Here is a 55,675-nt window from a genome sequence, read left to right on the forward strand (position 1 = left end):
TTGCGATAGGTAAGAACCAAAGAAGAAAAAATCAAAAGCAAAAATCCTAAGGAAGCAATCAGGAATTTTGCATTTGGGAATTGGACTCGCAAAACAATAAGGAAAATAAACAAGATGAAAAAGATGAAAAAACCATTCAAAATGAAAGGTTTTTTTCGTTTTTGTGGGTTTTGATTGAATGAAATGAAATTAAAACGTTCGCGGAGAGAAATTTCATTAGGATTTTTTTTGTATTGAAGGAATGCGGCAAATGTCAGAACAAAAAAGGCAAAGTGAAAGATGAGAAATACGCGGTGTAAAAAATTCAATTCTTCACCAAGTGTAAGTTTAATGGTGCTCGGCGCATAGTTTGTATAAAGATAAGGACTTAAGAGGGAAATGAGTGGAGTGAGAAGGATTGTCCCGCAGATGGCTTTGGAGTTGATTTTGACACTCAAAACTCCAAGTAAAAATACGACAAGTAAAGCGGGTGTGAAGTGCGAACTTTGATTGGATAACTCAAGAAAGAAATTTTTTTTTGAATTTGGATCAATGAGAACAATTGCAAACACAGTTACTAAAAAAGAAAATAACAAGAGAAAAATTCTTCCTGATTGCATTTGTCTTTCATCAGAAAGTGATCCCCCATTTTTTTCAAAGAGGGGTTTGTAAAAATCAATAGTGAATAACGTAGCCGCTGAATGTAACATGGAATCAATACTTGAAAAAATTGCTCCCAATAATCCTGCAAGAATGACTCCGATGAGTCCATATCCTACAGGAACAACCAAGACAACTAATTTGGAGAATGCTTCATCAGGAGCTATGTTTGTTGTTTCCCCAAGGGAAGACCAAATTTGAAACGCTGCAATCCCGGTTAAAATCGAAAAAAAAGGAACTGTGAGTTTTAAAAGTCCACCCACTAATATCCCATACCGAGCTTCTCTCAGTGATTTTCCACCTAATGTTCTTTGTACGACGTATTGATTCGTATTCCAATAAAACGTATGTAATAAAAATAACCCACTCAGTGCTCCCGTCCAAGGAAGTGTAGGGTGATTTGGAGGTAAGTATAAATTCATTTTACTCAGTCCATCCATTCTACTTTCTTCTTTTGCAAAAAGTTCCAGTAACCCACCAACTTCGGGTCTTGTAATCGAAAGATAGGCGAGGACAATCCCTGATGCTAAAATTAAAAAGGTTTGGATGACATCAGTGTAGACAACCGATTTTAATCCACCAAACCAAGTGTAGATGGTAGAGGTAAATGCAATCCAAATGACAAGTTCCGTGTAGGTAACCGATACACCAAGGTTTTGCAAAAATGGTAAAAAACTTCGTGCTCCAATGTACAAAGCACCAGTCAGTTGGATCGTTATGAGAATGAGCGAGATTGCAGAGTAGATTCTTCCTGTTTCTTTTCCAAACTTTTCCTGTAAAAATTGGGAGAGGGTAAAAAACTTTTTTCTACGGAATAGTGGTAAAAATACAAATGCTAACAGTACAATCGCGGGAATGGATCCAAATTCATAATGGCTTTGTGCGAATCCGACAGAAAATCCTATCCCGAGCATCCCTACTAAATGGTTTGCCGAAATATTGGTGCCAAAGAGAGAACCAGCAATCCCCCACCAGGGAAGGCTTCTTCCTCCAAGAAAATAATCCTTTGAGGAAGACTCTTTTCTCCCTACAAACATACCAATCCCCAGCACAAGTAGGAAGGTAAAGCCAAAGAAGAGGATATCAATTGTTGTGATCATAGACAGGAATGGAACCGCCAGACTAGATTCTTTCTAAAAATAATGCAAGCGATAGATTTTTTGAAATCCCTCTTGTCGTTTCTTGGTATCTCGGTTTGTATTGGCAACAATGAATCCGATTCCTAATGCACCCGCCATTCGATCCGAAGACACTTCTGTAGAAGTTGCCTGGTTTTGTGACCTATGCAATGGAGATTATGAATTTTTAGGAGTCCCTGATGGTTCTTTGCGTTCGAGTTTCGAACATTGTGCCGATATCATCCGAATCGCAGATGAGTTGGGATATCAAAATATATTATTACCTTCCTCTTACCAAACTGGACAAGATACATTAACATTTGCTGCTGCAGCATCGCAGTTTACAAAACATATTTCTCTCCTAACAGCGATTCGTTGTGGAGAAATCCATCCTCCCATGCTTGCAAGAACCCTTTCCACTTTGGATCATATGCTAAAGGGAAGGCTCAATATCAATATCATCTCTTCTGACTTACCTGGAACTCTACGTGATTCCAAAACGAGATATGAAATCTCAAAGGAAGTGATCCAAATCTTGCAACAAGGTTGGACAAGGGATCACATCAATTTTCAAGGAAAACATTACCAGTTGGATTTAACTGCTGATCCAGTAAAGTCTTACCAAACAAATGGTGGCCCCTTACTTTACTTTGGTGGGATTTCGGAAGATGCACGGGCATTGTGTGCTGAGTTTTGTGATGTTTTTTTGATGTGGCCCGAAACGGAAGAAAGACTGGCTGACACTATGAAGGACTTAAGTGAGCGTGCATTTAGTTTTGGACGTAAAATTGATTTTGGTCTAAGGATTCATTTGATTGTGAGGGACACTGAAAAGGAAGCAAAAGACGCCGCAAAACGTCTATTATCAAAATTGAATATCGAAAGAGCTAATGATATTAAACATAGAGCACTTGATTCCAATTCTGCAGGTGTATTACGCCAAGATGAACTTCGCAAGTCTGCTGATTCTGATTTATTCATTGAACCTATGATTTGGTCAGGGATTGGACTCGCCAGATCAGGTTGTGGTTCTGCAATTGTAGGAACACCTGAACAAGTGTATGAAAAAATCCAAAGGTACATCCAGATGGGAATCCGAGCATTTATTTTTTCCGGTTATCCACTCATTGAGGAATCTAAACTCTTTGCAGATAAAGTTCTGCCAAAATTAAAAACAGTAAATTTTGCCGAGGCACAAGGAAGGAAACCCAAAGGTATTCCTGTTACACCTCTGACAACAGGAGAAAGAAAATAATGGTTCCACAAATTCATTTTCCAAAACATAATTTATCCATTTCTCGTTTGGTGTATGGGATTTGGAGGTTACATGAAGACAAACATGGATTTGGTGAAGATCGAATTTATGAGAAAATTAATTTGTGTTTGGAGCTCGGAATTGATACATTCGATCATGCAGATATTTATGGAGATTTTGAAAATGAGGAACGTTTTGGGAAGGTACTCAAAAAATACCCAAACCTAAAAAATAAAATTAAAATCATCACCAAGTGTGGGATACAAATTCCTGGGAACAAATTTTCTACTAAACATTATAATACTACGAAAGAACACATTCGTTATTCGGTGGAACGATCTTTACGAAAACTACAAGTTGATTGTTTGGATGTAGTGCTCATTCACAGACCCGACCCACTCATGGATCCAACGGAGATGGCAGAGGTTTTTGATTCTTTAACAGCAGAAGGTAAGGTCAAACATTTTGGAGTTTCTAATTTTACTCCTTCTCAATTCCAAATGGTCCAATCGAAATTCAATCGTCCTCTATTCACAAACCAGGTGGAGTTTCATTTATTTCACACCGAACCTATGGTTGATGGAACCTTTGACCAAATGTTAGAATCTGATATTCATCCTATGGTTTGGTCTCCAACTGCGGGCGGAAAAGTATTCTCGCCAAAAACAGAAACGGAAATCAAAACCTCAATCAAATTGCAGGATATCGCAAAACGATTCGGTGCAAGTATCGACCAAATTGTATACTCATGGTTTTTAAATCACCCTGCAGGTCTTGTTCCCATTTTAGGAACCAATGATATGGAACGAATTAAATCTGCCGCAAATAGTTTTTCTTATCCACTATCTCGATTGGACTGGTTTGCCATTTTGGAAACGGCAAGAGGCCGGGAAGTGGCGTAAAAACGATATGATCGAAATAATTCCCTTCACACCTGCGTTAGCCGAATTCATCAAGACTTTGAACTACGTGTGGTTGGAGAAATACTTTCGCATCGAAGAAGGTGATTTACTCGCTTTGTCAGATCCTAAACGATACATTATCGATAGTGGGGGATTTATTTTTTTTGCCAAATATCAAAACCAAATTGTTGGTACTGCATCTTTACTGAAGAAAACAGAAACAGAATTCGAATTGGGAAAAATGGCTGTTACCGAATCAGTACAAGGAAAAGGAATTGGTAGAAAGCTTTTAGAATATTGTCTTACTTTTGCCAAGGAAAACAAAATTCGTTCTCTTGTTTTATATTCCAATACAAAACTTGAATCGGCAATTCATCTGTATCGTAAATATGGATTTCGAGAAATTGAATTAGAATCAGGTTTATACGAAAGAGCCAATATAAAAATGTTTCTAGATTTAGAATCTTTTTCTGGTTAATAAAGGTCGTTTTCGATTCATCCCATTCTCGAAGTAAACTTTCTCAAAATTTGATTTGCTTTGAATTTTTGTTTGAAAATTGCATTGACAAACCTTCTTTATATAACCAAATAGATATATAACCAATTAGAAATGCAAACTCTGGACGCAACATTTTCCGCACTTGCTGATCCCACAAGAAGGGCCATTTTAATGCATCTGGCAAAAAAAGACCTAACAGTGATGGAACTCACGAAACCGTTTCAAATGAGCCAACCAGCTATCTCGAAACACCTAAGGATTTTAGAGGAAGCGGGGCTGATTTCAACCACAAGGAGGGCGCAAGAAAGGCCTCGTAGGTTAGAAACTGCTCCTCTCAAAGAAGCAGTGGATTGGATGGAGAAATACCGCCAGATATGGGAAAAACGATACCAGGCTCTCGATGGGTTATTGGAAGAATTACAAAGAATACAACCAAAAGGAGCGAGGAAAAAATGAATTCAAAACAAAATGAAGTGAAGATGATTCGGAAAGGTGACACAGAGGTTGTTTTTCAAAGGTATTTTGATGCACCTAGAGAATTGGTTTTTGATTGTCACACCAAACCTGAGTTAATGCGAAGATGGCTTATCGGACCGGAAGGTATGGTCCTCAATACTTGTGAACAAGACCTAAGAGTGGGTGGAAAATACCTATATCTGTATGCCGATGATAAGGGAAATAAATCAGGAGTTTATGGAACCTTTCGCGAGGTAGTCGTTCCAGAAACTCTTGCCAATACAGAAAATTACATAATGGATATGGCAACATTCAATCCAAATGCTCCTGAAGATCCAAACGCTACGTTTGAATCCCGCACTTTTACAACAGAAGGCAAACGGACATTGATGACACATCTCTGTCGGTATGCATCACCTGATATTTGTAAGATGATGGTAGAGTCAGGTGCAGCAGATGGAATGGCAGAATGTTATTTGGAGTTAGATAAGTTACTAGGAAAAATTGGATAGGGAAAAACTTTTGTAATTAAAAACCAAGGCATAATGAATGCCTTGGTTCGATTTCACCAAGGAATTTCTTTTTTGTCCCGAAAGAATTTCCCTGTAGGTCCACCATCGGGTAGAGTCGCTGCCCATACTATGGTTTCCGCACCTTTTTCCACAGGTCTTGTCGCATTTGTACCACCCATATCAGTTTTCACCCATCCAGGGCAGACGGAATTGATTTTGATATTTTTTCCAACACCTTCTGTGCTCGAAAGGTTTGTCAAAGCATTGATGGCTGTTTTGGAGATTCGATACGCTGGATAACCTCCTCCCATATCGGAAAGTTGTCCCATACCAGAGCTAACATTGACAATACGGCCATAATTGTTTTGGATCATCATCGGTAAAAAAACTTGGATCAAACGAAATGGACCAAATAGATTTACCAGTAAGGTGCGGTGTAATTCTTCCGAAGTGGTTTCAAAAAATGAACCTGGGTCTGTAAATATCCCTGCATTATTCACTAAGATATCCAGACGACCAAAACTCCCAGTGATGATATCATAAGCTTCATTGATACTCTGTTCTTTGGAAACATCAAGGGAGATGATCTCACCTTTACCAACCGACTTTACTTGTTTGAGAGTGTCTTCTGCTTCAGAAACATTTCTAGAAGCAATCAATACATAAATTCCTTGTTTTGCCAAATCAATGGAAACTTGTTTCCCAATCCCTCGGTTGGCACCTGTCACAAGTGCAATTTTTTCTTTACTCTGGTTCATGGGAAACTCCTTTGAATTTGGTTTCGCGATCTACTCTATCAAATGTTAACAGACTTTATTTGGTTTTCATTAATTCTTTTAACCAAACATCTATTTGAGCTTCGATGAATACTTTATCAGTGATCACCCATTTAGACATAAGGACATGCATTCCGTTCTCAACTGCGACTTTTTTATTGAGAGGATTTGGTGTTTTTTCTAATCCAAAGTTTGCATAACCTTCCAACATTTTGGGAACACTTGCTGTTGGATCTTGTTCTTTTTCGTTTTTATAATAATACAATAACAAAGCAGGAGAAGTAACCTTTCGAAATACATCTGGTACTGCTGCATAGTTTTTGAGATCGTTTACACCTACGAGTGCTGCAAAGTATTGTTCGGGATACCAAAAGTTATTTCGTTCTGGAAGCACTTTTGGATTGTTATGTACGGAAGCTCTTACTTTCCCTTTGAGTAAATGGATGAAACTAAGTCCACCTGGATAGTTAAGGATGTTTAAACTTCCATCCACAGGTGCGTAAAAGGGATTGGCAAGTACGAGTCCATCCACTTCTTCTGGGTATTCCGATGCAAGCCAAGTGGCAAGTAGTCCACCCATAGAACTTCCAAACACAATCACTTTGTCACCTTGTGATTGCATCATATACAATGCTTCACGTGATGCATCTAAGTAGTTGTTAAAATTTTGATCTCTTTGGTCTTCTTTGTTTGTACCATGACCAGGAAGTCTGAGCAAATAAGTATTCGCCTTATACTTTTTCGCCAATTTTTCCATTACATCTTCACCTTCAGCACGAGAAGCACCAAACCCATGGATGTATAAAAATGCGAGAGGTGTTTTTTTCCCAAAACTGATATAACGTTCTTCGTTTCCAGGTCTGTGGTTTTTACGTTTACTTTCGTTTAACTTCTCTTGGAAGTATACTTCAAAGTTCGCATAACTCAAGTTTGCTTTAGATTGGTAATTGGGTCTACCTGCGCAAGAAACAAGTGCAAAGGTTACTGTGATAAGGAGGACAGAAGTGATCTGTCTCAGGTTGTGGAATAAAGAACACGATTTAGCCATACAAATGGAAAATTTTACAGTGTATTTGCTTTCTTGTAAAGAGAGAAAAACCCTTGGCACAGGAAGGGTCGTACGAAAAAAGGTAGTAAATACCCCATTCTTAGAAGGAACATCCCGGAATGTATAGCCAATTCACAGAGCAACAACTTGAAATCAGAGATTTAGTTCGTAACTTCGTCAAAAAAGAAATCCCGCATGAAGTAGCCTTGCACTGGGATGAAAAAAACCAACACCCAACTGAACTCATCAACAAAATGCGTTCCGAACTTGGAATCAACGGTCTTGTGATTCCAGAAGAATACGGTGGATGGGGACTTGGAGCCATTGAGCAGTGTTTGGCAATCGAGGAATTGTCTCGAGGATGCCTTGGAATCGCTCTAGGGTTTGCTTACACGGGTCTTGGAATCCTTCCTATCCTGAAAGGTGCAACTCACGAACAAAAATTGAAATGGCTTCCTGAAATTGCCGACGGTAAGTTCGGAGTTTCTTTCTGTTTATCAGAACCAGGTGCTGGATCTGACGTTCCAGGTATGACAACTCGTGCCGAGAAAAAAGGTGACAAATGGGTCATCAACGGTGCAAAACAATGGATCACTGGTGCATCTGATGCCCAAGCGTTTACTGTATTTGCTTATACTGATAAAAACCGTGGAACTCGTGGAGTTTCTTGTTTCTACGTGCCACGTAATACAAAAGGTCTGACTGTAGGTAAAAAAGAAGATAAACTCGGAATCCGTGCATCTTCTACTCACCAAGTTATTTTTGAAGATTGTGAAGTGAGCGAAGAACAATTAGTAGGAAAAGAAAACCTCGGTTTCGTTTACGCTCTTCAAACTTTGAATGCGTCTCGTCCATTCGTAGCAGTAATGGGAGTGGGTGTAGCGCAAGCAGCACTTGACCACGCAGCTCGTTATGCTCGTGAGAGAGAACAATTCGGAGTGAAAATCGGAACGTTCCAAGCAGTGCAACACATGTTAGCTGATATGTCTATCAAAGTAGAAACTGCAAGAGAAATCACTTACAAAGCAGCTCGTCTTTCTGATGCAAACGATCCTAACCTTCCAAAATACTCTGCGATTGCAAAAGCATATGCATCTGAGTGTGCGGTTCAGTGTGCTACTGATGCCGTTCAAATTTTTGGTGGATACGGATACACAAAAGAGTATCCTGTAGAGAAGTTAATGAGAGATTCTAAAATCCTCACAATCTTCGAAGGAACGACACAAATCCAAAAGAACGAAATTGCAGCTTACGTTATCAAAGAAGCAGCTTCGAAAAAAGACTAAGAGTTTCCAAAAGAAATTCAGTTGAAAGGGAGCCTCCAGAGATGGGGGCTTTTTTTTTGGGGTGGTACAGGTTGGATGTAGGTATCCCCGCCCTGATTGGGTGGGGTGTGACCACCCGCCACCCAATGACTCCCTCTTACACCACCCACAGAATCCCTCTAGCAAAAAATAGAATTTGCAAATTTCTATTCAAATGAGTTCATCTTTTTACATTTATGAATCGAATTTTCCAATTCCGGTGGGCGAGTGAAATCGATTCCACTTCCCAATCTTGTATAGACCAACTTTGGATAGAAATCCAAAATCGATATGGCTTTCGTGCACCGAACCCAATGTCAATTCATGACTTCTTTCCTCCCAAGGGAATGTTTCTCTTGGCAGAATCATTGGATACCCAGGAAACTATGGGCTCTGTCGCCTATACAAAGTTTAATGATAAAAGTTGTGAGCTCGACGCAGTTTATGTGTTCCCTCAATTTCGCAAATTAAGAATCGCAACATCTTTGTTAGTCGAAATAGAAAAGAAAGCATTGTTAGATGGTTATGAATCCATGATTTTACGAGCAGGTTCCCCCCAACCAGAAGCAATTGCACTATATCAAAACATCGGATTCAAAAAAATTCCTGCATTTGGAAAATGGACATCCGATCCAACTGCGATTTGTTTAGAGAAAAAAATTGTAATTTAGCTCAGCTTAGGATTGGGCTGCCCGGGCGGGCTCCTACGGGGTGCGCTTACGCTCCCGTCCTTGGTTCGTTCCCACTCAAACCAAGGACTAAACCCTCCAGATCCCTGGCAGAAACAAACCCTTCTTATGAACTTTTTTTCCTAAATTCTATTTCTGATTCTGTTATCCTTAAAAAAGTGGCTGACTTAAGACTTCTTATCTTAGAAACTCTAAGTCCCATTTGGATTGGTAATCACAGTGACAAGTATCCCAAAAGAACCATTCCCTGAAAAATCGAGAAAAGAAGACCATTACCTTCGAATCCTTCGCCAAATGGAATCTTTAGGGAAACTGGGTCATTGGGAATTTGATTTTATCAATCAAACCATCCATTGGTCAGAAGGTGTTTTTGCTATATTAGAAATGGATCCAATAGAGATGCCCGTCTCGCTTGAGTTAGGTTACAATTCTGTCCATCCAGATGATCGAGAAAAAGTAAAACAACATATGGAAAATGTTATCAAGAAGGGCATTCCTTACAATTTAGAATGTCGACTTGTAACAAAAAAAGGTGCTGTTCGAACCATCCATAGCCAAGCAGAACTGGTTCGAGATGGTTCCGGTAATCCCATCCAAATTTTGGGGATATTTCAGGACATTACTGACCGAACCGAATCTTACATACAACTCAAACAACAAGAGTTAAGACTCAGCTCTATCTTACAATCAGAACCAGAATGTGTGAAGGTTGTTTCCCCGGATGGCATCCTCATTGAAATGAACCCAGCAGGGCTGAGTATGATAGAAGCCGATACACCGGAAGATGCCATCGGAAAAACAGTAGAACCACTCATCGAACCTTCTGATCTCAGATTCTACCAAAGTATTCACGAAAATGCATTAAAAGGAATCAAATCAAGTGCTCGTTTTCGAATCATTGGTATGAAAGGAACACATCGATGGATGGAAAGTACGGCAGTACCGCTGACGAACCAAAAAGGCGAAATCACTTCCGTATTAAGTTTAACTCGTGATATCTCTGAAAAAGTGATCAACGAAGAAAAATTGATTCGGATCAAACGAAACCAAGAAGCACTCATTAATGGAACTTCTGATCTCATTTGGTCTATTGATACAAACTTTTGTTTGGTGGCTGCAAACCAATCCTTCTTAAATGTTCTCAGTTTTTTACTACAATACCCCGCGAAGGAAGGAGACTCAGTCTTAGTAAAAACTGCTGGAGAAGAATTTTATTATAAATGGAAAGAATACTATGAAAGAGGACTCTCTGGTGAATCCTTCACTTCTTATGAAAATTTCATAAGTCCAATCACACTTGAAGAAGAACATAGAGAAGTTTCATTTAATCCGATTCGAAACGTTGACGAAAAAATAACAGGTCTTGCTTGTTTTTCAAAAGATATCTCCAGCTTAATGCGGAAAAGCAAAGAACTGATTCTAAACGAAAAAAGGTTCCGTGTTTTAGTAGAAAATGGAGCCGATGTCATCATGATCCTGAGTCCAAGAGGCCAAGGAAAATATGTTTCTCCTTCAATCACAAAGGTAATGGGATATACGGAAACAGAAGCTCTAAGTCTCAATTTGTTTGATGTAGTCCATCCCGATGATTCCCCAAAACTTAAAAAAAGATTATTTGATGTATTAGCATTACCTCTAGGAGGGTCTTTGCCAAGTGAAACCTTTCGTGCCAAACACAAAGATGGATCATGGAGGTATGTGGAATCAACACTTACCAATATGTTATCAGATGAATCGATCGGTGGGATCGTTGACAATTTTCATGATGTGACCGAAAAAGAAACACAATTGGAAGCGATCAAAACACAAAACCAAAAACTAAAATCAATCGCTTGGACACAGTCACATGTAGTGAGAAGCCCACTGGCAAGAATTATGGGTCTAACCCAACTCATTCGTACGGGCAGTTTGACAAAAGAGGAAGAGGATAAAAGTTTAGGGTATTTATTAGATTCTGCTAATGAGCTAGACGATGTCATTGGGGATATTGTAAGAAAGTCCCAAGAAGTGATCCCTCCAGAATTTAATTCAAAAATATAAGGATTTTCACTTGCCACTTTGGTGAATTTGGTTCTAATTCTGTCACCATGGTTCTTTCCACATTTTTATCAGATTTGTTTTTGTCCTTAGTTTCGCTCAGCGTAGCGTATCGTTTTTTTGGTAAATCATCCATTCCATCTCGCTCTGCACTGTATGGGTTTGCGATTATTGGTATATCAGCAGGACTTGGGTCCATTCACTTTTTGGGCATCAATACTCTCGATCCGATCTATCGTTTTTTTGTAGGCCTCTCTGGTTGTCTTGGTGTTCCACTCCTCGGACTTGCTTTTTTTCATTTTTCCTTTCGTTCCATTTCGGAAAAAACTTTTTTCCTCCTCATCACCATCCTTTTTGTTTTGTATTTGGTGTTTGCTTATTTGGCACCTCTTCCAATTTATTCGACAGTCGTCGGTGGAATTGCAATGGTCATCGTACTTGTCAGTTCCATCATCCGTTTCCCGAAGCACAACCAAGCGGCCATGATGGGAATTGTGGGAGCTGTGTTGTTTATACTAGCAGGGTTAGTGATAGGTACGAAAGGGGCATCAGGACCTTTCCTGAACGTTGATATCTTTCACGTATTACTTGCGATTGCGAATTATTGTTTAGGTGAAGGAATTCGAAAATTAAGCTAGATCAATATTGATCCTTTCCATAAGGTAACTCTGAAACGATATGGCCTCATCTCCTTCAGAGTCAACCTTAGAAAAAATACTAAAGATTCAAACAGAGCTCACCGCTGCCAATCCTGACATACCACTTCTTTTAGATTTAATCACACTTCGCTCCAAGGAACTTGTTTCTGCTGAAGGAGCAGTATTCGAATTAGTAGAAGGTGACGATTTGGTATATCGTGCTGCGAGTGGTTCTGCTTCCAATCAAATTGGATTAAGACTACATGTTTCTGGAAGTTTTTCAGGACTCAGCTTACAATCAAAAGAAATTTTATACTGTGTAGATTCCGAAGAAGACAACCGTGTGAATCGTGAAGCTTGTCGTGTCGTGGGCTTACGATCCATGATAGTAGTTCCATTATACTTCGATTTAGAAGTGTTAGGTGTACTAAAGGTATTCAGTTCAAAACCTGGATACTTTCATGAAAACGATCTCCATACTCTCGATATGTTGTCAGGCACAATGGCGGCTGTACTGCACAATGCTTACCGTTGGGCAGAACGAGAAAAAAGATTACAATCTATGTCCTATCTTGCAAGCCATGATACACTCACTGGGATCTACAATCGTTCGGCTTTTTATGATTATTTAAGAAGAGGGATAACTCGTTTACAATCCAATCCAATTTCACTAACTGTTGTTATGTTTGATTTGGATGGTTTAAAACAAGTGAATGATACATTTGGGCATGCTGCAGGTGATTTTTATATCGCACAATTCGCAAAACGCCTCTCAAACCTGATCCAAGATCAGGATATATTGGCAAGATTGGGTGGTGATGAGTTCGGATTAATTTTGATGAGTCCAGATCCAAAAGAATCAGTTTTATCGTTTTTATCCAGTATTATGAATATCGTGGAAGGGGAAGTTTTATATGAATCCCAAACCCTTCAAATCAAAGCAAGTGTTGGTGTTGCCCATTACCCTGAAGATGGAGATGAATTAGAATCCTTAATTGCAAAAGCCGATGAGAGGATGTATGAGAACAAACGAGAACGAAAAAAGAACTAATAACTTTAAAGTTCATTCCCTGCTTCTCATGTTGCATTCCTTAAATTTTTCTTTCATATGTTTTCTCTTCTTCTTGTCTAAAGAGAAAAGATGAATTCAAACTCCTCACTATTTACCACTCTCAAATTACCAAATGGAATCATTCTTCCGAATCGATTAGTGAAAGCTGCAATGGAAGAAAATTTATCCAATGAAAATTTAGAACCAGATTCAGCACTTTGGAATTTATATGAAGCGTGGGCAAAGGGAGGTGTTGGGACAATCATTACAGGTAATGTAATGGTAGATCATAGATCGATGACTGGGCCTGGTGGTGTGGTCCTTGAGTCAGGGAGTAAGTTAGATGGATTCAAAACCTGGGCGAACAAAGCAAAATCTTCAGGTGGAAAAATCATTATGCAAATTAACCACCCTGGTCGGCAAATATTAGCTAAGTTAGGTGGTAATGTTTGGGCTCCCTCTGCAGTTGCAGTCGATATTGGAAATCTTTCTAAACTTTTAGGCAAACCGAAAGCAATGGATGAAACTGAAATTCTGGAAACCATCCAAAGGTTTGTTATGACAGCAAAACTAGCGGAAGAGGTTGGTTTTGATGGAGTACAAATTCATGCAGCCCATGGGTATTTGATTAGCCAATTCCTTTCTCCTTTAGTAAACAAGCGAACAGATGTTTGGGGAGGAAGTTTGGAAAATAGAGCAAAGTTTTTAATTGAAGTGATCCAAGCTGTTCGAAAGAGTGTAAAACCTGAATTTATAGTATCTGTAAAAATTAATTCAAGTGATTTTCAAAAAGGAGGATTCCAATTTGAAGATGCAACATCTGTCATCAATATGATTCAAAAGTTAGGTGTTGATTTTATTGAAATATCTGGTGGGAATTATGAAGCTCCTGCCATGCAAGGAATAGCAAAGGATGGTTCCACCTTGGCAAGAGAAGCATACTTTTTGGATTTTGCACGAGAAGTAACTAAGGTAGTTTCTGTTCCCATCATGGTGACTGGTGGAATCACAAGAAAACAAATTTTAGAGTCAGTTTTAGAATCAGGAGTGTCTCTCGTTGGGATTGCCACTGCTTTGGCTTTAAATCCAAATTTACCAAAAGAATGGAAAGAAAATAAAGAATCCAATTTGAGATTGCCCATCCCCAATTGGAAATCAAAAACACTTACTGGGCTTGCAACAATGTCAATGGTCCGTTACCAACTCCAAAGATTGGCAAAAGGAAACAGACCAAACGTAAACCTAACTCCTTGGTTTCGATTGATTATGGACCAAATCCGTTTGTCGAAACTAACAAAAAGATACAGGCATTGGTTGGATTCAAAATTGGCTTCGTCTTGATAGGAGCTAACTTAAATTTTAGAATAGAAGCGATCCCGAAACGCAAGAGCCACTTTTACAAGTACAATTAGAGTTGGAACTTCAATCAGTGGACCAATGACTCCAACAAAAGCTGCTCCACTTCCAATCCCAAATACACCAATGGAAACTGCGATTGCCAGTTCAAAATTGTTCCCAGTGGCTGTAAAACTAACTGCTGCGTTTTTTGAATAATCGACACCTAGTTTGTAACCCATCCATAAACTTAAGAAAAACATGATGATAAAATAAAGTAGTAATGGTATAGCAACTTGTATAACATCTTCCGTTAGTTCTAAAATCATTTCGCCTTTTAAACTAAACATAACAATGATTGTAAACAGCAGCGCAATTAAGGTAATTGGCGAAATTTTAGGAAGGAATTCTGTTTCATAATATTCTTTTTTGTTCGATGATTCAAATCCAAATCGTAATAAAAATCCAATCAGAAATGGAATTCCTAGGTAAATTCCAACTGTTTTGGCTATCTCGGAAATTTCAATTGAGACATTCGATGAAGAGATTCCGAAGTAAGGTGGTAAGATAGTAATGAATAAATAAGCATAAAAGCTATAAAAGAATACTTGGAAAATACTATTCAAAGCAACGAGTGCTGCACCATATTCTCTATCTCCTTTTGCTAAGTCATTCCATACGATCACCATAGCAATACACCTTGCCAAACCAATGAGAATCAATCCTGTTCTATATTCAGGTTCATTTTGTAAAAAGAAAATGGCTAGAATGAACATAAGGATTGGACCAATGATCCAGTTGAGCAGAAGAGAAAGTAAAAGTAGTTTTCCATCTCGAAATACCTTTCCCATTTCTTTGTATTTCACTTTAGCAAGAGGTGGAATCATCATAAGGATAAGGCCAATTGCAATTGGGAGATTGGTCGTACCACTATTGAATGATGAAATAAACACAACAAAATTTGGAAAATAATTTCCAATTAGAACACCTAAGAGCATCGCTCCAAAAATCCAAACTGTCAAAAAACGATCTAAAAAGGATAAATGTTTCACTTAGCAACAACCAACTTTTTCTAGATTTGTTTCTGTTTGTTTTTTGTTGCAACATGAGTTTTGTGCCACCGGATTTGTACTTACAAATTCTTTTTTAAACATAGGAATATTGGAACTCTTCTCTAATCCACAACTTTCGTTTGCTTTGCATTCAGTTTGTCCATCTACCAATTCCATAACGAGTTCAGAGCCAACAATCTGTAAATTGGAAACAAAATACTGTCTCATAACTGACTTAGAATTTCCGAATTCGATTCTTAGTATTGCATCATCTGGAATTGATATAAGATTAGATACTTTAGTAAAAATTGAATTCACTTTTTTGAGGTTCATTAATTCAGTTTCAACTTTTTCTTTCGGTTCTAATACTTGTAATATGATTTCTTTCCAGGTATCATATTTCCCTCCACAATCTACAGATTCGATTGTTGCTAGTTTAAATTCAGTAATATGGTAATTCGGATAAATTCTTTCTTGGTTTTGGTATAAAAATGTAAGTTGTAAATCTGGATACAACTCTAGATTTTTTTTGAAATTATGCCATGTCATCGATTGATTCATATATTCCTCGTTAGTTTAATTCTTTGTTTATAAAATTTTCGCAATACATTCTAATTTCTTCTCTTGTATTTGCAAAGGCTTCTTTGATTTCGTTTTCAGTTCCGATTTTTTTAGATGGATCACTGAAGTTGTGGTGGAATCGTTTTGCATCACTCGGAAAATATGGACAGTTTTCTTTGGCATGATCACATACAGTGATCAAATAATCAAAGGAGATATCTTTGTATTCATTGATATGGTTTGACGTATGATTGGAAATATCAATTCCAACTTCCTTCATTGTAGCGATTGCCTTTGGATTCACTCCATGTGTTTCGATTCCTGCACTGTACACATTGGCTTTTTCTTTCGCATAAAAACGCATCCAACCTTCTGCGATTTGACTTCTGCAACTATTCCCTGTACATAGGATTAAAATATTTTTTTTCATTTTAACAACAGCTCCCATTTTCCTTTTGGAATTCTTTGATCGTATTTAGTGATTGAATCAATGCATCTGACATTTGATTGAAGTTATCCCAATTGATACAATAACAGGAACTTGTTCCTTCTACTTCCCCTTTTACGAGACCGCCTTCCTTTAATTCCTTTAGGTGTTGTGAAACCGTTGATTGTGCTAGAGGTAGTACATCAACAATCTCCCCACAAACGCAAGTTTGGCGTTTGGCCAATACCTCTAAAATCGCAATCCTTGCTGGGTGTGATAAGAGTTTGGCAAAGGATGCAAAACTTTGGATGGGGGCCGGGAATTCTGTTTTTTTGTTCAATGCCATAGTATATCGTAAATATACGATAAAAGGAAAACAATTCCATCGGTCAAGGGGAAAATTGGTTTTTTTGTTAGGAATGGAATTCTTGGAAGTGATAAATCCCAAATATCGATTTGGATACAGGAATCATCACTTTGAAACAATATCCATTCCCAAATTTAGTTCGAAAATGGATGTTTGTTCTTAAGAGGACTAGAGTCCAGAACCGTCTGGGATGACCACTGGATCATCAGAAGTGGGAGTGTCTGGTTTTACATCGGCAGGGGAATATTGTTCACTTGGTTTTGGTCTCGATTCAAATTCTGTACCATTTGGTTTGTGGTTTCCTTCTACAGAAAATAACCAACCATCATCTTGTTTTTGAGAGATTCCTTGTTCATGAGGAAAAGTATCAATTGGACGGATGGTGATGGAAATGTATTGGATGAGTCTTTCATCTTTGACAGGGTCAAGATACGCCAAACTATCGTTACGCCATCGATTCTTTGACCGAGGTTCTCTGCGAAAACTTTTCATCACCATATCCAAATCTTTGGCATATTTAGAAAATAATACGCGAGTGGTTTTTGCCTGGATTACATAATACATTCCACCTTTTCTGTGGAATAAAAAACGGTTTGAGATGGTTTGTTTATTTTCTGTATAATGCAAAACAATAAAGGTTGATTCATCAAACCCAGCAATTTCATTTTCCAAAACCTTTTCTCTTACTAGTTTTAGATCAGGGTATTTTGTTAAAAACGTATCAACAGTTTCTTCAATAAAGCGATCGATATCATAATCTTTGGTTCGGCGAGCCACATCAATTTGCAAAATGGCTTCACGGTTGGATTTAGCAATTTGGATGCGAACCGTGTCCGTATACCGTAGTACAGACTTTGCCCAACCTCTTGGGTATTCAAAGGCAAATCCGAGTGAGTCTTCAACCCAAGTGGCAGCTTCCAATCCCGTAAGAGATAGACATAATATAAATATCAGGCAAAGTCGCTTTTTCATACTGAATATATCGGCTAAGTCTCCTACCATTATTGATAGTCTAGTAACCCTTTTCGTAAATCTGATTTTGGAAAAGTGCCAATCTTTTCCCAGGAACTTTCATCATAAATTGCCACAGATTCGAGAAGTGGTTGCAGGGGAGAACCATGGTAAGGTTTTTTTCGGATCCAACTCATCAAACGAAAGACAAGTTCCACCAGTTTGGACCAAACGCCCGAAACAGGTATCGGTATTAATCGTTTTTTTGTGATTCCCAAATCCTGGAAAGTTTGGATCACACCTTGGATCGTCACAAATTCAGGATGGGAAAACACATACACTTTTTCAGGTTTTTTCCCAGCTAAACATTGTTTGGTCCAAAGATAAAGTGCCTCAGTTGCATCCTCAATGTGTAAAATCGATTTTTTACGAACGGGAGGGATTTTCGGATACACACCCTTTTTCATCAAGGATTTGAGTTTGGAAACAAAACTTTTGGTACCTTTACCGTAAATACTTGCTAAGCGTAGTACTGAATAGTTCTCACCACTTTGGAAAACAAAATCTTCGGCCAATGCTTTTGTTTTTGCATAAATTGTGGTACCATGTCTTTCACTCTGTAGATTTAAATTGATCTCTTTGGATCCATACACAGAAATACTACTCACAAATCCAAAGTGAGGGATTTTATTTTGAACGGCATAGGAGACAAGGTGTTTTGTAGCATTCACATTAATCTGGTAATAAGTTTCTTCGTTAACCTTTGCTCCCGATACAACAGCTGCTAAATGGAGAATGAGATGGATCGACTCAGATAAATTAAAATCTTTTGGATCATGGATCGTTGCTAAATTTCTTTCATAGAATTTAAAATGTTTATGATGGCGTAAGGATTCAGGAAAATTGGCGTAGTTGGTTCCAATTGCTATGATTTTGTAATCAGGGATTAACTTTTGTATCAAAGCTTTGCCAAGGACTCCACTACCACCAGTGATGAGAATTGTTTTAGTCATATAATAAATACCATTTGAAACCATCCAACAAGTGCACCGAGAGCAGCACCAACAAGTATCAATAACATTTCGTCTTCTTGGAATGCCGAACGTAGGATTGATTCAAATTCTTTTGGAGGAAGAGCTGACATTCGATCTCCCATCATTGTTTCAATCTGTAAAGATTCCCCTAAGTAGGATTCTAAATGGAAAGCATTTTCAATCGCATTATCAGCCATCGCCACAGCAATCCTTTCTTTTGCAGAATCAAATTCATCAATTTTACCAGTGGCATACAAAGCCGGTTTTGCAAGAAATGTAACAGTATCCACATGGCTACTCACTTCTTTGCGAATGATTTCAATGATTTCCTTAGAAGCTTTTCCAAATATAAGTTCTGATAGTATATTTTTGGGTGTTAGGATTTTTTCACTGACAAGTTTTGCATACAACCGAGAAACTTCATTTTGTCGTTTTAAAAACAATCCTTGGTAGGTCCAAAGCCCCAGAATTTTTTTTGGGAGTAGAGGCCTAAAAATCATTTCGAGTGCTAAATAATTTGTTAGATACCCAACAATCACTCCTTGGATGGGAAGTGTCCAAGCCATAGGAAAAAAAATCATAAATATCATTTGGACAAGGCCAAGTAAAAAACCAAAATAAAATCCAGATCGTTCAATGAAACGAAACTCAGGAGCACCAACTTCTTGGAATAGTTCTACCACCAAACCTACGTTATTGCCGGATAGTTTTTTTAATACCAATGCTTTTACATCAAATAAGGAATCTATGTCTGCTTGGAGTTTTTTAATGACCTTTCGAATGGTAATCCCACTTTCCCTTCGTACTTTATGATAAATTTCTTCTTTGACAATGTCTGGAATGATTTCCCAAAGTTTTGGATCTAAACTATCCGAAAACTCTTTGATCGTATAACGAATGCTTGAGTCTAGTGCTGGTAAAAAAACAACCTCTGCTTTTTTGGGGTCTACTTTGAGGAAAACTTCTTTGATGTTGAGAAGGCGTTCTGTGATAACATCCACAGACTTACTCGCCATTTTATGTGCTTTTCTGGGTATGATCCCTTGCCACCCCAAATAGGGAGGAATTCCTATGAATTGGATGGGGTAAAATGTCATTTTGAGTGCCAACCAATTGGTGACCCAACCCACAAACCCATACGTGAATGGGATCATGAGTAATTTCCAACCGCCTACAGAAAGCCAAAAATCCCACATATTTCGCTAGGAGTAGGCTTTGTGGCGGAAAGGAATGGGCAATCGAAATTCATTTTCTTGTCTATTTTTGAACCAAATCGGTTGTAAAAGGAAATTTTTTGCCGATACCCCTAAAAAAGGTTTGCTTTCTGTACGAAAACAGACTACAAATGGTACACTTTGGAAGTTCTTAGGAATTTCCCGAAGTCATTTGAAAGGAAGTGGCGAAAAGCCACAAAGCGAATTTGATTAGAGGGTAAGTCTATGCGCGTTCGAGGGTTGTTCACCATTCTCGTACTCATTTCTATTGTATCCGTGGGTTGTTCTCGTAAGAAAAAATCCATGCCGTTCTGGTTGTTGTTAGGTACTGGTGGTGCCGTTGCTGATAACGGTGGACAAACTGAACTCCCTCCCGATTCCAATGGTGTTCCCCTCCCTCCTTCTGGTGGTTCCATCATAGTCACAGATCCGGATGAAGTTCCGAGTAATGGTTCCGAACAAGAAGTTCCAAACCATGGACCAGCACGTGTCATTGGTTCCATTGTACCAGTCGTAGCAGGAGTCCCTGCCAATGTGATCTGTGGCAATCCAGGAGCACCGGCACTTCCGAATTGTGTTGATCTCACTTTAATTTCTGTTCGCATCGAAGTAGCGAATGGGGAAGTGAGTACACTGGTTGCTTCAAAATTTGCCGAAGCAAATGGAAGTTTCCAATTTGATTTAGCGGATCTTCCTAATAACAATTATCGCGTTCTCATTAACACTGGTTATGGTTTAAATTATGCCTACCAAGACTTTTCGTATGTGTATAACCCAACACAAACTCCATTCACTCTAGTGAATGTGGGCAATTTGTTTGCTGAAAGAATGTATTATGCCCAAGGACCTGCTCAGTTTACAGGTGTAGTTACAAGCCCTGGATTTTCTGGTGGTGGTGTAACCGTTCCTTCTGGGCCAGTGGCAGGGATTGTGGTGAACATCCTTGACTCTAATGGAAACACAGTAGGAACCGGAGTTACAAATGTCAATGGGCAATATGTGATTTCGATAAATCCTCTCCCTAACGGAAATTATACGGTAGTTTATGTAGGAGATTCAGTTGTAGTCTCTGGCCAACCTTATGCGACCACCCAAGAAAGCGTACATTTTACGTTTCCTGGTACCAATCCAAATACAGTGGCTGTTATTGATTTAGGAGTTACTAATTTACCTTGGATGGCGGCAACAGAAAGTGATCTTTTACTTTCTGGAGTGATTCGAAATGGTGCACTCTCGAATGACCAAACTTCCGTGTTTACTATCAAACTTAAAAATGAGCAAGGTGCTATTTTACAAACAGTTCAGATCACAGGAAATGGAAATTTCTCAATCGAAGGATTTGAATTAACGAATGGGGTCTACTATTTAGAAGTATCTAACCCTTCTTTTTACACAGTCACCCAATCCTTTCTTTTTACAGCGGCTCCAAATGGTGGATCAAAATCAGTCACTCTTAATGATCCAATTCTCATTGTTGCCAAACCATCCTTGGTGGTTGGATACGTAAGGGATGCTAATAATGATCACGTTGCTGGTGCTGTGATTAACTTTCGACCTTCATCGAACCAAGCACCATCTAACATTGTTTATTTGAAAGATGACCCAATTTTAGGGAATGCAATCAAACTTTGGATTCTTGAATCCTTAAGTGCCGTTGCAGGAACCAACTGTGCATTAAATCCAACGGGTTCTGTTTGCTCCTGTGCTATCAATCCAACAGCAACTTGTTTGGCAAATGTGCAAGGGAATGGTCCTTGGGCTTACCAAATATATGCAAACAAAGTATATGAAGTAAATCCAACTTCCAAAGAAGTATCCTTCCTTGGTGCTAGTGGACTTTGGGCATATTATATTTCTGCACCAGGATTTGAAAACTATTGTGGCAATCATCCAACTCCTTGTTCTGCCAATCCATTACAAGTGAGTTTAAATGGCGCAACTTATAATGCGGGAACCATTTCTATGACTTCCATCGCAACACGTTCACAGATAACCGGTTCTATTTCCGTTAGGGATGCTGCTCCTAACACAAACTCAATCCATACAACTCAATCTGGATTGTATGTTGTGATGTTAGGGAATACAAATGATGCAGGAGCTTCTCTTGTTCACATCACGACAACAAACTCTGGCCAATTTAGTTTTGGTGGCAGTTCTTATGTTGTGACGTTACCACAAGTGTTACCATCTCCTTTCACAAATGATGATGCTGGAAAAGTAACCTATGCACTTTACCAATTGGGAACTGGGTCCGCAACAACACTCTCAAACACTCCGAGTGTTGCACGTGCGAATGACAATACTGCTTCTGTAGACATCATTGGCGGAACCGAATACAACTTCAGACAAAGTTCTTACCAAATCATTGTAGTAGACCGAGTGGCTCCATCGTATCAGTCTAGTTACTTGTCTTCCAATAGCCTTCGTGTTGACACTTCATCGGTTGCAACAAATTTATACGCTTCCAATCCAGCTATTTACCAATTGAACGGAGTAGTTCTACATAGCCCACGAGCAACTGTCACCGGTGTCGTAACAGATGCGGTTTCAACTTCCGTTGTTAGTGGTGCAACGATTACATTAGGTAGGTTAGTTGGTGGAAATTTCACTCCAGATGTGAAAAGAGACTGCTCAGGCGGGTTTGATGCTCCGAATTGTTCGGTTTCATCCACGAGATCTTCTGGTAATGACCAAACAGTTGGATCTGTTTCTTCCCAAGCAAACGGTAGTTATAGTTTCCCATTCCTTTCACCTGGTTCTTACCATTTACGAGTCGAAAAAAATGGAATCACCACTTACTTCCCAGTCGAAGTTGGCACTGGTGGTGGAACTGTTGTCGTAAACACTCCAGTGATTACAAATGATGGTCGAGGTAACCTTTCTGGATCAGTGCGAACTCCTGGTGGATTTGCTTTCCTTGGAACTTATTCCTTAGAAATTGTAGATCCAAATGGAGGAACATTACGTCCATCAGCTGGTGTCCAACCTGCATCCATTGCAACTGGCTCTACAATTTTCTCAAATTCGAGCCAATATACAATTTTTAATATCAATGCTGGTCGTTGGAAGGTTCGATTTGTATCTGCCGGTTACCAAACCGTGGAAGGGATTGTTGACATCCAAGCTGATGTAACGACTAACTTTGATATCATTACCTTTGTTCCAGGAAGCCAAACAAGTGGAACGGTTTCTGGGCGTGCCTTATCAGCGTTATACAATACTGGAGTTTGTAACCTAACAGCACGTATCCGTCCGGGTGTGAATGTAAAGTCAGGTCCTTATGCGATAGATGCCAACGGAGTGACAATTCCAGCTGTGAAAACCTCGACGGATGGATCTTATGCCATTCCATCAGTCCCTCCAGGAAACTATACTCTCGAAGTATCAGGTTCTGGAAAACGTGGAGATTGTACTTCTGTTCAAGAAAACTATTCAACAACATATAGAACTGTTGTTTCCGCTGGATCAGAAACTCCTGCCAACCAGAACATCTTAGTCACACCAATCCTCGGTGAAAACGAAATGCGAGTTGTCCTTTCTTGGGGAGCAAAACCAAGAGACTTGGATTCCCATATGCAATATGGAAACCAAGCAAACGACCGCATCGTATGGAACAATAAAACTCCGTTAGGTGCAGGGAATGGAAGTTTGGACTTTGATATTACAACTGGATATGGCCCAGAAACCATTACTGTGCAAGGTTCTATTTGGAACCAACCAAATCGTTATTATAGCGTTTATAACTGGTCTGGTGAAGCAAGTATGGGAATCTCTGGCGCAACGGTTAGAATCTTCAAAGGTAGTGTTGGTGAAGTGAGAAATTATTCCATCGCACCAAACTATTCCAATCGTTGGTGGAAACTCTTCTGTATTGCACAAGACAAATCCGTCACTGATGTGGGTGTTGGAAGTTGTAAAGCAACCAATTTTATCGAACGATCGATGTATCAATAGAGAGATACTTATCGTCTTATCTTTAGCTAATAGAGTGTAAGTTTATGAAAGGACAGTAATTTGATACTGTCCTTTTTTTTCGCTTACGGAAAGATTTAAATCATATAACTTTGAAAGATTTGTATCCGTAAAAACGGATTGTTTCTCTCCAAATGCCAATACCTGTCCCTCTTTTAACAAAAGAATTTTATGAAAATCTTCCGGGATTTCCTCGATTCGGTGTGTGATCAGAATTCTTATGAGTTTCGGATTGTTTTGTTTTAATGAATATAACGATCGGCCAAAATCTACCCTAGCTGTCACATCTAGAGCAGCAGTAGGTTCATCCAATATGAGTAATTCTTTTCCTTCACCAAACGCACGTAATAAGAGCACCTTCATTTTTTCTCCTGAAGAGAGTGTTTGGTACAGTTGGTGGGCTTTATTCTCTAAACCAATTGATTCTAATAATAATGATGCAGTTTTTGTTTGTTCAGGTGTTGGTTCTTTGTACAAACCCAATGTTCCAATGACACCAGTTAAAACCATTTCGAAAGCAGTGAGTCTTTGTAATAAAGTTTCTTGGTGGCCTGGTTGGACAATGCCCATTTTGTTTTGTAAAGGAGCCATGGGTGTGTCACCATATGTTTCACCAAAGGTTGAAACATTTCCAGATGTCGGCCATAGGTAACCAAATAGTAAATTGATGAGTGTTGTTTTTCCGGCACCGTTACGCCCAACAATAGCAAGAGACTCACCTTGTGTGAGTGAAAAGTTCACATTCTGTAATATGGTTTTATCATTTCTAATAAACGAAACAGAATGAAACCGAACAACCTCACTCATTTGTTTTTTTGTACAATACCTCTACCTTATTCACAGCTGCTGAAAAAACATCGATGTTGTCTAAATTAAACTTAGCTAACAAGTTTTTGTCAATGGCATAAAACCCTTTTTTCTGTTCATGGAAATCTGCCATCATATTGGCCATATAGATCACTTCTACCAGATCCCGAAGTTCTGGTGGAGCCAAAAATGGTTTGTGATGGTATTCAATCGCAACACGTAAGTCTTGTGGGAATTCCCATTTTTCAGCAAGTAAGGCTCCGAGTTGTGGGTGGCTTAGTCCAATTGCCATCTCTTCAAGAAGAGTTGAGTTTCCAGAATCTGTACCTCTTTGGTAGGTTTCGATTTTTTTGAAAAACCCTCTATCAACGGATAATAACAAAAACTTTCCAATATCGTGTAACAGAGCACATACGGCAATGATATCTGCAATTTTATTGGTATGATTGTTTTCTGTTGCGAGGTATCTTGCATAATAACTGCAACGACTAGAGTGTTCCCACACATCCATCATTTTGCCGTATTGGCCATCCATAATCTTACGGACACCAGAAACATAAAGTAGGTTACGAAGGTTTTTTAATCCGACTACTTTCACCGCTTGTAAAATGGAACTTACTTGGCTCCGATTCGCAAAAAAAGCAGAATTGGAAAGTTTTAGTAAATCAGCAGACAAAGCAGGATTACGTTCAATTTCTTGTGAAATCATGTGTAAGTCTGAATCTGGATTGTTACAAAGTTGGATGATTTTGGTCAATGAATGAGGAAGCGGTGGGAGACCATCGATTTCATTTAATAACTTGGTTTTTAGGTCTGTTTGGATTTCGACTGGAGTCGTAACATCGGGAACACTCAGTGTAGCGCGTGTTATTTTCTCATTTGTAAAAATTTTAAATTTATCAGAACCAATTCCAGAATTTTTTAAAAGTAATTGGATCAGTACTAATCCTAAACCTGCTGACTCGGTACTATCCGAAACATCGGTGAAAGCATCTGATAAATCATTATAATTTTTAGCGACTTCAATACGACGATTGATCCTTGATAATTCTTCTTTTGTGATTGGTGCGTTATTTTCAACAGCGAAGTGAATGGATTTTCCTTCCACTTTCATGAGTAAACTAATGTAATAATTTCCACCATCTAACCGCTCTAATTGTTCGTTCCACTTCATGATGATGTTTTCTTGGAATCTTGACATGCCTTTTGCATAATCAGTGGCATTTTGGATGTCCAATTTTTCGCGACTAAAGTAATCACGTTTTGCATTTGCCTTATTGGCATTCATAAGGAGTTCTTTCAGGACAGTGAAAATGACTTCCACTAAATATAATTTGTCCATATACCCCATTACATGGACAAGTAATGCGTATATCTCCTGATTTTGTTCTTCAGTCACAAAATAAAAATTAATTCTGGATTCTTTGGAAGTTTCTAATTGAGAAATGATATCTTTAAAATTCACAAATGATTTTTCCCGTTACACTCTTATAAATTAAATTCTTTTGGAGGCAATAGATATTTTTTTCCAAAGCAGTTTCTATTTTGTCCCCCCCATCTGGTAATCTGTATTCATCAGTGGAGGAAAACACAATGGATATGTTAGACCAAATGAATTTGCATTTGATGATGGAAGAACGATTGGAAAAAATCTTAGAAGACTTAGAGAAAAGACCTAAGGGAAAAACCAAAAAAACAAAAGGATTTGATCGGATCCCTGCGAATCGTGAACGAGCTGAATGGAATTTACAAGAAATACCAATTCTATTCGGAGCTTAACCTAGTGAAAACCGCAACCAAACATTGAGAGTTTCGGAATGGATGATGCCAGATTGGTCTTGGTTTGCCCACTTTGCCAAATCGGATATCCTTGGGGGAAAACCCTGAAATGAATTTAGTTCTATCTGTTGTTCGGATGAACTGTTTGTATTGAATGCTGTTAACTCTGAAAAAATTTGAATCTTATCTTTTGTTTTTGCAGATAACAATTCATCCCACACCAATAGATTTTTTCCTTTTCTGACACCAGAATACAGACGTTTGGTGAAAGATTCCATACTTTGTTTTCTATGTAATTGAGGTAAATAGTATCGTTCGTATCCGGTACCATTACAATGTGACTTCCCAAATTCTGATACAAAACTCACACCACTTAAAACTAAATTCCGATTGAATATTTCCTTTGTGATGGACATTGCCATTCCTAGCAAATTTAAACTTGGGTTTTGTATATGTGGCCAATCCAAACCTTTCTCATTTTGAAAATAAAAAGAGACAATTTGGTCCAAAGGATGGCCCGTATTCACTAATATTTTTGGATTCGGAAGTTCAAATAAACATGATGAGCCGCCTAACCAAGTGATGATGGGAATAGAAGTTGGTAATTCGACTAAAAAATGAAACAATGTGCCTCTTCCTGAATCAAACGAAAGAATATAATCGGGAAGAATCGAATGTTTTAAAAGGAAACCAATCGATGTATCACTCGCAAATAATGTGAATGTATTGCGGTGTTTTTTGATTGATTCAATATCTCGTTCGAGACCTGGGCTTGCCCCTAAAAATAATACATTAGAGTTTGTTCCACGAAAGGATTGAAACCACTGGATGGAGGTTTTTGTTTTCTCAATTGTAGATTTGTTTTTTAAATAATTATGAGTCCAAACTTTACGAAAGTGTTGGATTGTATTTTGATTTGTGTTTTGCGATTGGAATTGGGAAAGAAAGTTTTCCCGGCACTCTTCGATCAATTTTGGGAAATAACGTTCATAACTCGGAGTCACATACAAAGCCCATTTTCGATTGATGGGTTCTTTTGAATGAGTAAACTGAGGGAGATTTTCTTTGATTTCATTCCACTTTGGCGTAAGTCCAGTGACGAGAACCAATGTGAATCCTTTCTCTTTTGCCGTTTCCGAAAGTTCAAACATTTCAGTTTGGAATGCGGGAAGATCAAATACTTCAAGCAGTGGTTCCCAAACAATGACAACTGGTTGGCCCATTGGGGATAAAACAAGAGAACGAACAGTATGTAAGGCACCTAATCCCAGAATGATGGGAATGGAATCTAATTGGATTTGGCTTAAGAATCGCAAAGCCTCCTTTTCAGGGGAGACTTTTGAGTGTAAATAAAATGCTTCGGGGGTTTGAAAGTTATAGAGAAGGTTGTTTTGAAAGAGGGGAAGTAGAGGAATGGGCCTAACCTCTAATCCTCTTCGTCCTCATCTGAATCTTCTTCGTCATCAGAGTCGTCGTCGAAATCATCATCGTCATCGTCCTCTTCTTCTTCATCCGAATCATCACCGAATTCATCTTCATAACCATCTTCAAATTCTGGTTTTTTAGCTTCTTCTTCAGGGATAAAATCTTCTTCGATATCTTCTTCTGCATGAGGAGCAAATGATGTACCCGCAGTGGAAGTGACACCTGCAAGTTTGTCTTTTTCAGCCTGGAGGAGAGCTTTTTCTTCGGAAGATAAGTATTTCCATTGCACTAAGTCGTTAGTGAGTGCATACAATGCTTGGACGGTGAGTTTCCGATTTTTTAATTTTTTAGGAAGAGTGATTTTTTCGATTTTGTCGATCGCACTGAAACCGGCCACACATGTTTCGTATTTTTTTTCCCGGCAAAGTTCTATTAAGGATACGATATCGAAGTCTTCTTTATGTGATTGGCTCATTTTTTATAAATTCCTGGGGAAGAGAGTGGAACGTTAGACCAGAGTGGGGCATGCGGGTCATATGTCAAGGGAAAGTTCGAAAACGGACTTTACAGACGTTCTCCTAGTCCAAACCATGGGGATGGACCGTCCAAAATATGGGATTTATGAAGACCCCCCTCAGTTTATTGATTAGTTTATGTCTCATTACTTGTGCACCTGCGAAATCCTCCTACTTCGGAGAGACTTTGTTTGTTGGTGTCACAGCCGATGGGGAAGAAATCAACTTTGCAAACTTGGCAAAAGACCAAATTGCAATGAATGTGTATTCTCCTGATTGTGTGCCTTGTTGGAAAGAAATTCCTGCATTAAATTTATTATACGCTGAGATCCAAAACAAATTTCCAAACAAAGCAATTTATATGGTCGTTGATCCTTACCAAATTGTTCCAGATGTCACCGACGAACTTCCGTTTGGCCAAGTCTACCAAATGGCAAAAGAGAGGATGAAGGTTGAAATCAAAAATCGTAATATCCAAATCCCTATCATCTTTATGAAGAAACCTTTTCGAGTCAAGGAAGGTGGGCTTGTGACAGGGACACCAGAAACACTACTGTTCGAAACAAAACCACTGCGTTTGTATTATAACTTTTTGGGATCCATCTCAGAACTAACAACAAAAGAAACCATCGAGAAAGATCCTAAATTCAATTTCTTTCGTTACCAATTTGGAATGGAATCTATATGAGAGCAGTGATTATTCGATTTATTGATTGTGAAGGTCCTGGAATTCTAGAACCAATTTTACGAGAAAAAGGTTACCGTATAAGTTACCATAATGCTTATGATTCTCGTGTACATTTGATGCCTGAGATACATTTGAATTTTGATTTGATAGTCATGTTAGGTGGCCCGCAGTCAGTTGCCGATCCTGATAAACAAGAATTTTTTAAACCATACTATGAAATTGTTGAAAACGTAGTCGCTTTACCCAATAAAAAATTAATTGGAGTGTGTTTGGGATCTCAGATCATAGCACGGGCATTAGGTGCAAATGTGAGGCCTGGAACAAAGGGTCCCGAAACTGGGTTTTCCGAGCTTCAAATTTTAAAACCAGAACATCCTATCTTTTCTGGAATTCAAAAAGAATCCATAATGGCATTTCATTTGCACGAAGATATTTTTGATATTCCTGTTGGAGCAGATCATTTACTTGCCAGTGATTTTTATGCAAACCAAATGTTTTCTTATAAGAACAAGGTGTTTGCATTTCAAACTCACTTGGAACCTACATTGACTATGTTACAAGTTTGGCAAAATGTCCATAAGGAGTTTATCTCCAAGGGCAATGGAGATTTTTCTAACATCGATTCTAAACAGAAATCCATGGAAGAAAATGCCAAAATCATTTTTAGCAATATTATAAATTTATAACGGACAAAACATGTTTCAAAAAATCTTAACTATACTATTCGGTAGCAAATACGAAAGAGATTTAAAAAGGCTCAATCCAATCGTAGAAGCAATCAATTCATTTGAAGTTACAATTAAAGCAATGGATGATGAAACACTTTCCTCTCAAACACTAAAGTTTAAAGAAAGATTGGCAAATGGGGAAACTCTTGATGATATTTTACCAGAAGCATTCGCAACTGTAAGAGAGGTAGCGTATCGTACATTGGGTATGCGCCATTTCGATGTTCAGATGATGGGTGGTATTTCCTTACATTGGGGGAATATTTCTGAGATGAAAACCGGTGAGGGTAAAACGTTAACATCTACACTTCCTATTTATCTCAATTCACTTTCCGGTGAAGGAGTTCATGTTGTCACAGTAAACGACTATTTGGCAAAAAGGGATGCGAATTGGATGCGTCCCGTTTTCGAATTTTTAAAAGTTTCTGTTGGTGTCATTCAACATGATATGGATCACGAAGAACGTAAAGTTGCCTATAATTCAGATATTACATACGGAACAAACAACGAATTTGGTTTTGATTATTTACGTGATAACATGGTAAGTTACAAAGAACACCGTGTCCAAAGACAACATAACTTTGCTATTGTGGATGAGGTTGACTCTATCTTAATCGATGAAGCAAGAACTCCACTCATCATTTCAGGTCCAGCAGAAGAATCCACTGACAAATATCTAAAAGTAAATAAAATTATCCCTAAGTTAATCGAAGGAGAAGACTTCGAGATTGATGAAAAAGCAAAAAATGTAATTTTGTCAGAAGCAGGTGTTCATCATGTTGAAAACTTATTAGAAGTAGAAAACCTTTACCATGCCGAAAATATTGAACTCGTTCACCACGTACAACAAGCTTTAAAAGCACATAAAATCTTTTTTAAAGACAAAGATTATGTAGTGCAAGATGGAGAAGTAATCATCGTGGATGAGTTTACAGGTCGTCTTATGAAAGGAAGACGTTACTCTGATGGTTTGCACCAGTCCTTGGAAGCAAAAGAAGGGGTTCCCATTGCACGTGAATCACAAACATTAGCTTCCATTACCTTCCAAAATTATTTCCGCATTTATAAAAAACTAGCTGGTATGACAGGAACAGCAGATACGGAAGCGGAAGAATTCAAAAAAATCTACAATTTAGATGTGATTGTGATTCCTTCTAATTTAAAAATCCAACGTCAAGATTTACCTGACCGTGTATATAAAACAGAACGAGAAAAGTTTGATGCTGTAGTCAAAGATATCCAAGAAAAAGTTTCAAGGAAACAGCCTGTGTTAGTTGGAACAATTTCAATTGAAAAATCGGAAGTTCTATCTAAGTTATTGTTTTCACATGGAATCCAACACAATGTTTTAAACGCAAAACAACACGAAAGAGAATCGGAAATTGTTGCAAACGCTGGTAAACCAGGAGCCATCACAATTGCTACCAACATGGCAGGTCGGGGAACAGATATTGTTCTAGGTGGTGCGCCAAAATACAAAGATGATTTGGAAAAATTGGATGATAAATGTGATTCATTAGGAATCAAAAACAAAAATGAATTAGAAGTAATTTATAGTTTTCGAGAATGTCTCATCAAACAAAAGTTTGATGATGCTGAGGGAAAAATTGCTGACGTTCGTAATGAAACGATCAAAAAAGAATGTCTGAAAATTTTAACGGATGCAAAAAAATGGAAAGTAGACCATGATTTTGTAATTGGAGCAGGTGGACTTCATATCATCGGTTCCGAACGACATGAATCCAGAAGGATTGATAACCAGCTTCGTGGAAGGTCAGGTCGACAAGGTGATCCAGGTTCCTCAAGATTCTATTTATCGTTACAAGATGATTTAATGAGAATTTTTGGCTCTGATCGTATAGCACGTATCATGGATACTTTAAAAATGCCTGAAGGTCAAGAATTGGAACATAGTATGGTCTCCAATGCAATTGCTAGGGCACAAAAACGAGTCGAAGGCCACAATTTTGATATCAGGAAACACTTGTTAGAGTATGACGATGTTATGAACCGTCAAAGAATTTACATATACGGGATTCGTAACGAACTATTGGATAAAGGAAATATGTCCAAAACCATCGTTGATTTTTTTGACGAAGTTGTGGAAAACCAAGTAATCCTATATTGCGAAGGTAATAATGTTGATGCTTGGGAACTAGACTCTCTCAATGAGTGGTTACAAAGTTTAGGGATCAATCATACAATCGAAGTAAAAGATTTCAAAAAAGAATCAAATCCACAATTAAAAGTATTTGAAGTTGTATCCAAGTTGGTGAAAGAACTTTATGATTTTAAAGTTTCTTCCATCGGAGATGATATTTGGAGATCGATCGAAAGGAATGTTTTCCTAGATATTTTAGATCATAGATGGAAAGAGCACTTATATGCAATGGACCATTTAAAAGAAGGAATTTGGACTGTTGGATATGGAGAAAAAAATCCACTCATCGAATACAAACTACAAGGGTTTAAGATGTTTGACCAATTGGTGGAAAATCTTAAAAACGAAGTTGTTTCCTTTTTACTTAAAATTGAAGTAACTGAATCTGATAAAAAACAAGATGATTCCTCGCCAAAAGAGTACAAAAAAATTGGCCAAGAACAAAGAGCAGAAGTGGACATGTTTGGAAATGAGTTAAAATCCAATAAAACGAAACCACAAGTATCCTCAACCACAAGTTCTGGTGGAGGTTCGGAGAGAAGGTCTAGTCGCCGTAACAAGCGTTAGAATCAATTGTGTTGGAAATCTTCCAACACAATTCAATCAATCTGTATTTACTTTAAAAAAAAACTCAAGTAGTCTAATTAATTTCTAACTAGACTACTTGAGGGTTCAAATTGAAAATACCCTTATTCTATATATTTTGCGACAACACCATCTATGTCGGATCCATTGTCATATGAATGTGGATAGGTGTATCCATTCCCTGTGTTTGGGTTTGTAACAGCGGATGCGGAAATCATTTTTATATATTTAAATCCATTTGTTTGGATATTTGAACGAGCTGTTGCATCACAGTTAGCACCTGGACCACCAACAATTAGGTCATCTAAATTGAATCCATCTCCTCCACCTAACAGAAATCCATTTCCTGTTGGAGTAAATAATTCACTTAATGAAAATGGTTTTGTGGCCATATTATAAATTACTGGTCTAAGTCCTGCAAAACCTGGCCAAGATGATATTTTATTACTGTCGGATACACTTGGGTTATAACCACTGAGATCAAATCCACAATATTCTGTTCCATTAAAAGAAACTTGTACAACCATTGGATCAAAAGCATAACGATCGCTAGATTCTGATACCTTGAATGGATTTTCGTAGACGATAAAATCAATGCCACTTACATTTTTTACCGTTTTGCCTGCCCAAGATAAAATGAAACTAGCTCCAGCACCTGTTAAATTTAATGCATATACATCTAAGGATCCAGAAAACTCACCACCTCCACAAATACCATTGATCGCTTTCGTAGGGTTATTAAATCCACTTATGGTTGAATTGGCGGAGACAACTGTATTTGCAATTGGAATCTCAGTAGGTAGAGACGTTGGTGGACATGGAATTGCGGAAGAATTGTTGACTCGTGGAATTGCGAGTAACGACAATAAGACATCATTATTATTTTCCTCTCCTTTACATTGTAAAAAAGGAAAAGATAAAATGAATATAAATAGGGCTGATTTTATTTTGTATGTTCCCAATTTGTTTCTCCTATTTGCCTTCATTCAATAGTATAATGAAGGCAAAATTTTGATTCTTAAAAAGTTCTCGTTAGAAAATTGAAAGCAAAGGAACCATTACATCCAGCAGACTTTGGATTTGTAGTATAAACTGTTCCTGATGCTTTTCTTGAATTAAGGTCTGTTTTTGTTTCGGCTAACGTTGGTTTGCCATTAAAGACATCACAAATTAAAATTTCTTTTGCTTCTGTAATCGTCCAAATGAGTGCAGAAATATTTGCGCTATTCTTAGGTTTGTAATAGAGTACTCGATCGGTATTACTAAATTCTACAATTTCTGCATTAACTCTGTAAGTTGAAGTACCTGCACCATTTACATAGTCTACATATAAATATCCAGTTGTAGTTCCAAAATTAGATTGGATTGATACTGTATTTGAGCCAGGTGTATTACATGAACCAGCTGAACAACTTGCTTGTAAATAGGTACCTCTAATTTCGATTTGCCCTGCTTCTTTTGTCGATGACTCTACAGTTTTTAATAAACCTAATGCTAGATTATTGTCCGCGACTGATTTGTCTACTTTACCGGTGTCTGCACATCCTGAAATGGCAAGTGCACATAACATCACGAGCGTTAGTTTAAATATAGTTTTCATTTAGATTCTCCTAAATCTTTTTTGAAATTTAGGGGAACGCGAAACGGAAAGTTGATACGACATGAATGTATCCATGTGTATACCAAATCTAAAGATGATAATCGAATAGTTTTGTTTTCCATACGGGTGCCCCGAATTTTCCTTCGGGGCCCCTTTATGCTCTTTATTGAAAATAAAGAGCATAAGTGTGCAAAGTTCCCAATCCACGAGAAAACATTGCGGGGAAGATCTGGCTCAACAGAAAATAGAATGATCCATTTTCCGTATTACAGTTGCGGGTCAGCACAGGATTCTCACCTGTTTCCTCCCTGAAGGTATTGTCACATTTGTCTTAGCATTATTTTGCGTCAACAGAATTAATTTTATTTAGTTTTATCTGATAAAGTTTTTAAGAACACAATGAGCAAATCTATTTCTGAACTCGTCAATCGTCTGTTCAATTTGAACTCATTCATTCTTCCAATTGTCTCCTTAAGGGAAGTTACGCTTCCGTCATGGAAGTATGGTTGAGTTAAGGTAACGTTTCTTAAGCTGGGGATTTTAAATACATACCGATCATTTGAATCACCTGTTACTTCAAATTTACCAAAATCATTTGGATTATATAAAGAAACAGATTCAAGTTTTGATAGATGATTTCCACCTAACAGATATCCAGAATGGCAATTGGTACACCCAACATCTAAAAAAATATTCAAACCATCCAATTCCTGTCGATTGAAGATGAGTAAGTTACCCAAAACAAAATCATCAAATTTCGATTTGGAAACTAAACTCCTTTCAAAAGCAGATATCGATAATTTAACATTGTGTAGGTTAATGTTTGGATTTGAAGGAAAGGCATTTGCGAAATATTCACTATAAGAGGGATCATTCTGGATTTTTTGGATCAGTTCAGATTCAGAAGACAATGACATTTCCATAGGATTGATAAATGGATCAATTGCTTGGTCATAGAGTGAATTTCTCCTACCGTCCCAAAATAGTACAGAATTATACCCAACATTAAAAATCGTTGGGGTATTTCTTTTCCCAAGTTGGCCAAAGGTACCCCGCGGGGTAGTTTGACGATCCATACCTGCAGATCTTCCATCAATTGGATGGCAGGTAACACATGCTTGTATTTGATTTGCAGACAAATTAATATCACGAAAAAGTTTATTCCCCAATTTGATTTTTGCTTCCGTATCATCTTCTGAACCTGGTGGAGAATTCGGAAGAGACCCAATTTGATTTTTGGCTCTTTGTTGGAGATCGGAAGCAAAAGAAATATCGTTAATAAATTGTATTGAGATTAAATGTTGAAATTGGTAGTTTTCATTGTTAGAATTTTTGAATTCTTTGCAATTAGAAAAACAAACGAACGTTAGTGTTAGGAAAAAATGGATTAAAAAATTTAGAGCATCATTTACTCTTTTGGCTACAACGGATCCCATGATGACCAAACAGTGAATTCATGCGATTTTGAGCAAACCAATTTCGGGAAATAAAAAATTCGTTTATCTGTTAGGTGGTGAAGTCGAGAAAATCATTTATTAATCGGTGCGAAAAGTATTTGTAATCATCGCAATGTTAGTTGCAATGTCTCCAATTTTTTGGCTCACTTGGTTTAAATCTTCAGAATTATTGGCGAGTTCTTGGGCACTTCCAGATAATGTATTGACCGTATTAACCATGTCTTCCGATGCTTTTTTCTGTTCTCTACTCGAAAATTCGATCGTTCGTGCCATCTCTTCCAATCCATTGAGTTCGCTTGTAACACTGAGTAAACTTTTGGATTGAGTTGTCATTTCCTCTTTTAAATGGCTTACTGCATTATTCATGCGTTTTGATTGCCCCACAATTTCACTGAGTGCACTCACTGCTTCCATTACATGAGTAGAACCTTCATTGACTACAAGATGACTTTTATCGATTAACTTTTTAATGCTCTTCACTGAGGATTGTGTTTTGTCTGCTAATTTAGAAATTTCCTCTGCCACTACAGCAAATCCCATCCCAGCATCACCAGCTCGTGCTGCTTCTATACTAGCGTTTAATGCAAGCAAGTTGGTTCTTTCCGAAATTTCGGTAATCAAATCAATGATTCCTGTGATCTCTTTTGTCACAGATCGGATTTCAGTCATTGTTATGTCGGTATTTTTAATAGAATCATTCCCGGAATTTGCAAGTAACGTTGATTGATTGGAAAGGTCAGTTAATTGTAATAGAGCCTTTTCAATATTTGTTATCGAACTTTTGATCGTTGTCATTTCTTCCGTAATTTTTACTATGTTCTTTGTTTCATTTGTGATGAATTCGAACATAATTTCGAATGATGTGGTTAACTCTTCCAATGAGGCTGCAGATTCTTCCGATACAGATGCAAGCGAAGTTGCGTTATCAGAAACAGAAATTGCATCTTGTTTTAATTTTGATGATACTTTCTCTGATTCACTGACTGACATTTTTAATTGGTTCATGATCTGGTTTAGATTTTCTAAGAATAAATTAATGGAGTAAGTGATTTTACCGATTTCATTATTTCCGAAGTCGGGTAATTTATTAGTAAGATCTGCTTCGCCACTTGAGAGTTCATCAATCTTAATGAGCACTTTTTTTAGAGGATCATTTATGCTTTTAAATATAAAATATACGAAAACAGAAGCTATCAGTAAGGAAATGAATACCAAGATGATATTAAAATTTCGTTTCCAGGTAAGTAATTTTACACGGTCGCTTATCATTTGTTCGAGGATAAAATTTGACGTGTCCTGAATGGTGCCAGCGATGGAAGTACCTTTGTGTATCGTGTTAAATAGTGTATCAGCTGATGTTGGTTTGATTTGGTTTTGCAAGAGAGTTTTCTTAAGCTCTACTATGTATTCGGAACAAGTTTTTTCTGAATTTTTTTTGCCTTCTTCCAATTCTTTTTTGTATTTTTGATTGGCATCAAAGGATTTTTTATACGATTTACTGATTTCTCTACACGTTACTTCAATTCCATTTATTGTTAAGATGGCTTTGGTAAGACTTTCACTCGAAAATGTTTTTGATTTGGCGTTCGCACCTAAGTATTCATTTCGAATCATTTCCTTTAATAAGGAAATGTTTTGGTATATGGATGGCACACGAAACAATACAATTTCCATCTGGTAATACGAATCAACCTCTGGATCTAAGATTAAATTCGAAAGGTCTCCAATTTTTAACAAAAGTTCCTGTGTTTCATTCAAAAATTGTAGGGACGTAGTTTGGTCGAATGAATCCATTTTTGAATATTGTTCAAGTTTCACAACTTCATCAGCATCCAAGCTGATGATCTTTGTTTCACTAATTTTTGTTTTGATCTCTTGGAGTAAGGGGATTAAATCTTTGGTTGACTCTTGCCCAATTTTTAATCTACGTAATCCTTCTCGATAGGTTCTTGAGATGGGTTTGATCGTAACCAATCCAAGTTGTTCCTTTCTCGAGAATTCTAAGGTTTCGTTTTGTGATTGGACTAATAAAAATAATATAAATACCAAGGATACAATGAGCGGAAGAGGGAAGAGTAGTAGTCGGCTTTGGATAGAAATTTTCGATAGAAATCTCATTACTATTAAACTCATTTTAAGGTTCAGACGATTTTTTATAACATTTCATTGCAAACGGATTAATGATTTCCAAAATTTTACTCATTTCATTTCTTAGAAGATCTACGGAGGATTTATGAAACAATCCCTAGTCATTCCCATTCTACTTGTCTCTATGCAATGCGCAAAAACGGTACAGGTAAAAAACCAAGAAAACCTTTTTGAAAATTGTATGAAAACGTTCCAAGATGAACAAAAGTGCAAAGAATTTATGTCAAACTCTGTTAAAGATATCCAAACAGATGAAGAAAAACGTGAGGCAGATCTTGCTAAGTTGACAAAAGAACAACTGGCTGGTCTTAAATTACGTAAGGAAATCAAGGATACTCTACCTGGTAAGAATGGTATTTTTGTCAAAGAGTTCATCGGGGATCCTGATGAAGTCAAGAGGGGAGGGGACAGAGAGTATTGGATTTATAAAAGACCGATTTGTAAATTTGATGGTGAATCTTTGCCAGATAAAGAAATCACTGTGATTTTTAGAAGGTCCTTTGTTGAGAAGGTGGAACATAAAAAACCATAAGTGTCGCTGATTCATTTTTCTTTCGATTTTGTATTGAAAAGGTTTATGTCAAAGTGAAGGAAATAGTCAGGAGTGTGATCTCCTGACTGTGAGTGTGTTTTTAGTATACTAAGTATCCTTTCAAATCTACCGTCGTTCCAGCAGCTGTCGTATACGAAGTGTTACAAGCTGCAAAAGCACCTGCAAGGGCTTGTTGAGCAAGAGCGTAAGTAAACTGTGGTAAGTTACAAGGTTGAACTGCATCGTTTACTTTTTTAAGCACACATTCTTTTAATGCATTCAATTCGTCTGTTGTTTTACCGCCTAATTTTATGAGGGAACATCCTACTCCAGGGTTAAAGAATTCAGTTCCTCCTACACAAGAGTTCGCAGCTGCGTAAGTTCCTAAACAAATCCTTTGCACTTCATTTGCGCTATTAGGGTTGTTTGCCAAGTAAAGTAAGATACTTGGATCATCTTCCTTTTTCGCTCCTGACTCTGTGCAACCAACGAAGCTGGTTGCTAAAAGAAGGGCCAAAGAGATTCCAAGCAAACTTGATTTCAAAGTTTTTTTATTCTGATTCATTTTCATCTCCTTAGAATTTTGCTACCATACCAACGATGATACCGTTTTGGTGAGACGCTGGTCTTCCAGATGTATCTACGAATTGTTGGCCAGGACCCCAATCTCTTCTTAAATCCACTTTTACTTGGAGGTTCTCAGTGAGATCAAAAGTTGGTGTGAATGTTAAAGTTTTGATTTGTCCATAGTTACTTGCTGCTCTTGCACCGATAGAATCTTGGAATTTAAGATCGTAACGGTTTGTTGGAGTCACTGCAAATAATGGAGGGTTTACTACGAGAGATCCACCGTATCGTTTGTCATCCAAATACTCAAATCGAAAACCCAATGCGAAGGTATCAGTGAATTGATACTTTGCTTGCACTTGGTAAGTTTGATAAATTCTTCTCACTTTATTCTCACGAGAAAGGTTGGTATCTCCTGTTAAACCTGCGGCGGTAAGTCCTGAAGCTAATTCGGGAACAGTTACGTCAGGTAGAGCAGAGACAACCTTGTTACGAGTGATCCCACCTGGCTCATATCCATAAGCTGCTGTGTTTGTTTGACCTGATCTATCACCATAAGTATAGTCAAAGATTGTCGTTAACTTGTCAGTTGGCTTGAAGATTAAAATCAAGTTTTGGATCATCCAATGGTCTGTTTTGAAAGAAGACTGTTTTGGAAAAGATGTTCCAGTTGCTTGTTCTAAGTAGTAAAGGCTATTGTCTTGTCTACCTTTGATGTTGTCGTTTGCTTGCAATGTGTTCCATACAACTTGGAATTTATCAGGAACAACGTCATACTTTACTTGTGTTCCGATCGCTCTTGTTGGGTTTGGACCATCAGCATATGCATGTTGTTGAGTGCTTGTGAGACTTGATCCACCAGCAGCATCACCGTAAGGTGATAAACCTACGTAACCAAATTGTTGACCGTTACCAGTGTAACCTGTTCCTTGCGCACTGTTATAGAGGTATAGACCAGTTGATAAACGATCATTGATTTGAAGGTTTGCTCTCGCACCAGTATGGATAAAGGGGATTGTGTTAAAGAACACGTAACCAATGGTGTAAGCAATGTTGTCTTTCGAATCGAGTAACTCTAGTCCGATGTGTGTCGCCATCTTACCAGCATCAACTGTTAATCCTTTTAAGACTGGGAAGTAAGCTGAAACATATGCTTGTTGTAACAATTGCATGTTATGGAGAGAGTTAGTAGTTTGGTATGGACGCTCTTGGTACATGTTGTTCTGTCCATTTTGCATATCCAAACGAAATCCCCACGGGCTTTCCTTATCCGCTAACTTTTCCATAGACAACTTCACAGCGTTTACAGCAAATTGTTTGTTGTAAGTGTGAAATGTTCCTGCAGTATCTTGGGTTGCCCCTTGCCGGTTATTTGATGTATAGTTATAGTATACGTCCACATATCCGGAAAAATTTACCAACTCATACCAAGGCTTGTCTTTGTCCTTTTTTGTCTGAGCAAAAAGGGAAGCCTGGGAAAATAAGGTAGCAACGATCGTCGCTAATAGAGTGTATTTATTTCTCATTTGCCATTTCTCCTATGTGAACTTGATGTGCAAGTTGTGTACCAGGTTGGCAATTGATAGGGTTAGAATTGGAATAAAAAATGAGAGGTTCCGATTTCAGGGGAGAAAATCAGGAAAAAAAGGCAAATTTTGATTAAAAAGAGAACAAATCGTCCGGAGGTTTTCTTATTTTGTTGGAATTATTTGGACAATTTGTTTATAATTTCAGCAGTATGTTGGATAAGTCTTAGATATTCATTTTCTTTAGGCGTTTGTAAAACGAGGTCCAAAAGTTGGTTTAAGACCTCTCCAAATTTCGTTTTTGGTAAGTTTGGAAAATTTTCACTCAAATGGTTCCCGTTCAGTGCCAAATCGGAAAGTAATAAGGGAGGATTTTTTTCCCAAATTGTGATCATCGTTTCGATTTGATCACCAAAAATTGGTTTTAATTTTTTAAAAAAGTTCTGATTCAATTCATACCGATTCAAAAAATGCCGTTTAACTGGCGCTAAATAATCTTTTTTAATTGTATATGTTGCAAGTGAATTTGTATTCTCAATTTGATTCCACTTTGTTAACAAATCAAAAAACAAAATTGAATCTTTTATGTTTTGTCCTGAAAACTTAAGAGTACGTAAATGAGTTTCCAATTCTTTTAGTGTTAAGCTTGGTAAAATCGAATAAAAAGCAAAGGCAAGTTGGAACCCAATCAAATCATTTGGAATTTGATTGAGCTTATAAAGAATTGTTTCGTTCGGTTTCAGATCTTTTGGTATTGTTGGAAGAAAAATCTGGAAAATATTTTCTTCTGCTAACAATTGAATCATTTTAGCAGGATTTTCACCTACAAATGATTTTAATATTTCGTCTTGGAATCGTTCCAATGAAATTTTTTGAGTGATGTGTTTTGTTAGATGGATTGCTTTTTTAGTTTCTTCTTCAATTGTAAAGTTAAGAGTACTTGCAAAACGAAGGGCTCTGATTGGCCTTAATCCATCTTCTGAAAATCTTTGGATAGGGTTACCAATTGTTCGTATTGTTTGATTTTCTATATCAACTAAGCCCGAATGATCATCGATTAACTCTTCAGATTGAAGATCGAATGCTAAGGCATTCATTGTAAAATCTCTTCTTTTTAAATCTTCATGTAGTGTTGTACCAAATTCAACATGACCAGGCCTTCTACCATCCGTATAATCTTTATCGATACGATACGTTGTTACTTCGTAGTTTACCTTATCAATCACAATCGTTACCGTACCATGTTCGATTCCAGTATCTATAACAGTTCTGAATAACTTTTTAATTTGTTTTGGTTCTGCATTTGTAGTGAGGTCATATTCTTTAGGAATTTTTTTCATTACCAAATCGCGAACAGAACCTCCTACCAAATAACATTCAAATCCTGAATTTTTTAAGGTAGAGTCGATGATCTCTAAATGATTTTTATGAAAGGTAGGAATGTAAGAAGAAAGGTTTACTGGCAATTTCGACATTTGCCTCGAAAAACAATTTCAACTGATTCTGTTGTAAAACCTTTTAGTTGTTTTGAGGAAGGCATACCATTCCAAGGATCATCGATACATTCGATTTTTCCGCAGACATTACAGATCAAGTGACCATGGGCAAGTGATACAACATGATTGCCATCCGATTTCAATTCAAAATAAGTCACACGATCAGCCGAATGTAGAGAGTTGAGTAGATTTTTTTCTTCTAAATCAGATAATGCACGATAGATCGTAACTCGATCCCAAGATTCTTCTTTGGGAAGTTTTTCCATGATTTCTTGGTGGTTGAGTGGTCTTTGGGATCCTTGTAAGATCGATAAAACTTGTTCTCTGTTTTTCGTAACCTTGAGTCCAATTTTTTTGAGAATTTGAGAAGGATCACCAGCCATATAAAATGGTTATCGCAAGAAGGCAAAGATTGTCTATTCTAAAATCACACTCGATTTCCAGATTTCCCAATAACGAATCCCCATTTGTGTATGAACTTTTAAGAATTCCTCAATTTCTTTCCCTTTGGATTTCTCAATGATAACTGGAGCAATTCCTAAGTCTAATCTACGATTGATGATGGAATCAATTTCATCTTTTGCCTTTTTCGTAACCTCAATACATTCGAACTCTCTTTCCTTTAGATGTAACTTATTTTGTTCACAAAAAATTGCAGACTGAAAGATGTTGCCTTCTTCTAAAATTTTATCCAATTGTTTTGTATAGGAAGGTTTACAGCCGAATACCATCCAAAAGGAAAGTAGTAGGAAGGAAAATTTATGTATTAGAGTTTTCATCCTTTGTTGTCTTGCGCAAGATTTGCAAGTTGATCGGCACGTGCATTTTGTTCGCGTGGAATATATTGAATTTCAAAATTATCAAATGAATTCTTGAGCTCTTCGCATTTATTTTTAAAAACTAACAGATCTTTGTTTTTTACTTTGTATTCACCTTTCATTTGTTTTACGACTAGTTCCGAATCTAATCTAAACTTTATCTTTTTTATACTTTGTTTGATTGCTTCTTCCATACCACGAAACAAAGCATTCCATTCTGCTATATTGTTAGTTGCATTTCCAATCTTTTCAGATAAAGACAAAAATTCATAACCATCATTATCTTGAAAGGAAACACCTATCGCAGCTGGACCAGGATTTCCACGGGAACTTCCATCACAATAAACAAAAGTCGTATCTTTTGAGGACATATAGCCGACATGATTTTCGATCATGAAACTATCACCAATCAAAAACATGAACCTCATTGAAAAAAAAATCCTAGAAATTGAATTAAAGAGGACTTTTTCGGTAGGTATGTTATTTGGAGCGTATTGGGTGGCGGGTGGATAACCCCACCCAGTTCGATACGGGCGGGGAAGTCTACCTAAAAAGCCCGCCAAATAAGGAACTTACCATGACGGAACGAGGATTAGGTGCCCTCATAATGTTTGAAAATCGCCTACGCAAATTAAAAAAAGAACGCGAAAAATGGGCGAAACGAGAAAATATTGAATGTTATCGGATCTATTCTGAAGACATACCCCAAGTTGCATGCATTTTGGATCGATATCCAAATGGATTTGTTTTGTATGATAAAAGTTCGTTACGTTTCCAAGCAGAAGCAGACCACGAGGAACGATTTGCACATATTGCACAAATTGTGAAAAATGTTTTTCAGATATCAGATGATTCCCTTTTTTTGAAAAGTCGTAGGAAACAAAAAGGAACTGATCAATACGAAAAAATTGCAATTGAAGGGAATGATCATTGGGTAAAAGAAGCTAACTTAGAATTCCGAATCAATCTTTCTGATTATTTAGACACAGGATTATTTTTGGACCATCGAATTACTCGAAAATGGTTAAAAGAAAAATCAAAAAACAAATCTGTACTCAATTTATTTTCATATACTGGTGCTTTTTCCGTATACGCTGCGTCAGGTGGGGCAATTAAGACAAAAAGTATAGACCTTTCAAAAACTTATTGCGATTGGGCCAATCAAAATTTACAACGTAATGGCTTTGCTGGTCAAAAGCATCAAATTATCAATGCTGATATATTACAATGGTTAGAGGGTGAAGCCAAAAACTCTAACAGAGAAAGATATGATCTGATTTTTCTTGATCCTCCAACATTCTCAAATAGCAAAAAAATGCACGAAGAATGGGATGTGCAAACCAAACACAGAAATATTCTATTATTATTGCTTACAAAATTTCTAACTGATCAAGGTGAAATTTGGTTCTCAACTAATTTTCGCAAGTTTAAAATGGAAGTCGAAGAAGAAGAATGGAAGGAAAGAGGGTTTAGATGTATAAATCGTACGTTGGAATCGATACCACCAGACTTTAGAGACCAAAAGATCCACCAATTATTTTGTATCGTTCCTATTTAGTACTAAATGAATCTTATGATTGGTTGACAAATGGATCGATTCGTTCTGCTAAAATTCTACGATTTTCACCTGATTGTAATGATAATATCCCTCTCATGATCGCCTGACGTTCGTTACTTTCTCGTTTGGCTACTACTTTTAATTGGTTGGAAATAGGTAACAATATTAAGTTTGCAAATGAAATACCATAAAATGTTGCAATGAAAGCAGTTGCAATTCCTTGGCCGAGTACTTTCGTTCCACCATCTAAATTTTCGAGAACCGTTACTAGTCCGAGTACGGTTCCAATGATTCCAATGGTAGGGGAAAAACCAGCTGCTGTTTCATATACTCTTGCTGACTTTAAATCTTCTTTTTCTTTTTCTTCATGTGCTTCCCAAAGGATTTCTTCAATTGTTCTTGGATCAGATCCATCTACAATCAATTGAATTCCTTTTTGTAAAAATGGATTGTCCAATTTTTTGGATTCATCTTCGAGAGAAAGTAATCCATCTTTTCGTGCTTTTTCCCAAAACCGAAAGAATAATAGTTTTAGATCTGTTTCTCTCCGTTTTTGCAAAGCAAATCGTGTGTCTCGAATCGCTTTTGAAATTTGCGAAATCGAAAAAGATGCAAAAGTAGCACCTAACGTTCCACCAACGATAAGAAACATCGCTGGAACATGGAAAAATGATCGTATTGAGGCACCTTCAATTAATATAGCAACAAAAACGGATAAAATTGCCGCGAGGATACCGAGTAATGTAGAATGGATCATTGGATTCTTGCCTCTTTTGCATCTGGTCGTATGCTGATACGCCTAAGTGAGTCTTTTTTTTCAATTATTTCGTTTTTTAATCTTTCCCAGATCACCGAATTGGGATTTTCTCTTAAACGAGTAGAAATGATAGGTTCTACTTCTTTCCAGTTTTCTTGGTTTATGTATAACCTAACTCTTGCTAGTTCAAGTTCATTTGCTTGTTCGATTTGATTATTTGTTCTGTAATATTTTTCTAATAAGCCCATAGTTTTTAAAGCATTGTTCCAGTCTCCCAAAGATTCAAACATAGGAATGAGTGAATTCCAAGCAAACTCTTGGAACTCTGAGTCGATACTCAAATCTTCAATAATTGGAATGTATTCTGCTTCAGGAGTTGTGAATTTTAAACTATTAAACGCAATTCTAAGTAAATCTGGTTTCGGTGATTCAAATTTCCTAGCATAAGCAATTGCATCTAAACTTAATTTATTTTGGCCAATATTATGATAAAATTTTGCATATGCTGCAAAAGATTCATAATATAAATGTTTGATCTCAATTGCATCTTTTCTTAAATCACCTGAAGAATACTTTAATACAGAATCCAAATGGTTCACTACTTCTTGGAACGATGCATTATCAAGTTTTTCATGAAAATACTTTAATTTCCAATCATTGGGAAGTGTTGGTGCAAAATTAATTTTTTGACTCAAATAGTTCGGATAGTATATATCAAAATTCCAATATGATTTTCTGCTCAGTAATGAAAGTGCGTTGATATGATGGAATTGATTGGTTTTGTTTCTGGTTGTGATGATTAAAAACGGATGATTTTCTTCACTTAACCTTTCAATATAAGATATGATTTGTGATTGGTTTGAGCTCAAACCTAATACAACGATTTTATCTTTAATTTCTGATCTTTTTGGTAAAAAAGGATTAGAAGGAAAAGGTAAAACTGATTTGTAAAAAATATACTTTTCTTCATTAAAATTTAGGTTTGTGATGGCAAACGGGATTGGATCAAAGTTTTCTTTTTTAGAAAAAGGGGAGTTCGTTCGGATTGTAGGGGGAGAAAAAAAGAAGATCACTATTAAAATTGCACCTGCTAACATTAGAATGCGAGGCATTCTAATGATATGTTTTTGCAATAAATAAGGATAAACTAAAACAGGAACAAATAAAAGCGCAGTAAATGTACGAATTCCCATTGGTAAATTCCAAAAATACAAAAGAAAGGAGAGTCCCAAATAGATTGCTGTTTCCATACCAATCATCATGTATTCTTTGTAAGGTGTCTTGTTTGGTTTAAAAAACCCTACAATTGTGCCTCCAATGATACAAAGTGCAATGTAGAATGAACTCCAATAGGATTGGTAGATAAAGAAGAAGAAAGCAAACAACAAGGCAACTCTTCCTATTAAAAATACAGCTTTTGTTTCTTTTTTTAATCCACCTAATAGTGATAATACTCTTCCGAAAGTCACAGAGAACGAAATAGAGAGTATTAAGGGTATTTTGGGTCCCGGTTGGAAGTATAAATGTAAAATACAATATGCAATGAGTAAAGATAAACTTGATCGATAAAATGGAGAAAATAAAGGGTGTTTTCCAATTTTTGATCTAATTTTATAAAACTTGCTAGAGATTGGATTCTGTTGGAATAAAGTACTAAAAAAATAAAACGACAATAGAATATATAAGATAGCTAAAAGTATTTTTATCGAATAGTTTTGGTTAGGTTCAAATAGGGAGTAAAAAGTAAATACTGTTACTCCTAATGTAAAACTCAAAAACCTAAAGTCACGTAAAGATCCGCCATATATACCGACTGAAAATGCGGATAAGATACCACCAATCAAAACTAATTCGAAGGAAAAGATATAATCAATTAAGAATTCGGAAGTGTTTCCTAATAAAAGCCAAATCACTTGACCGATTGCAAGCGTTAGTAACGCCAAACTGAAGGTAAATGGAAAGTTTTGTTTGTATTTCCTGTATATAAACCCAGCTGCAAAAAAAATAGCGATTAGCGCTTGTAAAATGGGATAAGCTGTATCTGTCCTATCAATTAAAGATAATTCTGACCCAGCAACATAAAAGAACAGAGACAATACATAACCAATCGAGAGGCTAAGGCTAAATTCTAGTGAAGGGAAGAGGCCTGTTTCCCAGAAACGTTTCCATTGAGAGTCCATAGAATAGCTACCAGAATTGAAGGAAGGGTCCTGTTCGCAAACGAAAGAAATTCTATTTTTATTTGGCGGTGCACAAATTAATTGACCAAATCGCCCCTTTTACCGATTTTGACTATAACTATGCTCACGTTCTTATCTATATCCTTTTTGGTACTCTACGGTTTCGACATTGTGATGTTGTTTTATTTCGGCTTACACACCTATCTGATGGTGTTTTTGTATAGCCGGTTCAAGGAAAACTGTGCTGAGGATGAATCAAAAATTCTCTCCGTGAAGGCCAAAAATCTTCCAACCGTTACGGTTCAACTTCCTATTTTCAATGAGTTTTATGTTGTCGATCGTTTGATTGAATCAGCATGTAACCTTCAATACCCTGCAAAGAAATTACAAATCCAAGTTCTGGACGATTCTACAGATGAAACGGTTGAAAAAGTGGCGGGTCTAGTTTCTCAATACAAAAAGAAAGGGATTTGGATCGAACACGTTCATAGGACGAACCGAAAAGGTCACAAAGCGGGTGCCCTCGATGAGGGAATGGCGAAAGCAAAAGGTGACTTCATTGCTATTTTTGATGCGGATTTTACTCCGGAACCAGACTTCCTACTTCGGACCATGGGCTATTTCGATGACGAATCGATAGGAATGGTGCAAACTCGTTGGGGTCATATCAACGAAACGTATAATATCTTAACCAAAGCACAAAGTTTTGGAATTGATGGTCACTTTATGATCGAGCAAGTCGCAAGAAACGGTTCTAACCTCTGGATGAACTTCAATGGAACCGCAGGAATCTGGAGACGTACTTGTATCGAAGACGCGGGTGGTTGGGAACACGATACTCTTACCGAGGACTTTGACTTGTCCTACCGTGCCGAGCTAAAAGGTTGGAAATTCCGTTATATCAAAGATGTGGTTTGTAAAGCAGAAATCCCTGCAACCATGAACGCATACAAAGCCCAACAATTCCGATGGTGCAAGGGTTCCATCCAAACCGCTGTCAAACTCCTCCCAAGGATTTGGAAGTCCAATGAGTCTTGGAAAATCAAAGCGGAAGCAATTACGCACCTCATCAATTATTCCGTTCATCCACTGATGATTATCAACATCCTCCTTACGGCTCCACTCCTCCTAATGGAATATTGGGCTGGCTTTAAGATGGAAGACCTCCCGATGGAAATTCTTTTTGGATCGGCCGCGTTTCTTTCCATAGGATCGATGGGACCTGTTATTTTTTACGCATACTCCCAAAGAGAAATCCATAAAAATTGGAAATCGAAACTGATTTACCTTCCTGTACTTGTCATGATTGGAACTGGAATTGCAGTGATGAATACATATGCATGGATGGAGGCTGTTTTTGGTATCCAATCTGGATTCAAACGCACTCCGAAGCTTCGAATTGAAAAAGAAGGAGATAGTTTACAGGACAAAATCAAATATGTAGTACCTGTGGATTACCGTGCGTTCCTAGAGTTTTTTATGGGCGCTTATTGTCTATTTTGCATTTATTTATCCTTCATGGTCGGAAAGCCATACATGATTGGTTTTATGGTTCTCTATTCCATTGGATTTTTCTATGTCGCTTATCTTTCCGTGGCGGAGTCGTTCTGGAAATTCAAACCGGCAACCAAAGCAGAAAAGGAACTTCGTGCCGTCGCTTAAGGAAAGGCGATGGTACTTACTTGACGAAACCTTTCCTTCCAAAAAGCTGTAAATTCAACCTAGGTTCAGGGGTCATCCATGAGTGAAAAAGTCTACTGCGCGAACTGTTTGCATTGTGTTGTGGTTCGCCAATACGAATCAGAGCAAGATAAATACATTCTTCGAGTAAAATGTAACAAGAAGAAATGGTCAAAACGTTCTGGTGAAGAAAAACTTTATAAATATTTTACCGTCGCTCGTCGTATGCAAACCAATTGTGAATACTACGAAGAAATGGGAGAGATTCTACCTTACATCAAAAACTTGAAAAAAGAACTCCCAATCAAAGACGAAATCTACATGGTGAAAGCCGTCTAAATCATTACTGGCGTGTTGTTTCCCAGGTTACCTCGCGCCTTCGCTCGCAAATTTCACAAAACGGAAAATAAAAGAGAACGGACGATTCAGGGTCAATTCCTGATCCCCGTTCCTGCGGGCAGCGTAATTTCTGATTCTTACCCAACTCGAGTGACTCATGGGCAAGTTATGCTCTCACATAACGGCACAAAGGTTCTCGCACCTGTCAATGGCGTTGCTACATTAACAGCTGATCAAAAATTTTTTCAAATCAAACAAGATGGTTCATGGTCAACGAGTTCTAAATATCAATTCCAAAGTTATGATTTTTCATCACTCATAAACGCATTTGATGAAGGTGCCTTGGCATCTCTTGATATCAATGAAATGCCGCTTAAGGATTATTTCTTAAAATTTAAATCCAACCCTTCCTTTCAAATTGTATTATCTCCTTTCTCAAGATACCAACATCTAGATTTCGAAGAAATGATTTTAACTTCAATGAAAGAAGCATATTCCAGTTTCATTGAATTGTTAAAAACAACATTTCCAAAAATAGAAGTTAAAAACTTTTTTGAAATCCCTACTTTAAAGTATGAACACCCCAATGGTATCCCAGAATATTTTTTGCATAAACAATTCCATTGGGATGTCAAAAAGGCAAAAAAATCTCTACTATCAAATGAGATTTTATATTTGGGTGCTGAGACAATTTATCATATATTGCGAAAATTGTATTTTGGTGAACCTTTCACCAAACGACACTTAGCTGTCTTTTTGGTGGACCGCAAGGGTCGAATGGACTTAGAGCCTAGGCAATTTTTTTTGACAAATGGCCAATCATTAGCATTTATCCCTGCGAATTTAGATAAACGTTATAAGATTGTTTCCTTTGATACGGTTTTCGAGGCGATTCAACCTATGGATGTAAATTCATTAGGTTATTTTAATATTTATGAACATTATTCGATTACTTTGTATGAAAAACTCCCAGCAGTTAGGAAAGAGTTCAGTTGTATCGATTGTTTGGAATGTAACCAATATTGTCCAACACAGGCAAATCCATTCCAATTGATTAAAGGAAAAAACGAAGAATTCGATAAAGATAAGTGTGTTACATGCGGAATTTGTACAGTTTACTGCCCAGCAGGGATTGATATTCGAAAAAGAATCGAAGAGGTTGTTTAAACAAAATTTATGATGTTAAAAAACCTTTATATTCTTTCGGAAAATAGTTGGGGGATTAAATCATCAGAAATTTTTGCTGATCTATTTTATTTTTTAACACTCATTATTTTTTTAGGGTATTCATTGGCTTTTGTTACGCCGTTTCCGATTCTCCCAATTGTTTTAGCATCAATTCTTACGTTTCTTTATTTAGGTGTATGCATACGCAATAAACAAACTCCATATTGGATCGGTCTTATTTCGCAATTACTAATCATATTATTGATTATCCCTACAACATGGCTAAACCCAATCTTATTATCAGTTTCTATGATATTTGCTTTTGTGGCTCACTTTTTTTTAATACAACATTATTCCTTACGATTCCCAATTTCCATTTTAGTAATTTTGTTTTTATATATATTTGATTCATCATTTTCTTTAATGGGTTATCAATTAAGATCAGAGTATACTTTGGCATCTAGTGTTGGTTTACCCATTGAAACTAGTTTACTTCCAATATCATTACCTTGGATTTCGGAAGGTATCTCAAATTCAAAATTCTTCCTATCAATTGCAGAAAGTTTAGGTATATTTTTGTTAGTAAGTGTTGCATGGGTTTCTTTTCGCCGAACCATACTTCTTAGTTTTTTTCTGGCTTGGTTCCTTTTGTTCTTTGTTTGGGGAATTGGTGTAGGGTTAACTGGATATTCTTGGAACTTGTCCTATGCTTCTTTGGCCTTTTTTATTCAATTAGCACCTGGAAGGAATTTTTATGGTTCTTTTTATGTGACAATTGTCAGTTTCCTAATTTTACTCCCAATTGCTTTTTTTGTAGGAAAATTGGGTATAAGTGGTATATGGGTAGTGGTCGTTTTTTTTCTGATAGAGTCTTTATTTGTAAGGGTTTTTCTTGGAAAATAAGTCGAGTTTGGAAATGTGGGAGTAAGTAATACCAAATGAATCAACTTCTGGAGATTCTGGATCCTAAAAATATCATTTTCGACTTTAAAGCGTCAACGAAAGAAGATGCCATTCGGAAAATGATTTCACATATGGTCGCCACACAAACGTTAGATGCAGTCCATGAAGAGGAAACTGTTTCTTCTTTGATGAACCGAGAAAAATCAATGTCTACTGGTATTGGAAGTGGAGTGGCGATTCCACATTGTTCCGTTCACTACGTAAATGAATTAAAATGTGCAATGGCGATAGCACCGAGCGGTATCGATTTTGATGCTTTGGACCATGGCCTTGTCCAAATTTTTATCATGTTAATTGTTCCTAAAAACAAATTTCAAGATCACATTAAGACATTAGCTTTAATTGCAAAAACTCTAAACATCCCTGAGGAAAGGGAAAAACTGATTAAAGCCAAAAACTTCGAAGAAATCCAAAAGGCATTCCTTTCCAAAAGTTAACTCTGTGAAGTCGGAAGTTTTCCGTTTTCTGTATTTCCTTCTACTTTTGTCAATGATTAGTAGTTTTGTCTCAGAGTTTCATACAAAGGATAAATCCTATTTGTATGCAGATTCTGGAATTTCCAATGTCGAAACTTCTAAAAAAAATACATTAACTTCTTATATAGAATTCTGGAAACGGTTGTTATTGGAAGATGGTGGCAAAACGCAAAATGGTGAATCTGTTTATGGACATATATCAAATCGTTTTTTTGCTACTACCCATTTAGCAGTTTTTAGTATTTTATTTGGCGCTACATTTGCGTTTGGATTGGCTTTGCTGACAATTTATTTTCGTTCCGATAAATTGTATGTATTTGTTGAATCAATTTCCAATTTTATTTTATCAACACCTGTGTTTATTGTCGCAATACTTCTATTAATTGTATTTTTTTATAAACTTGAGTGGTTTCCTCCAGGCGGATATGAAACAGGAAGCACTTACTTCATTGTATTACCAGGTATTACGTTAGGTTCTAGAATTTTTGCTAGATTGTCACTGTATCTTTTGCCAGAAGTCAGAAAAGAATCTAAATCTAAATATGTTCAATTACTTTTGACTCGATCCTATCCTTGGAGTTATATTGTAAGGGTTGAAATCTTTCTAAAAGTATTACCTGTTTCACTTATACTTTTGGTATTGGATTTTGGTTCTTTGTTATCGGGCGCCATGGTGGTTGAAGAAATTTTCTTTTTTCCAGGAATTGGAAAATCATTATATTATTCCATAAAGTCTATGGATACTTATTTGTTATCAACATTACTTATGTATTCAGGGATTTTGTTTTATAGTTTAAATCGACTTGGATACCATTTACAGAATTACTTCTCTGGGGAGTATCGAAATGCTCCTTAATTCGATTCGTATTTTGTTTTTTGGAACAATAGTTTGGGGGATATTAAGTTTACCGGTTCCTTCTTATGTTGATCTAACCAATAATAATTTGCCTTTCTTTTCAGATGGTTTTTTGTTTGGAACCGATCGATTGGGGAGGAATAATTTAGCTTTGTTTTGTTATGGATCGATGTCAACAATACTCATCGTTGTTCCGGCAAGATTACTCACGATATTATTTTCTTTTTTGGTCTCAACATTAACTTTGATTTTTCCAAAACGATCTGATTTTTTTCTTTCGGGTTTTGTTTCTGTTTCACTTGCGATTCCTTCCTTATTGTCTGCATTAATCGTGATCAGTATTCTTCCAAACAATCCAGTGTCGATTATGATCGCAATTTTAGTATCTGATTGGGCAGTGGTTTACGAATCACTAACTGCGAAAATCAGAGAGATTCAAACGAGTCCATATATTGCGGCATCTCTCTGTTTTGGTGCAAAACCTTTTCATCTGATTTTTCTACATTATCTTCCTGCGCTTCGGAGTATGTTTCAGTTTTTATTCTTTTCTGGATTACCTACAGTTGTCATGACGACAGCTCTATTTTCTTATTTGGGAATCCAAACTTCGGTAGGTGACACGGGGCCAGGATTGGGGGAACAAATCTCATTTTCAAAAGATTATTTCGATAAGTCTCCATTTTCCGTTTTGCTTCCCATCATCGCTATTTTAACTTTGGTTTATTCATTGGGGTCCCGCAATCAAAAACATGAAACATAAAATTTCTGCTGCATTGCTCATTATGGGACTACTTGGAAATACTCTCCCATTATTTTCCATTGATGAGTATTATAATTTTCCTAGTCAATCTTACAAAGGTGCAGTTACTTTTGAATCTAGTAGAAATCTTTGTATTTTCCCTTTTATTGCAATTAAGGAAGATGCGAGTAAAGAATATCTAATGAAAGGAATTCCTTCCGTTTTACTTTCTGAACTTAGAAATTTAGAAAATAAACTTGTAGAATATCCTAGAAAGAATATCATTTATCATTCTTTTGGTGAAAATCCTGTGTTGACCTTACAAGAAAAAATTGATTCAGAGTCTCCAAATGTAAAAAGAAAAAAGAAAGAGATAAGCGACGAAAAAGACTTAGAAGATGTAAGAATCGGGAAAAAACAAGTTTCTCCTGAAAAAGATCCCCGGTATATCAAGATTGCGATCAAACAGATGTGGGATAAAAAGCCATTGCGTGTTGATGAGGTATATGGAACTGCATCTAAATATGGTTGTGATTACCTTCTTTTTGGCTCGTACGAAGTGATTGAGAATTCACTTCGTACGAAAGTTTATTTGTTCGATGATTATGAAGGGAAAACAATTCCTTTTGAGCACCAAACGTCCGTAATCCGGGCATACCAAGAAATGGGTCCACTTGGTGAATCCATAAAAGAAAAATTGCAAGGAAAAGAGACAACTTCGTTCAGTTTGACTGCAAACGGAGAAGAGGGTGCCTTAGTCTATTTAGATGGAATTTATTTAGGAAAAACTCCACTTGCCGAGAAAAAGTTTCCAATTGGGAGACGATCATTATTTCTTTTTAAAGAAGGATTTCATCCTTATAAGTCGGAAGTCATTCTTGAAAAAGGGAAAAAATTCGAAGTCGATGTTAAACTTTCTTTAAAGTTGAGTAGTTCTTATATTTCAGTCACTTCCAATGTTGAATCAGATGTTTACTTAGGGATTCAATACTTGGGAAAAACACCGATACAGCGGTTGTCCATACCAGCAGGTATGAACCGACTCCGATTATCAAAAGAAGGATATGTCGATGCTTTTCGTTCTATTGATGCAATCGAAAACGAAGAAACTTCTTTGGATGTTCAAATGCGCGAAGGTCAGTCTGACGTATATTATAAGAATAAACAAAATGTATTTCTCGATCATACCTATAAAGATTTTACGACTTATTCTCTGTATGGTGCGTTATTATTTTATGCAAGTTATGCATATTTAAATTATGCATCTAGGCAAGCTTATTCGGGAGCACGATCTCAAGTAACTTTGACAAATGCGATTGCGATTAGATCCTTTTATGAAAATAATCCAAATGAATTCTTTTTTTGGTATTCCACACAAAATCAAGTGATCGATAATGCAGAATCAAAAGCAAAAAATTTAAAACGTATTGCAGGAACTTTGCCAACAGAAAATCGAAGGGATAGGCAATTGGTAGCTGGACCAATGGTGATTTTAATGGGTCTTATGCTTGTCTCTGCTGCTACCTTTTACTATTTAGGATTAGATAAGGAAACAATCGAAATTGGATATTTGCCAATCAACCCAGCATATGCTAACCATGGTCAGTCGGCAATGGAAGGTTATAGTTACATGCAATTCCATCTTCGTTATTAAAAGTATACCTTAAATGAATTCAGTTTCTTCGAGAATTCATTGATTCATCTTATTTATGAATCATTATTAGGAGTTAAATCTAAGTTTGTGAGTCAATTTGAGTTCAAAATCCTGTCCTCTCATGATCATGAATTAATTTCACTCATTACAAATTGGTATCATGAAGAGTGGAAAATTCCTTTAGATAAATCTTTTGCTAAGATAAAATCGGTGCTGAGTGATGAAACACAGTTACAGATTATTATGACAATTGATTCCGTTCCAATTGCAACAGGAGGTATTTACCATCATGTTGGTCTTTTGGACCATCAGCCAAAGTTTAAAATTCATAAACACTGGTTAGGTTTGGTATATACAATTCCTGAGATGCGACGAAACGGGTATGGTGCATTACTTTGTGAACAACTGGAATTTTTGGCAAAACAAAGGAGATTTTCTGAACTGTATTTGTTTTCCGATACTGCTGTCGATCTGTATGCTCGACTTGGTTGGGAGAAGGTGGAAATGGTTCCGTTAGGTAGTCGTTTGGTGACTGTCATGAAAAAAATAATGAACGAGTGAATCAGAAGGTATAGATCCCCGCCCGTATCGAACTGGGTGGGGTAATCCACCCGCCACCCAATACGCTCCATTTACC

53 protein-coding genes (1 of these 53 only partly in view) are annotated in these 55,675 nt (G+C 37.1%); 27 read left to right on the forward strand and 26 right to left on the reverse strand.

The features are described 5' to 3' along the window. Window positions 1-1,739 carry the 5' portion of an SLC5 family protein gene (locus CH354_RS16580; protein WP_100727326.1) on the reverse strand. 103 nt of this gene lie to the left of the window's left edge, so only the first 1,739 of its 1,842 coding nucleotides appear in the window; the start codon lies at window positions 1,737-1,739; its stop codon lies beyond the left edge, outside the window. 109 nt (window positions 1,740-1,848) lie between these two features. On the opposite strand from CH354_RS16580, the gene CH354_RS16585 reads away from it, so the two are divergent. The 5 genes from CH354_RS16585 to CH354_RS16605 all read left to right on the forward strand — a co-directional run bounded on the left by CH354_RS16585 (window position 1,849) and on the right by CH354_RS16605 (window position 5,381). Continuing rightward, entirely contained in the window at window positions 1,849-3,012 is a 1,164-nt protein-coding gene (locus CH354_RS16585; protein WP_100727325.1) for an LLM class flavin-dependent oxidoreductase, read from the forward strand. Continuing rightward, window positions 3,012-3,914: an aldo/keto reductase gene (locus CH354_RS16590; protein WP_207762703.1), complete on the forward strand. Its 903-nt coding sequence runs from the start codon at window positions 3,012-3,014 to the stop codon at window positions 3,912-3,914. Before CH354_RS16585 ends, CH354_RS16590 begins: the two co-directional genes overlap by 1 nt. 7 nt (window positions 3,915-3,921) lie before the next feature. Further along, window positions 3,922-4,392 (forward strand): GNAT family N-acetyltransferase, encoded by a 471-nt coding sequence (locus CH354_RS16595; RefSeq protein WP_100727323.1) that lies wholly within the window; start codon window positions 3,922-3,924, stop codon window positions 4,390-4,392. 132 nt (window positions 4,393-4,524) lie between these two features. Then, complete coding sequence (locus CH354_RS16600) at window positions 4,525-4,869, forward strand: ArsR/SmtB family transcription factor (RefSeq protein ID WP_100719761.1); 345 nt, start codon at window positions 4,525-4,527, stop codon at window positions 4,867-4,869. Continuing rightward, complete coding sequence (locus CH354_RS16605; protein ID WP_100727322.1) at window positions 4,866-5,381, forward strand: SRPBCC family protein; 516 nt, start codon at window positions 4,866-4,868, stop codon at window positions 5,379-5,381. The genes CH354_RS16600 and CH354_RS16605 overlap by 4 nt, the downstream gene beginning before the upstream one ends. Window positions 5,382-5,434: 53 nt before the next feature. Here CH354_RS16605 and CH354_RS16610 read toward each other — a convergent pair whose 3' ends face one another. Then, window positions 5,435-6,139 carry an SDR family oxidoreductase gene (locus tag CH354_RS16610; protein ID WP_100728373.1) on the reverse strand — a complete coding sequence of 235 codons (705 nt, stop codon included), beginning with the start codon at window positions 6,137-6,139 and terminating at the stop codon, window positions 5,435-5,437. A gap of 55 nt (window positions 6,140-6,194) precedes the next feature. Further along, on the reverse strand, window positions 6,195-7,265 hold the full coding sequence (locus CH354_RS16615) for an alpha/beta hydrolase (RefSeq protein WP_100719758.1): 1,071 nt from the start codon (window positions 7,263-7,265) through the stop codon (window positions 6,195-6,197). A gap of 59 nt (window positions 7,266-7,324) precedes the next feature. Here CH354_RS16615 and CH354_RS16620 point away from each other — a divergent pair, with 59 nt between their 5' ends. The 6 genes from CH354_RS16620 to CH354_RS16645 all read left to right on the forward strand — a co-directional run bounded on the left by CH354_RS16620 (window position 7,325) and on the right by CH354_RS16645 (window position 14,265). Next, on the forward strand, window positions 7,325-8,491 hold the full coding sequence (locus CH354_RS16620) for an acyl-CoA dehydrogenase family protein (RefSeq protein WP_100719757.1): 1,167 nt from the start codon (window positions 7,325-7,327) through the stop codon (window positions 8,489-8,491). A 332-nt stretch (window positions 8,492-8,823) separates the two neighbouring features. Continuing rightward, complete coding sequence (locus CH354_RS18485) at window positions 8,824-9,180, forward strand: GNAT family N-acetyltransferase (RefSeq protein WP_100727400.1); 357 nt, start codon at window positions 8,824-8,826, stop codon at window positions 9,178-9,180. A 246-nt stretch (window positions 9,181-9,426) separates the two neighbouring features. Further along, window positions 9,427-11,238 carry a PAS domain S-box protein gene (locus CH354_RS16630; RefSeq protein ID WP_338092392.1) on the forward strand — a complete coding sequence of 604 codons (1,812 nt, stop codon included), beginning with the start codon at window positions 9,427-9,429 and terminating at the stop codon, window positions 11,236-11,238. Between the two features lie 47 nt (window positions 11,239-11,285). Further along, window positions 11,286-11,873: a DUF6962 family protein gene (locus CH354_RS16635; RefSeq protein WP_100727320.1), complete on the forward strand. Its 588-nt coding sequence runs from the start codon at window positions 11,286-11,288 to the stop codon at window positions 11,871-11,873. A gap of 40 nt (window positions 11,874-11,913) precedes the next feature. Further along, window positions 11,914-12,924 carry a sensor domain-containing diguanylate cyclase gene (locus CH354_RS16640; protein ID WP_100727319.1) on the forward strand — a complete coding sequence of 337 codons (1,011 nt, stop codon included), beginning with the start codon at window positions 11,914-11,916 and terminating at the stop codon, window positions 12,922-12,924. A 90-nt stretch (window positions 12,925-13,014) separates the two neighbouring features. Next, on the forward strand, window positions 13,015-14,265 hold the full coding sequence (locus CH354_RS16645; RefSeq protein WP_100766545.1) for an NADH:flavin oxidoreductase/NADH oxidase family protein: 1,251 nt from the start codon (window positions 13,015-13,017) through the stop codon (window positions 14,263-14,265). An 11-nt stretch (window positions 14,266-14,276) separates the two neighbouring features. Here the strand turns inward: CH354_RS16645 and arsB are convergent, their stop codons facing one another. The 7 genes from arsB to CH354_RS16680 all read right to left on the reverse strand — a co-directional run bounded on the left by arsB (window position 14,277) and on the right by CH354_RS16680 (window position 19,805). Next, a complete protein-coding gene (gene arsB / locus CH354_RS16650) occupies window positions 14,277-15,311 on the reverse strand; it encodes an ACR3 family arsenite efflux transporter (RefSeq protein ID WP_100727317.1) in 1,035 nt (344 codons plus the stop codon). Continuing rightward, a complete protein-coding gene (locus CH354_RS16655) occupies window positions 15,312-15,872 on the reverse strand; it encodes a DUF6428 family protein (protein ID WP_100727316.1) in 561 nt (186 codons plus the stop codon). 10 nt (window positions 15,873-15,882) lie between these two features. After that, window positions 15,883-16,302, reverse strand: a complete 420-nt coding sequence (locus tag CH354_RS16660) for an arsenate reductase ArsC (protein ID WP_100719772.1) — start codon at window positions 16,300-16,302, stop codon at window positions 15,883-15,885. A 1-nt stretch (window position 16,303) separates the two neighbouring features. Continuing rightward, window positions 16,304-16,645 (reverse strand): ArsR/SmtB family transcription factor, encoded by a 342-nt coding sequence (locus CH354_RS16665; RefSeq protein ID WP_100719751.1) that lies wholly within the window; start codon window positions 16,643-16,645, stop codon window positions 16,304-16,306. Between the two features lie 189 nt (window positions 16,646-16,834). Then, a complete protein-coding gene (locus CH354_RS16670; protein ID WP_100727398.1) occupies window positions 16,835-17,638 on the reverse strand; it encodes a hypothetical protein in 804 nt (267 codons plus the stop codon). Window positions 17,639-17,667: 29 nt separating this feature from the next. Next, a complete protein-coding gene (locus tag CH354_RS16675) occupies window positions 17,668-18,630 on the reverse strand; it encodes an NAD-dependent epimerase/dehydratase family protein (RefSeq protein WP_100720563.1) in 963 nt (320 codons plus the stop codon). After that, the gene (locus CH354_RS16680) at window positions 18,627-19,805 is read right to left on the reverse strand and encodes a DUF445 domain-containing protein (RefSeq protein WP_100720573.1); all 1,179 of its coding nucleotides are present in this window, start codon (window positions 19,803-19,805) and stop codon (window positions 18,627-18,629) included. The genes CH354_RS16675 and CH354_RS16680 overlap by 4 nt, the downstream gene beginning before the upstream one ends. A 285-nt stretch (window positions 19,806-20,090) precedes the next feature. Here CH354_RS16680 and CH354_RS16690 point away from each other — a divergent pair, with 285 nt between their 5' ends. Next, window positions 20,091-23,819 (forward strand): Cna protein B-type domain protein, encoded by a 3,729-nt coding sequence (locus tag CH354_RS16690; RefSeq protein WP_100727314.1) that lies wholly within the window; start codon window positions 20,091-20,093, stop codon window positions 23,817-23,819. 42 nt (window positions 23,820-23,861) lie between these two features. Here CH354_RS16690 and CH354_RS16695 read toward each other — a convergent pair whose 3' ends face one another. Both CH354_RS16695 and CH354_RS16700 read right to left on the reverse strand, forming a co-directional pair. Next, window positions 23,862-24,644: an ABC transporter ATP-binding protein gene (locus CH354_RS16695; RefSeq protein ID WP_100727313.1), complete on the reverse strand. Its 783-nt coding sequence runs from the start codon at window positions 24,642-24,644 to the stop codon at window positions 23,862-23,864. Beyond that, the gene (locus tag CH354_RS16700; RefSeq protein WP_100720567.1) at window positions 24,637-26,109 is read right to left on the reverse strand and encodes an HDOD domain-containing protein; all 1,473 of its coding nucleotides are present in this window, start codon (window positions 26,107-26,109) and stop codon (window positions 24,637-24,639) included. The genes CH354_RS16695 and CH354_RS16700 overlap by 8 nt, the downstream gene beginning before the upstream one ends. Before the next feature lie 128 nt (window positions 26,110-26,237). On the opposite strand from CH354_RS16700, the gene CH354_RS16705 reads away from it, so the two are divergent. Beyond that, the gene (locus CH354_RS16705) at window positions 26,238-26,423 is read left to right on the forward strand and encodes a hypothetical protein (RefSeq protein ID WP_100720568.1); all 186 of its coding nucleotides are present in this window, start codon (window positions 26,238-26,240) and stop codon (window positions 26,421-26,423) included. On the opposite strand, the gene CH354_RS16710 is transcribed toward CH354_RS16705, so the two are convergent. Together CH354_RS16710 and CH354_RS16715 are read right to left on the reverse strand one after the other, a co-directional pair. Continuing rightward, window positions 26,420-27,739, reverse strand: coding sequence for a 6-hydroxymethylpterin diphosphokinase MptE-like protein (locus CH354_RS16710; RefSeq protein ID WP_243396131.1), 1,320 nt, complete (start codon window positions 27,737-27,739; stop codon window positions 26,420-26,422). The genes CH354_RS16705 and CH354_RS16710 overlap by 4 nt on opposite strands. A 110-nt stretch (window positions 27,740-27,849) precedes the next feature. Beyond that, window positions 27,850-28,323, reverse strand: coding sequence for a DNA primase (locus tag CH354_RS16715; RefSeq protein WP_100720569.1), 474 nt, complete (start codon window positions 28,321-28,323; stop codon window positions 27,850-27,852). A 146-nt stretch (window positions 28,324-28,469) separates the two neighbouring features. On the opposite strand from CH354_RS16715, the gene CH354_RS16720 reads away from it, so the two are divergent. Genes CH354_RS16720 through secA form a run of 3 tightly spaced genes read left to right on the forward strand, consistent with a single transcriptional unit; the run spans window position 28,470 to window position 32,507 of the window. Beyond that, window positions 28,470-29,051, forward strand: coding sequence for a TlpA family protein disulfide reductase (locus CH354_RS16720; protein WP_238759931.1), 582 nt, complete (start codon window positions 28,470-28,472; stop codon window positions 29,049-29,051). Then, window positions 29,048-29,737, forward strand: a complete 690-nt coding sequence (locus CH354_RS16725; RefSeq protein WP_100720571.1) for a type 1 glutamine amidotransferase — start codon at window positions 29,048-29,050, stop codon at window positions 29,735-29,737. The genes CH354_RS16720 and CH354_RS16725 overlap by 4 nt, the downstream gene beginning before the upstream one ends. 10 nt (window positions 29,738-29,747) lie before the next feature. Then, complete coding sequence (gene secA, locus CH354_RS16730) at window positions 29,748-32,507, forward strand: preprotein translocase subunit SecA (RefSeq protein ID WP_100727312.1); 2,760 nt, start codon at window positions 29,748-29,750, stop codon at window positions 32,505-32,507. A gap of 122 nt (window positions 32,508-32,629) precedes the next feature. Here the strand turns inward: secA and CH354_RS16735 are convergent, their stop codons facing one another. From CH354_RS16735 to CH354_RS16750, 4 genes are all read right to left on the reverse strand, one after another. Continuing rightward, a complete protein-coding gene (locus tag CH354_RS16735) occupies window positions 32,630-33,487 on the reverse strand; it encodes an LIC_13355 family lipoprotein (RefSeq protein WP_100727396.1) in 858 nt (285 codons plus the stop codon). A gap of 56 nt (window positions 33,488-33,543) precedes the next feature. Next, window positions 33,544-34,125, reverse strand: coding sequence for a hypothetical protein (locus CH354_RS16740; RefSeq protein WP_100720125.1), 582 nt, complete (start codon window positions 34,123-34,125; stop codon window positions 33,544-33,546). A 362-nt stretch (window positions 34,126-34,487) separates the two neighbouring features. Further along, window positions 34,488-35,561, reverse strand: coding sequence for a cytochrome-c peroxidase (locus CH354_RS16745; protein ID WP_100727311.1), 1,074 nt, complete (start codon window positions 35,559-35,561; stop codon window positions 34,488-34,490). A 99-nt stretch (window positions 35,562-35,660) separates the two neighbouring features. Then, window positions 35,661-37,700 carry a methyl-accepting chemotaxis protein gene (locus tag CH354_RS16750; protein WP_243396132.1) on the reverse strand — a complete coding sequence of 680 codons (2,040 nt, stop codon included), beginning with the start codon at window positions 37,698-37,700 and terminating at the stop codon, window positions 35,661-35,663. Window positions 37,701-37,815: 115 nt separating this feature from the next. Here CH354_RS16750 and CH354_RS16755 point away from each other — a divergent pair, with 115 nt between their 5' ends. Next, window positions 37,816-38,262, forward strand: coding sequence for a hypothetical protein (locus CH354_RS16755; protein ID WP_100727309.1), 447 nt, complete (start codon window positions 37,816-37,818; stop codon window positions 38,260-38,262). A gap of 100 nt (window positions 38,263-38,362) precedes the next feature. Here the strand turns inward: CH354_RS16755 and CH354_RS16760 are convergent, their stop codons facing one another. The 6 genes from CH354_RS16760 to CH354_RS16785 all read right to left on the reverse strand — a co-directional run bounded on the left by CH354_RS16760 (window position 38,363) and on the right by CH354_RS16785 (window position 43,040). Continuing rightward, window positions 38,363-38,833 carry a hypothetical protein gene (locus CH354_RS16760; RefSeq protein ID WP_100727308.1) on the reverse strand — a complete coding sequence of 157 codons (471 nt, stop codon included), beginning with the start codon at window positions 38,831-38,833 and terminating at the stop codon, window positions 38,363-38,365. A gap of 4 nt (window positions 38,834-38,837) precedes the next feature. Then, window positions 38,838-40,355 carry an outer membrane beta-barrel protein gene (locus CH354_RS16765; RefSeq protein ID WP_100727307.1) on the reverse strand — a complete coding sequence of 506 codons (1,518 nt, stop codon included), beginning with the start codon at window positions 40,353-40,355 and terminating at the stop codon, window positions 38,838-38,840. Window positions 40,356-40,534: 179 nt separating this feature from the next. Then, window positions 40,535-41,830: a CCA tRNA nucleotidyltransferase gene (locus tag CH354_RS16770; RefSeq protein WP_409036401.1), complete on the reverse strand. Its 1,296-nt coding sequence runs from the start codon at window positions 41,828-41,830 to the stop codon at window positions 40,535-40,537. Then, window positions 41,812-42,234 carry a Fur family transcriptional regulator gene (locus CH354_RS16775; RefSeq protein WP_100727306.1) on the reverse strand — a complete coding sequence of 141 codons (423 nt, stop codon included), beginning with the start codon at window positions 42,232-42,234 and terminating at the stop codon, window positions 41,812-41,814. Before CH354_RS16775 ends, CH354_RS16770 begins: the two co-directional genes overlap by 19 nt. A 33-nt stretch (window positions 42,235-42,267) precedes the next feature. Next, complete coding sequence (locus CH354_RS16780; protein ID WP_100720118.1) at window positions 42,268-42,630, reverse strand: hypothetical protein; 363 nt, start codon at window positions 42,628-42,630, stop codon at window positions 42,268-42,270. After that, window positions 42,627-43,040, reverse strand: a complete 414-nt coding sequence (locus CH354_RS16785) for a ribonuclease HI family protein (protein ID WP_100727305.1) — start codon at window positions 43,038-43,040, stop codon at window positions 42,627-42,629. The genes CH354_RS16780 and CH354_RS16785 overlap by 4 nt, the downstream gene beginning before the upstream one ends. A gap of 206 nt (window positions 43,041-43,246) precedes the next feature. Here CH354_RS16785 and CH354_RS16790 point away from each other — a divergent pair, with 206 nt between their 5' ends. Then, window positions 43,247-44,227: a class I SAM-dependent methyltransferase gene (locus CH354_RS16790; protein WP_100727304.1), complete on the forward strand. Its 981-nt coding sequence runs from the start codon at window positions 43,247-43,249 to the stop codon at window positions 44,225-44,227. A gap of 13 nt (window positions 44,228-44,240) precedes the next feature. Here CH354_RS16790 and CH354_RS16795 read toward each other — a convergent pair whose 3' ends face one another. Together CH354_RS16795 and CH354_RS16800 are read right to left on the reverse strand one after the other, a co-directional pair. Beyond that, the gene (locus CH354_RS16795) at window positions 44,241-44,984 is read right to left on the reverse strand and encodes a motility protein A (protein ID WP_100727303.1); all 744 of its coding nucleotides are present in this window, start codon (window positions 44,982-44,984) and stop codon (window positions 44,241-44,243) included. Continuing rightward, window positions 44,981-47,164: a hypothetical protein gene (locus CH354_RS16800; RefSeq protein WP_100727302.1), complete on the reverse strand. Its 2,184-nt coding sequence runs from the start codon at window positions 47,162-47,164 to the stop codon at window positions 44,981-44,983. Before CH354_RS16800 ends, CH354_RS16795 begins: the two co-directional genes overlap by 4 nt. A gap of 120 nt (window positions 47,165-47,284) precedes the next feature. Here CH354_RS16800 and CH354_RS16805 point away from each other — a divergent pair, with 120 nt between their 5' ends. From CH354_RS16805 to CH354_RS16845, 9 genes are all read left to right on the forward strand, one after another. Continuing rightward, complete coding sequence (locus CH354_RS16805; protein ID WP_100766546.1) at window positions 47,285-48,826, forward strand: cellulose synthase family protein; 1,542 nt, start codon at window positions 47,285-47,287, stop codon at window positions 48,824-48,826. 78 nt (window positions 48,827-48,904) lie between these two features. Further along, complete coding sequence (locus CH354_RS16810) at window positions 48,905-49,183, forward strand: hypothetical protein (RefSeq protein ID WP_002973362.1); 279 nt, start codon at window positions 48,905-48,907, stop codon at window positions 49,181-49,183. Between the two features lie 168 nt (window positions 49,184-49,351). Beyond that, a complete protein-coding gene (locus CH354_RS16815) occupies window positions 49,352-50,350 on the forward strand; it encodes an ATP-binding protein (protein WP_207762700.1) in 999 nt (332 codons plus the stop codon). A 9-nt stretch (window positions 50,351-50,359) separates the two neighbouring features. Further along, entirely contained in the window at window positions 50,360-51,253 is an 894-nt protein-coding gene (locus CH354_RS16820; RefSeq protein ID WP_243396133.1) for a hypothetical protein, read from the forward strand. A 35-nt stretch (window positions 51,254-51,288) separates the two neighbouring features. Then, window positions 51,289-51,750, forward strand: a complete 462-nt coding sequence (locus CH354_RS16825) for a PTS sugar transporter subunit IIA (RefSeq protein WP_100720110.1) — start codon at window positions 51,289-51,291, stop codon at window positions 51,748-51,750. 4 nt (window positions 51,751-51,754) lie between these two features. Next, window positions 51,755-52,645 (forward strand): ABC transporter permease subunit, encoded by an 891-nt coding sequence (locus tag CH354_RS16830; RefSeq protein ID WP_100727300.1) that lies wholly within the window; start codon window positions 51,755-51,757, stop codon window positions 52,643-52,645. After that, window positions 52,635-53,405, forward strand: a complete 771-nt coding sequence (locus tag CH354_RS16835; RefSeq protein ID WP_100727299.1) for an ABC transporter permease subunit — start codon at window positions 52,635-52,637, stop codon at window positions 53,403-53,405. Before CH354_RS16830 ends, CH354_RS16835 begins: the two co-directional genes overlap by 11 nt. Further along, window positions 53,395-55,038 (forward strand): PEGA domain-containing protein, encoded by a 1,644-nt coding sequence (locus CH354_RS16840; protein ID WP_100766548.1) that lies wholly within the window; start codon window positions 53,395-53,397, stop codon window positions 55,036-55,038. The genes CH354_RS16835 and CH354_RS16840 overlap by 11 nt, the downstream gene beginning before the upstream one ends. Before the next feature lie 39 nt (window positions 55,039-55,077). Then, entirely contained in the window at window positions 55,078-55,599 is a 522-nt protein-coding gene (locus CH354_RS16845) for a GNAT family N-acetyltransferase (protein WP_243396134.1), read from the forward strand. Window positions 55,600-55,675 lie beyond the last annotated feature (76 nt).

This window comes from Leptospira levettii, assembly GCF_002812085.1.
Classification (GTDB): Bacteria; Spirochaetota; Leptospiria; order Leptospirales; family Leptospiraceae; genus Leptospira_A; species Leptospira_A levettii.

Coding starts and splice junctions, on each gene's coding strand:
- CH354_RS16585 (WP_100727325.1), top strand. CDS start 1,849: ATGAATCCGATTCCTAATGCACCCGCCATTCGATCCGAAGACACTTCT.
- CH354_RS16590 (WP_207762703.1), top strand. CDS start 3,012: ATGGTTCCACAAATTCATTTTCCAAAACATAATTTATCCATTTCTCGT.
- CH354_RS16595 (WP_100727323.1), top strand. CDS start 3,922: ATGATCGAAATAATTCCCTTCACACCTGCGTTAGCCGAATTCATCAAG.
- CH354_RS16600 (WP_100719761.1), top strand. CDS start 4,525: ATGCAAACTCTGGACGCAACATTTTCCGCACTTGCTGATCCCACAAGA.
- CH354_RS16605 (WP_100727322.1), top strand. CDS start 4,866: ATGAATTCAAAACAAAATGAAGTGAAGATGATTCGGAAAGGTGACACA.
- CH354_RS16610 (WP_100728373.1), bottom strand. CDS start 6,139: ATGAACCAGAGTAAAGAAAAAATTGCACTTGTGACAGGTGCCAACCGA.
- CH354_RS16620 (WP_100719757.1), top strand. CDS start 7,325: ATGTATAGCCAATTCACAGAGCAACAACTTGAAATCAGAGATTTAGTT.
- CH354_RS18485 (WP_100727400.1), top strand. CDS start 8,824: ATGTCAATTCATGACTTCTTTCCTCCCAAGGGAATGTTTCTCTTGGCA.
- CH354_RS16635 (WP_100727320.1), top strand. CDS start 11,286: ATGGTTCTTTCCACATTTTTATCAGATTTGTTTTTGTCCTTAGTTTCG.
- CH354_RS16640 (WP_100727319.1), top strand. CDS start 11,914: ATGGCCTCATCTCCTTCAGAGTCAACCTTAGAAAAAATACTAAAGATT.
- CH354_RS16645 (WP_100766545.1), top strand. CDS start 13,015: ATGAATTCAAACTCCTCACTATTTACCACTCTCAAATTACCAAATGGA.
- CH354_RS16655 (WP_100727316.1), bottom strand. CDS start 15,872: ATGAATCAATCGATGACATGGCATAATTTCAAAAAAAATCTAGAGTTG.
- CH354_RS16660 (WP_100719772.1), bottom strand. CDS start 16,302: ATGAAAAAAAATATTTTAATCCTATGTACAGGGAATAGTTGCAGAAGT.
- CH354_RS16665 (WP_100719751.1), bottom strand. CDS start 16,645: ATGGCATTGAACAAAAAAACAGAATTCCCGGCCCCCATCCAAAGTTTT.
- CH354_RS16670 (WP_100727398.1), bottom strand. CDS start 17,638: ATGAAAAAGCGACTTTGCCTGATATTTATATTATGTCTATCTCTTACG.
- CH354_RS16675 (WP_100720563.1), bottom strand. CDS start 18,630: ATGACTAAAACAATTCTCATCACTGGTGGTAGTGGAGTCCTTGGCAAA.
- CH354_RS16680 (WP_100720573.1), bottom strand. CDS start 19,805: ATGATCCCATTCACGTATGGGTTTGTGGGTTGGGTCACCAATTGGTTG.
- CH354_RS16690 (WP_100727314.1), top strand. CDS start 20,091: ATGCGCGTTCGAGGGTTGTTCACCATTCTCGTACTCATTTCTATTGTA.
- CH354_RS16695 (WP_100727313.1), bottom strand. CDS start 24,644: ATGAGTGAGGTTGTTCGGTTTCATTCTGTTTCGTTTATTAGAAATGAT.
- CH354_RS16705 (WP_100720568.1), top strand. CDS start 26,238: ATGGATATGTTAGACCAAATGAATTTGCATTTGATGATGGAAGAACGA.
- CH354_RS16715 (WP_100720569.1), bottom strand. CDS start 28,323: ATGAGCCAATCACATAAAGAAGACTTCGATATCGTATCCTTAATAGAA.
- CH354_RS16720 (WP_238759931.1), top strand. CDS start 28,470: ATGAAGACCCCCCTCAGTTTATTGATTAGTTTATGTCTCATTACTTGT.
- CH354_RS16725 (WP_100720571.1), top strand. CDS start 29,048: ATGAGAGCAGTGATTATTCGATTTATTGATTGTGAAGGTCCTGGAATT.
- secA (WP_100727312.1), top strand. CDS start 29,748: ATGTTTCAAAAAATCTTAACTATACTATTCGGTAGCAAATACGAAAGA.
- CH354_RS16740 (WP_100720125.1), bottom strand. CDS start 34,125: ATGAAAACTATATTTAAACTAACGCTCGTGATGTTATGTGCACTTGCC.
- CH354_RS16745 (WP_100727311.1), bottom strand. CDS start 35,561: ATGGGATCCGTTGTAGCCAAAAGAGTAAATGATGCTCTAAATTTTTTA.
- CH354_RS16750 (WP_243396132.1), bottom strand. CDS start 37,700: ATGAGATTTCTATCGAAAATTTCTATCCAAAGCCGACTACTACTCTTC.
- CH354_RS16755 (WP_100727309.1), top strand. CDS start 37,816: ATGAAACAATCCCTAGTCATTCCCATTCTACTTGTCTCTATGCAATGC.
- CH354_RS16760 (WP_100727308.1), bottom strand. CDS start 38,833: ATGAAAATGAATCAGAATAAAAAAACTTTGAAATCAAGTTTGCTTGGA.
- CH354_RS16765 (WP_100727307.1), bottom strand. CDS start 40,355: ATGAGAAATAAATACACTCTATTAGCGACGATCGTTGCTACCTTATTT.
- CH354_RS16770 (WP_409036401.1), bottom strand. CDS start 41,830: ATGTCGAAATTGCCAGTAAACCTTTCTTCTTACATTCCTACCTTTCAT.
- CH354_RS16775 (WP_100727306.1), bottom strand. CDS start 42,234: ATGGCTGGTGATCCTTCTCAAATTCTCAAAAAAATTGGACTCAAGGTT.
- CH354_RS16780 (WP_100720118.1), bottom strand. CDS start 42,630: ATGAAAACTCTAATACATAAATTTTCCTTCCTACTACTTTCCTTTTGG.
- CH354_RS16785 (WP_100727305.1), bottom strand. CDS start 43,040: ATGTCCTCAAAAGATACGACTTTTGTTTATTGTGATGGAAGTTCCCGT.
- CH354_RS16790 (WP_100727304.1), top strand. CDS start 43,247: ATGACGGAACGAGGATTAGGTGCCCTCATAATGTTTGAAAATCGCCTA.
- CH354_RS16795 (WP_100727303.1), bottom strand. CDS start 44,984: ATGATCCATTCTACATTACTCGGTATCCTCGCGGCAATTTTATCCGTT.
- CH354_RS16800 (WP_100727302.1), bottom strand. CDS start 47,164: ATGGACTCTCAATGGAAACGTTTCTGGGAAACAGGCCTCTTCCCTTCA.
- CH354_RS16805 (WP_100766546.1), top strand. CDS start 47,285: ATGCTCACGTTCTTATCTATATCCTTTTTGGTACTCTACGGTTTCGAC.
- CH354_RS16810 (WP_002973362.1), top strand. CDS start 48,905: ATGAGTGAAAAAGTCTACTGCGCGAACTGTTTGCATTGTGTTGTGGTT.
- CH354_RS16815 (WP_207762700.1), top strand. CDS start 49,352: ATGCTCTCACATAACGGCACAAAGGTTCTCGCACCTGTCAATGGCGTT.
- CH354_RS16820 (WP_243396133.1), top strand. CDS start 50,360: ATGATGTTAAAAAACCTTTATATTCTTTCGGAAAATAGTTGGGGGATT.
- CH354_RS16825 (WP_100720110.1), top strand. CDS start 51,289: ATGAATCAACTTCTGGAGATTCTGGATCCTAAAAATATCATTTTCGAC.
- CH354_RS16835 (WP_100727299.1), top strand. CDS start 52,635: ATGCTCCTTAATTCGATTCGTATTTTGTTTTTTGGAACAATAGTTTGG.
- CH354_RS16840 (WP_100766548.1), top strand. CDS start 53,395: ATGAAACATAAAATTTCTGCTGCATTGCTCATTATGGGACTACTTGGA.